At 36.8% G+C, this 57,671-nt stretch carries 58 protein-coding genes and 1 pseudogene (2 of these 59 running past the window's edge); 51 read left to right on the forward strand and 8 right to left on the reverse strand.

What is annotated here, in order from left to right:
* The 6 genes and pseudogenes from ACFOOI_RS12885 to guaB form a co-directional block, all read left to right on the forward strand.
* A protein-coding gene (locus tag ACFOOI_RS12885) for a S9 family peptidase (protein WP_379838387.1) crosses the window boundary here: on the forward strand, nucleotides 1–1,868 show its 3' portion. It extends 292 nt beyond the left edge of the window; 1,868 of the gene's 2,160 nt are visible here — the last part of the coding sequence; its start codon lies off the left edge, out of view; it ends in the stop codon at nucleotides 1,866–1,868.
* A 225-nt stretch (nucleotides 1,869–2,093) separates the two neighbouring features.
* Nucleotides 2,094–2,642: an SPOR domain-containing protein gene (locus ACFOOI_RS12890; protein ID WP_379838388.1), complete on the forward strand. Its 549-nt coding sequence runs from the start codon at nucleotides 2,094–2,096 to the stop codon at nucleotides 2,640–2,642.
* Nucleotides 2,639–3,736 carry a GDP-mannose 4,6-dehydratase gene (gene gmd / locus ACFOOI_RS12895; RefSeq protein WP_379838389.1) on the forward strand — a complete coding sequence of 366 codons (1,098 nt, stop codon included), beginning with the start codon at nucleotides 2,639–2,641 and terminating at the stop codon, nucleotides 3,734–3,736. The genes ACFOOI_RS12890 and gmd overlap by 4 nt, the downstream gene beginning before the upstream one ends.
* 99 nt (nucleotides 3,737–3,835) lie before the next feature.
* Entirely contained in the window at nucleotides 3,836–4,405 is a 570-nt protein-coding gene (gene def / locus ACFOOI_RS12900; protein WP_379838390.1) for a peptide deformylase, read from the forward strand.
* Entirely contained in the window at nucleotides 4,402–5,181 is a 780-nt protein-coding gene (locus ACFOOI_RS12905; RefSeq protein ID WP_379838391.1) for an amidohydrolase, read from the forward strand. The genes def and ACFOOI_RS12905 overlap by 4 nt, the downstream gene beginning before the upstream one ends.
* A 250-nt stretch (nucleotides 5,182–5,431) precedes the next feature.
* A pseudogene (gene guaB, locus ACFOOI_RS12910) lies at nucleotides 5,432–6,900 on the forward strand (IMP dehydrogenase).
* Between the two features lie 39 nt (nucleotides 6,901–6,939).
* Here guaB and ACFOOI_RS12915 read toward each other — a convergent pair.
* Nucleotides 6,940–8,709: an acyl-CoA dehydrogenase gene (locus tag ACFOOI_RS12915; protein WP_379838392.1), complete on the reverse strand. Its 1,770-nt coding sequence runs from the start codon at nucleotides 8,707–8,709 to the stop codon at nucleotides 6,940–6,942.
* A gap of 7 nt (nucleotides 8,710–8,716) precedes the next feature.
* Nucleotides 8,717–9,028: an SCP2 sterol-binding domain-containing protein gene (locus tag ACFOOI_RS12920; protein ID WP_379838393.1), complete on the reverse strand. Its 312-nt coding sequence runs from the start codon at nucleotides 9,026–9,028 to the stop codon at nucleotides 8,717–8,719.
* Nucleotides 9,029–9,320: 292 nt separating this feature from the next.
* Here ACFOOI_RS12920 and ACFOOI_RS12925 point away from each other — a divergent pair, with 292 nt between their 5' ends.
* The 11 genes from ACFOOI_RS12925 (at nucleotide 9,321) to ftsZ (ending at nucleotide 19,153) form a co-directional block, all read left to right on the forward strand.
* Nucleotides 9,321–9,923: an RNA polymerase sigma factor gene (locus tag ACFOOI_RS12925; protein WP_379838394.1), complete on the forward strand. Its 603-nt coding sequence runs from the start codon at nucleotides 9,321–9,323 to the stop codon at nucleotides 9,921–9,923.
* The gene (locus ACFOOI_RS12930; RefSeq protein WP_379838395.1) at nucleotides 9,920–10,099 is read left to right on the forward strand and encodes a hypothetical protein; all 180 of its coding nucleotides are present in this window, start codon (nucleotides 9,920–9,922) and stop codon (nucleotides 10,097–10,099) included. Before ACFOOI_RS12925 ends, ACFOOI_RS12930 begins: the two co-directional genes overlap by 4 nt.
* Nucleotides 10,100–10,110: 11 nt before the next feature.
* The gene (locus tag ACFOOI_RS12935) at nucleotides 10,111–10,938 is read left to right on the forward strand and encodes a mechanosensitive ion channel family protein (RefSeq protein WP_379838396.1); all 828 of its coding nucleotides are present in this window, start codon (nucleotides 10,111–10,113) and stop codon (nucleotides 10,936–10,938) included.
* A 35-nt stretch (nucleotides 10,939–10,973) separates the two neighbouring features.
* Entirely contained in the window at nucleotides 10,974–11,891 is a 918-nt protein-coding gene (locus ACFOOI_RS12940; protein WP_379838397.1) for a DUF3078 domain-containing protein, read from the forward strand.
* A 40-nt stretch (nucleotides 11,892–11,931) separates the two neighbouring features.
* Nucleotides 11,932–12,333: a large conductance mechanosensitive channel protein MscL gene (gene mscL, locus ACFOOI_RS12945; protein WP_379838398.1), complete on the forward strand. Its 402-nt coding sequence runs from the start codon at nucleotides 11,932–11,934 to the stop codon at nucleotides 12,331–12,333.
* Between the two features lie 169 nt (nucleotides 12,334–12,502).
* Entirely contained in the window at nucleotides 12,503–13,675 is a 1,173-nt protein-coding gene (locus tag ACFOOI_RS12950) for an FtsW/RodA/SpoVE family cell cycle protein (RefSeq protein WP_379838399.1), read from the forward strand.
* Nucleotides 13,668–14,774, forward strand: coding sequence for an undecaprenyldiphospho-muramoylpentapeptide beta-N-acetylglucosaminyltransferase (gene murG / locus ACFOOI_RS12955; RefSeq protein WP_379838400.1), 1,107 nt, complete (start codon nucleotides 13,668–13,670; stop codon nucleotides 14,772–14,774). Before ACFOOI_RS12950 ends, murG begins: the two co-directional genes overlap by 8 nt.
* Nucleotides 14,771–15,547: a GNAT family N-acetyltransferase gene (locus ACFOOI_RS12960; protein ID WP_379838401.1), complete on the forward strand. Its 777-nt coding sequence runs from the start codon at nucleotides 14,771–14,773 to the stop codon at nucleotides 15,545–15,547. Before murG ends, ACFOOI_RS12960 begins: the two co-directional genes overlap by 4 nt.
* Before the next feature lies 1 nt (nucleotide 15,548).
* Nucleotides 15,549–16,313 carry a cell division protein FtsQ/DivIB gene (locus ACFOOI_RS12965; protein ID WP_379838402.1) on the forward strand — a complete coding sequence of 255 codons (765 nt, stop codon included), beginning with the start codon at nucleotides 15,549–15,551 and terminating at the stop codon, nucleotides 16,311–16,313.
* An 80-nt stretch (nucleotides 16,314–16,393) separates the two neighbouring features.
* Entirely contained in the window at nucleotides 16,394–17,785 is a 1,392-nt protein-coding gene (gene ftsA / locus ACFOOI_RS12970; RefSeq protein WP_379838403.1) for a cell division protein FtsA, read from the forward strand.
* Nucleotides 17,786–17,815: 30 nt separating this feature from the next.
* A complete protein-coding gene (gene ftsZ / locus ACFOOI_RS12975) occupies nucleotides 17,816–19,153 on the forward strand; it encodes a cell division protein FtsZ (protein ID WP_379838404.1) in 1,338 nt (445 codons plus the stop codon).
* Between the two features lie 32 nt (nucleotides 19,154–19,185).
* Here the strand turns inward: ftsZ and idi are convergent, their stop codons facing one another.
* Nucleotides 19,186–19,707: an isopentenyl-diphosphate Delta-isomerase gene (gene idi, locus ACFOOI_RS12980; RefSeq protein WP_379838405.1), complete on the reverse strand. Its 522-nt coding sequence runs from the start codon at nucleotides 19,705–19,707 to the stop codon at nucleotides 19,186–19,188.
* A 90-nt stretch (nucleotides 19,708–19,797) separates the two neighbouring features.
* Between idi and ACFOOI_RS12985 the strand changes: the two genes are divergently transcribed.
* From ACFOOI_RS12985 to ACFOOI_RS12995, 3 genes are read left to right on the forward strand one after another with little or no spacing between them, the layout of a single operon-like run.
* Nucleotides 19,798–20,625 (forward strand): fumarylacetoacetate hydrolase family protein, encoded by an 828-nt coding sequence (locus tag ACFOOI_RS12985; RefSeq protein WP_379838406.1) that lies wholly within the window; start codon nucleotides 19,798–19,800, stop codon nucleotides 20,623–20,625.
* A 1-nt stretch (nucleotide 20,626) separates the two neighbouring features.
* The gene (locus tag ACFOOI_RS12990; protein ID WP_379838407.1) at nucleotides 20,627–22,192 is read left to right on the forward strand and encodes an aldehyde dehydrogenase (NADP(+)); all 1,566 of its coding nucleotides are present in this window, start codon (nucleotides 20,627–20,629) and stop codon (nucleotides 22,190–22,192) included.
* Between the two features lie 3 nt (nucleotides 22,193–22,195).
* On the forward strand, nucleotides 22,196–22,975 hold the full coding sequence (locus ACFOOI_RS12995; protein ID WP_379838408.1) for an SDR family oxidoreductase: 780 nt from the start codon (nucleotides 22,196–22,198) through the stop codon (nucleotides 22,973–22,975).
* Here ACFOOI_RS12995 and recF read toward each other — a convergent pair whose 3' ends face one another.
* Entirely contained in the window at nucleotides 22,976–24,049 is a 1,074-nt protein-coding gene (gene recF, locus ACFOOI_RS13000) for a DNA replication/repair protein RecF (RefSeq protein ID WP_379838409.1), read from the reverse strand.
* 132 nt (nucleotides 24,050–24,181) lie between these two features.
* On the opposite strand from recF, the gene ACFOOI_RS13005 reads away from it, so the two are divergent.
* The 20 genes from ACFOOI_RS13005 (at nucleotide 24,182) to ACFOOI_RS13100 (ending at nucleotide 41,253) form a co-directional block, all read left to right on the forward strand.
* Nucleotides 24,182–24,514, forward strand: coding sequence for a PadR family transcriptional regulator (locus ACFOOI_RS13005; RefSeq protein WP_379838410.1), 333 nt, complete (start codon nucleotides 24,182–24,184; stop codon nucleotides 24,512–24,514).
* A complete protein-coding gene (locus ACFOOI_RS13010; RefSeq protein WP_379838411.1) occupies nucleotides 24,511–25,278 on the forward strand; it encodes a hypothetical protein in 768 nt (255 codons plus the stop codon). Before ACFOOI_RS13005 ends, ACFOOI_RS13010 begins: the two co-directional genes overlap by 4 nt.
* A gap of 10 nt (nucleotides 25,279–25,288) precedes the next feature.
* The gene (locus ACFOOI_RS13015) at nucleotides 25,289–26,011 is read left to right on the forward strand and encodes a hypothetical protein (RefSeq protein WP_379838412.1); all 723 of its coding nucleotides are present in this window, start codon (nucleotides 25,289–25,291) and stop codon (nucleotides 26,009–26,011) included.
* Entirely contained in the window at nucleotides 26,008–26,682 is a 675-nt protein-coding gene (locus tag ACFOOI_RS13020; RefSeq protein WP_379838413.1) for a hypothetical protein, read from the forward strand. The genes ACFOOI_RS13015 and ACFOOI_RS13020 overlap by 4 nt, the downstream gene beginning before the upstream one ends.
* Nucleotides 26,679–26,954 carry a 4a-hydroxytetrahydrobiopterin dehydratase gene (locus ACFOOI_RS13025; protein ID WP_379838414.1) on the forward strand — a complete coding sequence of 92 codons (276 nt, stop codon included), beginning with the start codon at nucleotides 26,679–26,681 and terminating at the stop codon, nucleotides 26,952–26,954. Before ACFOOI_RS13020 ends, ACFOOI_RS13025 begins: the two co-directional genes overlap by 4 nt.
* A gap of 59 nt (nucleotides 26,955–27,013) precedes the next feature.
* A complete protein-coding gene (gene pdhA / locus ACFOOI_RS13030; protein WP_379838415.1) occupies nucleotides 27,014–28,033 on the forward strand; it encodes a pyruvate dehydrogenase (acetyl-transferring) E1 component subunit alpha in 1,020 nt (339 codons plus the stop codon).
* A 128-nt stretch (nucleotides 28,034–28,161) separates the two neighbouring features.
* Nucleotides 28,162–28,857 (forward strand): tetratricopeptide repeat protein, encoded by a 696-nt coding sequence (locus ACFOOI_RS13035; RefSeq protein WP_379838416.1) that lies wholly within the window; start codon nucleotides 28,162–28,164, stop codon nucleotides 28,855–28,857.
* Between the two features lie 82 nt (nucleotides 28,858–28,939).
* Nucleotides 28,940–29,419: a 6,7-dimethyl-8-ribityllumazine synthase gene (gene ribH, locus ACFOOI_RS13040; protein WP_379838417.1), complete on the forward strand. Its 480-nt coding sequence runs from the start codon at nucleotides 28,940–28,942 to the stop codon at nucleotides 29,417–29,419.
* A gap of 45 nt (nucleotides 29,420–29,464) precedes the next feature.
* A complete protein-coding gene (locus ACFOOI_RS13045; RefSeq protein WP_379838418.1) occupies nucleotides 29,465–30,793 on the forward strand; it encodes an aspartate kinase in 1,329 nt (442 codons plus the stop codon).
* Between the two features lies 1 nt (nucleotide 30,794).
* Nucleotides 30,795–31,241 (forward strand): DUF1572 family protein, encoded by a 447-nt coding sequence (locus ACFOOI_RS13050; protein ID WP_379838419.1) that lies wholly within the window; start codon nucleotides 30,795–30,797, stop codon nucleotides 31,239–31,241.
* A complete protein-coding gene (serS, locus tag ACFOOI_RS13055) occupies nucleotides 31,229–32,500 on the forward strand; it encodes a serine--tRNA ligase (RefSeq protein ID WP_379838420.1) in 1,272 nt (423 codons plus the stop codon). Before ACFOOI_RS13050 ends, serS begins: the two co-directional genes overlap by 13 nt.
* Nucleotides 32,501–32,733: 233 nt before the next feature.
* On the forward strand, nucleotides 32,734–33,513 hold the full coding sequence (locus tag ACFOOI_RS13060) for a succinate dehydrogenase cytochrome b subunit (RefSeq protein WP_379838421.1): 780 nt from the start codon (nucleotides 32,734–32,736) through the stop codon (nucleotides 33,511–33,513).
* A 26-nt stretch (nucleotides 33,514–33,539) separates the two neighbouring features.
* On the forward strand, nucleotides 33,540–35,534 hold the full coding sequence (locus ACFOOI_RS13065) for a fumarate reductase/succinate dehydrogenase flavoprotein subunit (RefSeq protein ID WP_379838422.1): 1,995 nt from the start codon (nucleotides 33,540–33,542) through the stop codon (nucleotides 35,532–35,534).
* Between the two features lie 7 nt (nucleotides 35,535–35,541).
* Nucleotides 35,542–36,636, forward strand: a complete 1,095-nt coding sequence (locus tag ACFOOI_RS13070; protein ID WP_379838423.1) for an acyltransferase family protein — start codon at nucleotides 35,542–35,544, stop codon at nucleotides 36,634–36,636.
* Complete coding sequence (locus ACFOOI_RS13075) at nucleotides 36,633–37,385, forward strand: succinate dehydrogenase/fumarate reductase iron-sulfur subunit (RefSeq protein ID WP_379838424.1); 753 nt, start codon at nucleotides 36,633–36,635, stop codon at nucleotides 37,383–37,385. Before ACFOOI_RS13070 ends, ACFOOI_RS13075 begins: the two co-directional genes overlap by 4 nt.
* 557 nt (nucleotides 37,386–37,942) lie before the next feature.
* The gene (gene rseP, locus ACFOOI_RS13080; protein ID WP_379838425.1) at nucleotides 37,943–39,274 is read left to right on the forward strand and encodes an RIP metalloprotease RseP; all 1,332 of its coding nucleotides are present in this window, start codon (nucleotides 37,943–37,945) and stop codon (nucleotides 39,272–39,274) included.
* Nucleotides 39,275–39,278: 4 nt separating this feature from the next.
* Nucleotides 39,279–39,770, forward strand: a complete 492-nt coding sequence (locus ACFOOI_RS13085; protein ID WP_379838426.1) for a DUF6702 family protein — start codon at nucleotides 39,279–39,281, stop codon at nucleotides 39,768–39,770.
* Between the two features lie 90 nt (nucleotides 39,771–39,860).
* Nucleotides 39,861–40,334, forward strand: coding sequence for a MarR family winged helix-turn-helix transcriptional regulator (locus ACFOOI_RS13090; RefSeq protein ID WP_379838427.1), 474 nt, complete (start codon nucleotides 39,861–39,863; stop codon nucleotides 40,332–40,334).
* Nucleotides 40,335–40,346: 12 nt separating this feature from the next.
* A complete protein-coding gene (locus ACFOOI_RS13095) occupies nucleotides 40,347–40,787 on the forward strand; it encodes a hypothetical protein (RefSeq protein ID WP_379838428.1) in 441 nt (146 codons plus the stop codon).
* 31 nt (nucleotides 40,788–40,818) lie between these two features.
* A complete protein-coding gene (locus ACFOOI_RS13100; protein WP_379838429.1) occupies nucleotides 40,819–41,253 on the forward strand; it encodes an NUDIX domain-containing protein in 435 nt (144 codons plus the stop codon).
* 57 nt (nucleotides 41,254–41,310) lie between these two features.
* Here the strand turns inward: ACFOOI_RS13100 and ACFOOI_RS13105 are convergent, their stop codons facing one another.
* Both ACFOOI_RS13105 and pyk read right to left on the reverse strand, forming a co-directional pair.
* Entirely contained in the window at nucleotides 41,311–42,309 is a 999-nt protein-coding gene (locus ACFOOI_RS13105) for a hypothetical protein (protein WP_379838430.1), read from the reverse strand.
* Between the two features lie 141 nt (nucleotides 42,310–42,450).
* Nucleotides 42,451–43,908, reverse strand: a complete 1,458-nt coding sequence (gene pyk / locus ACFOOI_RS13110) for a pyruvate kinase (RefSeq protein ID WP_379838431.1) — start codon at nucleotides 43,906–43,908, stop codon at nucleotides 42,451–42,453.
* 264 nt (nucleotides 43,909–44,172) lie between these two features.
* On the opposite strand from pyk, the gene ACFOOI_RS13115 reads away from it, so the two are divergent.
* The 6 genes from ACFOOI_RS13115 (at nucleotide 44,173) to tsf (ending at nucleotide 49,137) form a co-directional block, all read left to right on the forward strand.
* Nucleotides 44,173–45,333, forward strand: coding sequence for a 2-isopropylmalate synthase (locus tag ACFOOI_RS13115; RefSeq protein WP_379838432.1), 1,161 nt, complete (start codon nucleotides 44,173–44,175; stop codon nucleotides 45,331–45,333).
* A gap of 31 nt (nucleotides 45,334–45,364) precedes the next feature.
* Entirely contained in the window at nucleotides 45,365–45,943 is a 579-nt protein-coding gene (locus ACFOOI_RS13120) for an O-methyltransferase (protein ID WP_379838433.1), read from the forward strand.
* A gap of 308 nt (nucleotides 45,944–46,251) precedes the next feature.
* Complete coding sequence (gene rplM / locus ACFOOI_RS13125; RefSeq protein ID WP_379838434.1) at nucleotides 46,252–46,698, forward strand: 50S ribosomal protein L13; 447 nt, start codon at nucleotides 46,252–46,254, stop codon at nucleotides 46,696–46,698.
* A 26-nt stretch (nucleotides 46,699–46,724) separates the two neighbouring features.
* Nucleotides 46,725–47,111 (forward strand): 30S ribosomal protein S9, encoded by a 387-nt coding sequence (gene rpsI, locus ACFOOI_RS13130; RefSeq protein WP_379838435.1) that lies wholly within the window; start codon nucleotides 46,725–46,727, stop codon nucleotides 47,109–47,111.
* 175 nt (nucleotides 47,112–47,286) lie between these two features.
* Entirely contained in the window at nucleotides 47,287–48,198 is a 912-nt protein-coding gene (rpsB, locus tag ACFOOI_RS13135) for a 30S ribosomal protein S2 (protein ID WP_379838436.1), read from the forward strand.
* Nucleotides 48,199–48,303: 105 nt separating this feature from the next.
* On the forward strand, nucleotides 48,304–49,137 hold the full coding sequence (tsf, locus tag ACFOOI_RS13140) for a translation elongation factor Ts (protein ID WP_379838437.1): 834 nt from the start codon (nucleotides 48,304–48,306) through the stop codon (nucleotides 49,135–49,137).
* A 152-nt stretch (nucleotides 49,138–49,289) separates the two neighbouring features.
* Here the strand turns inward: tsf and ACFOOI_RS13145 are convergent, their stop codons facing one another.
* Nucleotides 49,290–50,195, reverse strand: coding sequence for a prohibitin family protein (locus ACFOOI_RS13145; RefSeq protein ID WP_379838438.1), 906 nt, complete (start codon nucleotides 50,193–50,195; stop codon nucleotides 49,290–49,292).
* Nucleotides 50,196–50,437: 242 nt separating this feature from the next.
* Between ACFOOI_RS13145 and ACFOOI_RS13150 the strand changes: the two genes are divergently transcribed.
* From ACFOOI_RS13150 to ACFOOI_RS13170, 5 genes are all read left to right on the forward strand, one after another.
* A complete protein-coding gene (locus ACFOOI_RS13150) occupies nucleotides 50,438–52,021 on the forward strand; it encodes an amidohydrolase family protein (RefSeq protein ID WP_379838439.1) in 1,584 nt (527 codons plus the stop codon).
* A gap of 3 nt (nucleotides 52,022–52,024) precedes the next feature.
* Entirely contained in the window at nucleotides 52,025–52,873 is an 849-nt protein-coding gene (locus ACFOOI_RS13155) for an AraC family transcriptional regulator (protein ID WP_379838440.1), read from the forward strand.
* Nucleotides 52,874–52,975: 102 nt separating this feature from the next.
* Nucleotides 52,976–54,442 carry a TolC family protein gene (locus ACFOOI_RS13160; protein ID WP_379838441.1) on the forward strand — a complete coding sequence of 489 codons (1,467 nt, stop codon included), beginning with the start codon at nucleotides 52,976–52,978 and terminating at the stop codon, nucleotides 54,440–54,442.
* A gap of 11 nt (nucleotides 54,443–54,453) precedes the next feature.
* Nucleotides 54,454–55,854, forward strand: coding sequence for an efflux RND transporter periplasmic adaptor subunit (locus tag ACFOOI_RS13165; protein ID WP_379838442.1), 1,401 nt, complete (start codon nucleotides 54,454–54,456; stop codon nucleotides 55,852–55,854).
* Between the two features lie 341 nt (nucleotides 55,855–56,195).
* Nucleotides 56,196–57,182: an NAD(P)H-dependent glycerol-3-phosphate dehydrogenase gene (locus ACFOOI_RS13170; protein ID WP_379838443.1), complete on the forward strand. Its 987-nt coding sequence runs from the start codon at nucleotides 56,196–56,198 to the stop codon at nucleotides 57,180–57,182.
* Between the two features lie 13 nt (nucleotides 57,183–57,195).
* Here ACFOOI_RS13170 and ACFOOI_RS13175 read toward each other — a convergent pair whose 3' ends face one another.
* Nucleotides 57,196–57,671 carry the 3' portion of a DUF2461 domain-containing protein gene (locus tag ACFOOI_RS13175; RefSeq protein ID WP_379838444.1) on the reverse strand. The gene runs 187 nt beyond the window's last position, so only the last 476 of its 663 coding nucleotides appear in the window; its start codon lies off the right edge, out of view; the stop codon is at nucleotides 57,196–57,198.

Below are 57,671 nucleotides of genomic sequence, written 5' to 3' on the forward strand. Positions count from 1 at the left end.
GCATGGTGGCCTTTGTCAGAAAAGCAGATGACAAATCACAAATATTCATTATGCCAGTTGCAGGAGGCGAAGCATGGCAACTTACCTCTCACAAATACGGAGCCTCGTCGCCCCAATTTAGCCCAGACGGCAAACGCATACTGTTTAGCTCAAGCATTGGTTTTTCAGAACTATTGACAGACAGTATCTTAAATCCAAGCCAAAGCACCCCCGCATGGTCATTCGAAAAGCCGGGTTTCAAGACAAATGATTTTCTAAAAGAAGATAAAAAAATAAAAGCCAATCCAGACGGTAGTATAGAAGAAATAAGAGCCTTTTTGGCTAAAGATGTAATTGACAAAAAAGCCAAAGTAATAAACCGCCTAAACTTTCAGGGCGAAGCAACCGTAGAGCCCGACATGAAGTTTAGCCATATCTTTGAAATCGAAATAAAAGAAAACGCCAAACCGAAAGCAATAACCACCGGATTTAAATCATTCAACGGAGCAGTTTATAACACCAACGGAACAGAGTTATACGCACTCACAGACAAAGACGCAGACCAACACCCCGACCGCGAACAAGAGACCGCGGTAGTAAACATCAACCTAAAAAGTGGAACACAAAAAGTAATACTTGCACAAGAAGGCAAAAGCTTTGGCAGGGTAAGACTGTCGCCAAATGGCACCCAAATAGCCATGGTAATGACCACGCCAAATCTGCTCTCATTTGGGCAACTTGTGTTAGTAAATGCCAATGGCTCCAACTTAAAAACCGTTAATTTCGACAGAGTACCCAATAATTTAGAATGGGCAAAAGACAGCAAAAGCATACTCTTAACCGCAAATTCTAACGGAGGAGTACCGCTCTTTAAATATGATTTGGTTAAAGACAAAGTTGAAAAACTAAGCGACTATGTATCTGGAATTTCAAATTTTGAGATTTTAGGATTGGATAAAATCATATACAGTAAAAATGATGTGTCAAACCCAAATGAAATTTACATTTCAGACTTAGCGATTAAAAATTCGCAGAAAATATCTGACCTAAACACAGGATGGCTAAAAGACAAATTACTGAGTTATCCAGAAAAAAGAACGTATAAAAACAAAATAGGGCAAGAGGTAGACCTGTGGATAATGAAACCTACCGTTTTAGAAAATGGCAAAAAATATCCCTTGTTACTACAAATGCACGGTGGCCCAACTGCCATGTGGGGACCAGGCGAGGCATCGATGTGGCACGAGTTACAATATTTTTGTGCACAAGGATTCGGCGTAGTTTATCCCAATCAGCGTGGCTCAGGTGGCTATGGTAAAGAATTTCAGTTTTCTAACTATCAAGACTGGGGCTATGGCCCACAAGAAGACGCACTGGGTGCTTGTGACATCGCAGCCAAAGAGGCATGGGCGGACACCTCAAAACTCGTAATAACAGGAGGCTCATATGCAGGTTACCTTACGGCTTGGATTGTGAGCCAAGACCACAGATTTAAGGCGGCTTTTGCCCAAAGAGGCGTATATGACCTAAGTACGTTTATGGGCGAAGGCAACGCCTGGAGACTCACGCCAAATTACTTTGGATTACCTTGGGAACCTGAAGCTTCAACCAAAATAAGAGAAAATTCGCCTTTCACTCATGTAGATAAAATAAAAACCCCTTTACTGATAAAACATGGCGAAAATGACCTCCGAACAGGGGTTATACAATCAGAAATGATGTTTAAAAGCTTAAAGTATCTAAACAAAGAAGTAGAGTATGTCAGAATGCCGGGTGCTACTCATGAATTATCAAGAGCGGGAAATGTAAGACAACGAATGGATAGAATTTTAAGAATTTATGAGTTTTTCGACCGTTTTGTAGGAAATAACAGCCAAATAACCAAGTAATTGACGTAAGCAATTTGTAATTTCGAAATATTTCATTAAACTTGCATTCAAATAAAGTGTATTAAAGCATCACCCTCGAAAGAGGTGATTTATCATAGGTTAAAGTATTTTCGTCTTAGAAAGGCATTTGGGTATCCCGAATGTCTTTTATTTTTTTCAATAGCTACTAATTTTTTATAATAGACATTATTGTTAATTTTGTCATTCTAAACAATCAATATTTTGATGATCAGGCCACTCACAGTACTATTTGTATGCTTAGCTTTAGTAGGATGCTCAAAGGGCATATCGCTATCGAAATCATCTAAAAACACAGAAAGAATAACCGAGTACTCTGAAGACCTTTCTATGTTTAGGCCTAAGTACCCCATAGAAGCAATCGAAAAAACAGCCCCTACAAAACCCACTGAGGCTGTTGAGCCAGTATCTAAAAAAGACGTAAAAGTTAAAAGCGACACCGAAGCAATCGACAAAATCCTTGCTAATGTTTCAATTGCCAATAAAGATAAAACAGAAGGCAGCGGCTACCGAATACAGCTTTTTAGCGGAAACAGCCGAGAAGAGTTTGAAAACGCCAAAGGGTATATCATGCGTTATTTTCCTGAATTAGAAATTTACGAGTCATATAGCCAACCCACCTATCGTGTCAAAATTGGAGATTTTTTGAGCAGACCCGATGCCGATAAATATTACAGTAGTTTAAAGCCAAAATTTGGAGCTTGTAGAATAGTAGCAGATAAAATTAACATCAAAAAAGCAATAGAGAATAAATGAAAAAAGCACTCATAACTGGAGTTACGGGACAAGACGGAGCCTATTTAGCAGAACTTTTACTTCAAAAAGGATATGAAGTTCACGGAATCAAAAGAAGAGCTTCGCTTTTCAACACAGACCGTATCGATCACCTTTACAAAGATCTCCACGAAAAAAATGTGAAATTTATACTTCACTATGGAGACTTGAGTGACTCTACCAATATTATCAGAATTATTCAGGAAGTTCAACCTGACGAAATATATAATTTAGGGGCCATGTCTCACGTAAAAGTGAGTTTTGACGAACCCGAATACACAGCAAACGTAGACGGAATAGGAACACTCAGAATTTTAGAAGCAGTTAGACTTTTAGGTTTAACCAAAAAAACTAGAATTTATCAAGCTTCTACATCTGAACTTTACGGCTTAGTTCAAGAAGTTCCTCAGTCAGAAACTACTCCATTTTATCCAAGATCACCATATGCAGTTGCCAAACTTTACGGATACTGGATCACGGTAAACTACAGAGAAGCATACGACATGTACGCATGTAATGGTATACTTTTCAACCACGAATCACCCCTTAGAGGAGAGACATTTGTTACTAGAAAAATCACTAGAGCGGTTTCACAAATAGCTCTTGGTCAAGAAGATTGCCTTTACTTGGGTAACCTAAGTGCCAAAAGAGACTGGGGACATGCCAAAGATTACGTAGAAGCCATGTGGCTAATACTTCAGCAAGATGTGGCCGAAGATTACGTAATCGCTACAGGAATCACCACTACAGTAAGAGATTTCGTGAAACTTGCATTTGCAGAAGTAGGCATAACGCTAGAGTTTAAAGGCGAAGAAGAAAACGAAGAGGCGTTTGTAGCTTCATGCTCAATTCCTGAATATCAACTTCCAATAGGCAAAAAAGTACTAATGGTAGACCCGCAATACTATAGACCAACCGAAGTTGAGCTTCTAATAGGTGACCCTACAAAGTCGAAAACTAAACTTGGCTGGGTTCCTAAATATGACCTTAAAGCGTTGGTTGAAGAAATGGTAGCTGCAGATTTGAACATTTTCAAAAATCAATCTGGAGTAAATAAAGCAGGCTTGCCTATTTAATTTTAACAGAGCAAAAACTTAGTTTACTTAAATTTTGTTGAGAAAACATAAAGGTTAGATGATGAAACATCTAACCTCTTTTTAATTAAAAAAATAACGATGATTTATCCGATTGTAGCATACGGAGCCCCTGTACTTAGAAAAGTATGTATCGATTTTCCTGAAGGTTTTGATGTAAAAAAACTTTCGGAAGACATGTTTGAAACCATGTATGCCGCTTCAGGTGTAGGTTTAGCCGGCCCTCAAATTGGCATTCAATATAGAATTTTTGTGGTGGATGGCCAGCCAATTAATAATGGAGCAGAATCAGATGATGAGATAGATCCAAGTTTAGTTGACTTCAAAAAAACGTTTATCAACGCTAAAATAATAGAAGAAACTGGCGAAAAGTGGCCTTACGAAGAAGGTTGCTTGAGTATCCCTGGTATCAGAGCGGATGTTTACAGAAAAGACACCGTTAAAATCAAATACTTTGATGTGGACATGGTGGAACATACAGAAACCTACACAGGTATGGCCGCTAGAATCATACAGCACGAATATGACCACATTGAGGGTGTTCTATTCACAGATTATTTGGCTCCGCTAAAAAAACAAATGTTAAAAAAGAGACTTACTAATATTCAAAAAGGAATAGTAGACGCAGACTATAGAATGAAATTTGCATGATAGAACCACTAAAAATTAGCTTTATACAAACGGACCTATATTGGGAAAGTGCAGAAGCTAATTTGGCAAATTTCGAAGAAAAAATATCGCAGATAGACAGCCAGCCCGACTTAATCATTTTACCCGAGATGTTTAATTCGGGCTTTTCTATGTCTTATTCGGAGCCATTAAACTTTACTACACACAAGTGGCTCAAACAAATAAGCAAAAGACACAATGCATCAGTTATGGGCAGTTTGGCAATTACAGAAGAAGGCAAGAAATATAACAGGGCTATTTGTGTAAACGCCGACTTGACCGAAAGTCAGTATGATAAAAAACACCTTTTTAGTTTAGGAGAAGAAACCAAATCTTTTACAGCTGGCAATACACCCACAATCTTAAACATAAAAAACTGGCGAATAAAACCATTAATCTGTTACGACCTTAGATTTCCAGTTTGGAGCAGAAACTCACGTCCTTATTATGATGTATTAATCTATATTGCCTCGTGGCCAGCTACAAGAGCAGATGCATGGAAAACCTTACTCAAAGCACGAGCCATAGAAAATCAATGTTATGTTGTTGGTGTAAATCGTATTGGATCAGATGGAAATAACCTAACCTATTTAGGCGACTCCATGGTCATCAGTTTTACAGGCGAAATTCTGACTGATGCTGCTTCACAAGATGACCAATTTTCTATTTCTTTAGAAAAAGAGCCATTAGATGCGTTCAGAAAAAGATATCCTTTTTTAGAAAATGACGATAATTTTCAAATTTCTGATTCTCAATAACTTCATTTCTGTTCTTTAAATAAAAAAGAAACTAGCTAAAACTACTCAATACTTTTTCCCTAAAAACACAAAAAGTAGTTTTAAAGCGTCCTCAATCTTCAATTATAACAAAACCATTTTACACTTGGATTCTTCCTGCCAATTTCTTTTTTTTTTATCAAAAAGAAAGAAATTTAAAATGAGTAAAATAAAAATTCAATTATTTGTTGTAGCTTTGCTTGGCAAATAATAAAACTGAATTATTTGCCATATGTTAGACTCATCTAAGCTTCTTTTCGAAGCACTTACCTACGACGACGTACTACTAGTACCTGCTTATTCTGAGGTTCTTCCAAAAAATACGAGCACAAAAACCAAACTTACAAAAAACTTAAGTCTCAACATTCCATTGGTGTCTGCAGCTATGGATACCGTGACAGAATTTGAAATGGCTATCGCCCTTGCTCAAGAAGGTGGAATAGGAATAATCCACAAAAACATGAGCATAGAAGAGCAAGCAGACCAAGTAAGAAGGGTAAAACGCTCTGAAAGCGGAATGATTATAGACCCAATTACACTAAATGAAAATGCAGTGGTGGGCGACGCACTCAGAATCATGCAGGAGTTTAAAGTGGGCGGAATTCCGGTTATCAATGAAGAAAACACATTGAAAGGGATTGTGACCAATAGAGACCTAAGGTTTCAAACAAACATGACCAAGCCTATCACCGAAATAATGACGATAGACAAACTCATAACTGCCAAAGTGGGCATTAGCCTAGAAGAAGCAGAAGAGATTCTGAAAGAATACAAAATAGAAAAACTTCCAATTATTAATGCCGACCACAAACTAGCTGGCTTAATAACATACAAAGACATTCTAAAGAAAAAAATAAACCATTTGCAGCCAAAGACAGCTTAGGTAGACTGATAGTAGGTGCAGCACTTGGCGTAACTGCCGATATAGAAAAACGCGTAGAAGCCCTTGTGAAAGCAGGAGTTGACGTAGTTAGCATTGACACAGCCCACGGACACTCAAAAGGCGTAATAGACGCACTTAGAAACATCAAATCAAAATTTCCTACGCTAGAAGTTATCTGTGGCAATATAGCTACTGGCGAAGCCGCTCTAGCACTAGCAGAAGCAGGAGCCGATGCTGTTAAAGTTGGTGTTGGCCCTGGAAGTATTTGCACAACCCGAATTATCGCGGGTATCGGAATGCCACAGTTATCAGCAGTCTATCTTTGTGCAAAAGCACTAGAAGGAACTGGCATACCGGTTATAGCAGATGGCGGAATTCGTTTCTCTGGAGATATAGTTAAAGCTATAGCTGGCGGAGCAAGCACCGTAATGATGGGCTCACTTTTAGCAGGAACCGAAGAGGCTCCAGGCGAAATCGTGATTTTCGAAGGAAGAAAGTTTAAGTCGTATAGAGGAATGGGATCTGTGGAAGCCATGGAAGACGGCTCTAAAGACAGATATTTCCAAGATGCCACTGACGATGTCAAAAAACTGGTACCAGAAGGCATAGTAGGTAGAGTACCTTATAAAGGCCAAGCCATAGAAATACTATACCAAATGACTGGGGGAATAAAAGCCGGAATGGGTTACTGTGGTGCTGCAAGCATAGAAGACCTACAGAAAGCAAAATTTGTAAAAATAACATCTTCGGGAATCAGAGAGTCACACCCACACGATGTGCAGATTACCAAAGAAGCACCGAATTATTCGACAAGATGATAAAACAAAAAAACCCACTTTCGGTGGGTTTTTTTATGCTTAAAATATCTCTTCTTCCGTAGCTAAAGTGATTACTTCTTCATCTAATAATCTTTTGTGAAGTACATCCGTTTTAATGAGTTCGTAATGATAAAAATATTTTAAGGTTTGAAGTTCTGAGTTTCCAAAGTTTGCATCGCTAGCAACGTGTGCTTCTGCTACTAAACCTATTTCTAACCACTGCCAAGCAATAATTACCAAGCCAAAAAGCTCCAAGTAAAGTGTAGCGTCAGACAAAAACTTTTCTACATCACCTGTTTCTGCTATTTCTAGTAGGTGATTTGTGGTTTTATTCATTTTTTTCAATTCTCCAGCCAATATCCCAGCGTACTTAGCTAATGCTGATGAACTTTGAGCTTTTGTAATGGTATCAATAATTTCACCTGAAAGCAAAGCCATGGCTTCGCCTTGGTTCATAATAATTTTTCTTCCTAAAAGATCCTGAGCCTGAATACCCGTAGTACCTTCATATATTGGCGTAATTCTAATATCTCTATAATACTGCTCTGCTCTAAAATCTTCGGTGAAACCATAGCCCCCAAAACATTGAAGTGCATCGCTTGTAACTCTCAGCCCAGACTCACACGGATAAGTTTTAGTAATGGGCGTTAAAAGTTCCAAAAGCAAATGATACTTCTTTTTGTCGACCTCATTTTCAGCATGATGAGCTAAATCATAATATTTTGAGGTCAATATCAATAATGACAAACCACCTTCTAAAGCTGCTTTTTGAGCAAACAACATACGCCTTACATCTGCGTGCTCTATGATGGGCACCTGTGGCGAATCCAACTCATTTTTCTTGTTAAGCCTTCTACTTTGTGGCCTTTCTTTGGCATATTGTAAAGCAGCATGATAAGCCGCTGAAGAAATAGCAGCACCCGTGGTTCCTACACCTATCCGAGCTTCATTCATCATTTGAAACATATAGCTAAGGCCCTTATTTGGAACACCAACCAAATAGCCCAAACAGTTATCGCCAAACTCCAAATGCATAGCAGGAACACCCCTTTGGCCTAGTTTATGATAAATACCTACATTGGTAATATCATTTTTTGTGCCGTCTTCTAAAAACTTCGGAACCACAAAAAGCGAAATACCCTTGGTACCAAGTGGGGCACCTTTTATACGAGCAATAACCAAATGAACCACATTCTCACATGCATCATGATCACCACACGAAATGAAAATTTTCTGCCCCTTAATTTTATAATTGCCCGCCTCGGTCAATTCGGCTGAACTCGTAATATCAGAAAGCGAAGAACCAGCCTGAGGCTCAGTTAAACACATAGTTCCTTGCCATTTTCCATTTAGCATCGGTGCTATATATTGCTTTTTTAATTCATCATTTCCAAAACTAGCGATAAGCCTAGCAGCACCACTCGTCAAGCCCGTATACATCATTCCATTGTTAGCAGCCATCAATATAAAGCCCGCCATGTTATTGATCGTAAACGGAAGTTGTGCACCGCCATCTTCATAAGAAAAGTCAGCTCCAATAATCCCAGCCTCGCCAACCTCCTTCAGGTACTTTTTCAAAATTGGATGTACTGTAACTACACCATCCACTAACTCCGGCTGGTTTTTATCAATTTCTTTTAAATACGGAAACATTAGCTTTTCTGCTATCTCATTAGCAGTATCTAAAACCATATCGAAAGTTTCTTTGCTATGGTCCGAAAAATATGGCAAGTCAGCTAGTTTTTCACTTTCATGTACATCGTAGAGCAGAAAATCGAGTGTTTTTTTATCAAAAAATTTCTCTTGCATAACCAATTTACATTAAGCCTAAAATCTTGGCATATTTCATCATAGCAGCGGGGTTTGAGATTTTCAATTTCCCCATCATCATGGCCATCATTGGGTTTGTATCTCCTTTTATTATCGCCAATAAATCCTCTGCTTTGGCTGTAATATTTACCTCTGCGTCTGGTGCTTCCTCGCCTTGATTTACTGTAATTTTATTGTCTTTAACTTGAAGCGAAACCTTTTCTCCTTTTAAGTCAAAGTTGATTTTAGTATCAATTCCTTCTAAATCTTCTGGTTTAACTTTTGATGATAAATTGTCAAAATAATCTTGTAATGTCATTATTCAGGTTGTTTTTTTGTAAATAAAAATATTATGCTTGCATACCAATATATGTTCAAATATAAGTAATCAAATAAAAGAAAACGAAACGAATTGTGATAAATTCTCAGATTTCGCTTGTGTTAAATTAACATTAATGGCTAGAATAGTACCAACAAATATTTAACCAAATGAAAACCTTTTAAAAAAAACACTTAATTTTGGAAAATTAGAGGGTTTTCAACCCCAATTAGCCATCAAATCAAAAAAACATCCTCCAAAAAGTTACTTATCACTATAATAATGGTCTAATTTGAAAAATTCTAAACTTAAAGACTTAAAAGACGAAGAAATAGTTTCACTATATGTAGAGACTCAGCAAAACGTATATTTTGAGGAAATCTATCGTAGATATGCCGACAAAGTATACAGAAAGTGCTATTCATTTGTTTACAGCCAACAAAAAGCAGAAGATTTCACACACGATATTTTCTTAAAGCTTATTGTTAAAATTGGTACTTTTAAAGAAAACTCGAAATTTTCCACCTGGCTTTATTCCATCACTTACAACTTTTGTATGGATCAAATCAGGGTGAACAAAAAAATGGCGGAGACTAGCTTTGACGATTCCTTTGATATGGTAGAAGAAGAGGAAGACCTTGAGTTTGCTTCTATGAAATCTAAAGGATTAAAAAGAAGTTTAGAACAAATACCAAGTGATGAAAAAGCTCTTTTGCTGATGAAGTATCAAGATGACTTTAGCATAAAAGAGATTTCTGAGACCCTAAAAATATCTGAAAGTGCAGTAAAAATGAGACTACTAAGAAGTAAAGACAAGCTCAAAAAACTATACTTAGAGAACTTTGCGATTTTTGGTCTAATAGTTTTAAAAATAATTTTATTCTGGAAAAAATGACAGGTTTTGATGAAATAGACGACAGCGACTTTAAAGCTCCCGAGGCACTTAAAGATATGTTAGTGTCTGAAATAGACGTAATAAGAGACACTATGACATTTGTAAATATGTTTTTAGGAGAACCATTTATGGTCTGTCTAAAATCCTTACAAGAACTTGAACAAAAAAACTCATAAAAAACACTATAATGCAAAAACTACCTAACTTAAAGGAAATCCTAGTCGACACCTTTGCTAAACTTATCGAGCAGTTTAGTACTTTTTTCTCAAACTTTATTAGTGCTATTGTAATACTCATCATTGGCTGGATAGTGGCCAAAGTGGCGTCGGTGGTGGTAAAGAATATTTTATCGAAAGTGGGAATTGACAAAATTGGCGATAAAATAAAAGAAATAGAGGCTATTAAAAAATTCAACTTAGACTTTAAGTTGAGCAACATAATCGGAACCATAATTTACATTTTCATCATGCTATTTTTGTCAGTTTCGGCGGCTGACAAACTAGGTGTTCCGGCTATTTCAAACATGTTTCTTTTGTTAGTTAATTTTATACCTAAAGTTATTGTGGCATCCATAATGACCTTGTTGGGACTATTTCTTTCTGACCTTGCAAGAAACTTTGTGGTAGGGCTTTGTAAGTCATTTAACATTGCCTCCGGCAAATTAATAGGCATGGGTGTTTTCTTTTTTCTACTATTTATTACCGTAATATTGGCACTAGGCCAAGCTGGCATAAACACAGCTTTATTGGAATCGAGCTTTAACATCATCATAGCAGGAATGGTTTTGGCTTTCTCAATAGGTTATGGTTTTGCTTCAAAAGAAATTCTTTTAAACATAATCAGCTCAATGTATTCAAAGAAAAAGTACGAAGAAGGCCAAGACATTGAGATAGCAGGAGTAAGAGGAAAAATCTTAAAAATGGACAATACGAGCATTATTTTAGAAACTGAAGACAGCCAAACTGTATTCCCTCTAAAAGTTCTTCAAAGCGAAAAAGTGACCATATTTAAATAACTAAGTCTCAAAAACATTAAATCAAACAATTCAAAATGAAAAAACAATTTTTACTTTTATCTATATTAATGATAATATCAGGTGTAGCTTTTAGTCAAAAACCTGAAATGTTAAACAAGGCAGACTCACTTAAGTATGGCTGGTGGGACAGAACTACTCAACTTGGCGTAAACCTTAGTGGTTCGGCATTCTCTCAAAACTGGCAAGGCGGTGGTGTAAATAACATGGTCTTAGGCGGTATATTTGCAAACAAAGCAGATTATACAAAAGGCAAAGGTGTTTGGTCAAATGACATTCAACTTCAATTAGGAACCATCACTAACTATTCTAAAGACAACCCGAAAGAAACAAGAAAAAACATTGACCGTTTGTTTTTAGAAACCAAATATTCAAGAAGTATAAATCCAAAACTAAACTGGTTTGCAAGTGCTAACTTCCTTTCTCAGTTCGTAAAAGGATATGACTACAGCGACACAAAGCGTCCTGTTATTTCAAACCTTTTTGCACCTGCATTTCTATCAGAGGGCATTGGTCTTGAGTGGAAACCGGTTAAGCACTTTTATCTTGGACTTGGTGGTGCTACTATCAGACAAACTATCGTTTCAAATAAAACAGTAGAAAACTCAACTTACTATGCAGGTCAAGAAAAAATATATGGTGTAGAAAGAGGCAAGTCAGTTAGATTAGAAGGCGGATTTCAACTTGTGGCGGCATATGACAAAAACATAACAGACCGTGTAAACTTAAAGTGGAGATGGCAAACATTCACTCCTTACACTTTAAAAACTTTTGACCACAACATAAATGCAATAATTACTTTAAAAGTAAATAAATATATAAACGTAAACGGATCACTAATCGGAATTTATGACTGGGATCAAACAGGGCCAAAAGGACTTAAACCTTGGCAGTTAAACGGAGGAGCAAATCTTGGATTTACCCTTCAACTATAATCGAACCATATTTTCTAAACTATAATAAACAATCAAAATCATGTTAAAAGAATTCAAAAATTTTATAATGACAGGCAATGTCATTGATCTTGCAGTTGCAGTAATTTTAGGTGCTGCTCTTAATGGCGTAATAGGTTCATTTGTAAATGACATCGCAATGCCGTTTGTAGGCCACTTTACTGGAGGTGCAGATTTCTCATCTTTAAAATTCGTACTAAGCGAAGCAGTAATAGCAGCTGATGGAACTATAACTACTCCAGAGAATGCTATCGCTTACGGTTCATGGATCAACGCTATCATTAACTTGGTGATGGTTGGCTTAGTATTGTTTATTATTGTAAAAGGATATAACAAAACTAAAAAGCCAGCAGAAGCTCCAGCACCAGCGGGACCATCAGAAATAGATTTACTTACTGAAATAAGAGACGCTCTTAAAAAGTAATCTAAAGCTCTAAAAAATTCAAAAAGGGGAAAACGCGACTGTTTTCCCCTTTTTCATTTCTGTGGATTTATAAATTAGAATGTTTGCTAATTTTTTTAGAATAAATAATATATTTTTGTTTACTCGAGCTGACGCTCTTTACGTGCTTATAAAAATATAATTAACTGTAATGATCCCTTTTAAACTCAGGTCTCACCTAAAAGGTGATAGACACATTTGGGCTATTTTGTTAGCTTTATCAATCATTAGTATCTTTGTTGTTTACAGCTCCATTAGTGCTTTGGCCTATAGAAAAACTGGTGGTAACACAGAGTTTTATCTACTAAAGCATGGCTTTTTTATTATTTTTGGCCTTTTTGTAACATTTGTGATTCACAAATTAGACTTCACCCAATACTCTGGCATTGCACACGTGTTCCTGTGGTTCACTCCTATATTGATACTTTACACCCTAATTTTTGGTATAAGTGTTGGGGGTGCCCGTAGGTGGGTTTCAGTTTTGGGTTTCTCTTTCCAAACCTCAGATTTTGTTCGACTAGTACTAATCACTAACCTTTCGGCAATGCTTGCCCGAAGGCAACATATAGAGTATAAAGTAAGCGACCTTTGGACCATGATAATCTGGTGTGGTGTAACCATAGGTTTGCTCTCTATCTCAAGTTTTTCAACTTCCGTAATCCTGGGCATAACATGCTTCCTCATTATGTGGATAGGTCGAGTTCCTAGCAAATACCTTTGGAAAATGGTATTGGTTTTATTTGGAGGCTTAACTCTCGTATTGGCATTGGGCTTAATTGTAAAAAGAGCTACTGGCACTGAGTTAGGGAGAGTACAGACCGTAATAGATAGAACCGAAGTATTCATTAACAGCGATATGGATGGCGATGGTTTAGTTGGTGGTGAAACAGGAAGCTCAAGTGACCAAAAAGATTTTGCACTAATAGCCATTGCTCACGGTGGTTTCTTGGGCGTTGGCCCAGGCAATAGTGCACAAAAAAACGTTTTGCCAGATGCGTTCTCTGATTTTATTTTTTCAATCATAATCGAAGAATACGGCATCTTGGGAGCTATGGTAGTAATGGGCCTTTATATCTGGTTATTATATAGAGGCGTTAAAAACGTTGACAATACCCATAGAGCATTTGGAGGTTTATTGACAATCGGACTTACACTTAGCATTGTGCTTCAAGCATTTGCACACATGTTTATTAACGTAGGATTGGGACCCGTTACAGGCCAAACCTTACCTATGATTAGTATGGGAGGAACCTCCGCATTATTTACATCGGTAGCCATTGGAATAGTTTTGAGCGTTTCTAAAAATACAAGTCCAAATGAATAAGAACTTAAAAGTAATAGTATCTGGTGGTGGCACTGGCGGGCATATATTTCCGGCAGTAGCAATAGCAAAAGAAATAAAAAGCCAATTTCCAAACGCCGAAATACTTTTTGTGGGTGCTTTAGGCAAAATGGAAATGGAAAAAGTACCGAAGGAAGGTTTCGAAATAGTAGGCTTACCAATAGCAGGTTTCAATAGATCAAACCTATTGGCCAACATTGGTTTTCCAGTAAAATTATTCAAAAGCCTAATAAAAGCATATAAAGTGGTTAAGGGCTTTAAGCCCGATATCGCCATCGGAGTAGGTGGTTTTGCGAGTGGCCCCACCTTATTTATGGCAAACTTAACAGGTGTAAAAACGCTGATTCAAGAGCAAAACTCATATGCTGGAGTTACCAACAAATGGCTTTCAAAAAAAGCTTCCAAAATATGTGTAGCCTACCCAGAAATGGAGCGTTTCTTTCCAAAAGACAAACTGATTTTTACAGGAAACCCAATCAGAAAGGATATTTTAAACGGAAACTTGTCGAAAGAAAAAAGTAGAACCTCATTTGGATTAGAAAAAGACCGCAAAACGCTTTTGATAATAGGTGGAAGTTTGGGAGCATTGAGTATAAACAAAGCAATAAGCAAAAACCTACAAAAACTATTAAATGAAGATATTCAAATAATATGGCAAACAGGCAAAACCTATATAGATACGGCTAAAGAAGCCGTAGGGGCAGTCCATACTACAAGAGTATATGTAAGTGATTTTATTTACGAAATGGACAAAGCATACGCAGCCTCAGATTTCGTAATTTCTAGAGCAGGGGCATTGTCAGTTTCAGAGCTATCAGTAGTAGCAAAACCCGCCATATTGGTACCTTTCCCTTTTGCAGCGGAAGATCACCAAACAAAAAACGCTGAAAGTTTATCAAAAAATAACGCTGCTATACTCATAAAAGACAGCGAGATATCTGATAAAGTAGAGGAAATAATCCATTCATTTTCAAATAATGAGGGCTTACTTCAAGAATTGTCGGAAAATATTAAGAAATTTGCAAAACCCAATGCAGCTCAGGAAATAGTAGCCGCAGTAAAAAACATCATCAAAAAATGAAGATTTTCTGCTCAGAAAATAACGTAGACTACGGCTCATACACGTTTAGCTACGCCTTATATGCACTCAAAGAATCTCAGGAAGATTTGACAGAACTTTATCAAAAAGGGTTCCTGCCATACACCGGAAATTTGAGCCTTGAGCAAGAGGTCTATTATTTTGCAAGAAGCCTTCGTGTAAATCTAGAGAATTTTGAAGACACCTCGGAAAACCGAAGAGTGAGCCGATTGGTTGAGCCTCTAAATATCAAATTGGAGGTTATTAAAAAGGAGGACTTCGACTTAGAAAACCCAAAATTCAAAGATTTTTGCTCCAACTATATCAATGAAAGAATTGGGGAAGATAACATGAGTATCGAACGCTGGGACTATATTTTAAAACAAGAAACAGGCACGCACATATTTAGGTTTTTTACCGAAGAAAAAGAGTTTGGTTATGTCTTGGCAGCCATGAATGACACCTTGGTGCATTATTGGTTTGCTTTTTTTGATACCGAATATATGCGATCACACTCATTGGGCAAGTGGATGATGTGGAGCGTGATACGATGGAGCAAAGAAAACAATAAAAAATATACGTATCTCGGTACTGCATATAAGCCTGCGGCTTTGTATAAAATCAGAGACCACAAAGCACTGGAGTTTTGGGACGGCAACGGCTGGAACTCAAACGCCAAAATATTGAAAGAATGGTGCCAAACAGATTTAGACCCAAAGTCTCAAGACCGATTTAAATCAGAAGAAAATCCGAATTTATTTTTAAAAAATCTCTAATATGAAATTTCCAAAAATAAAAAAATCGATTGGCTACGGGGTTTTAGGCCTCGTGGGTGTGCTTGGAGTAATTTTGATTATTTCGGCTACACAAAAAAACTCATCTAAAAGATGTAAAGGCTTGCAAATAAATATCGCAAATAACACTGAGCAATATTTAGTAACCAAAGACGATATTGAAAAAACAATAACGCGGTTTGGAAACGAGCCAGTTGAGGGCAAAATAATAGAAAACATTGATCTTTCTAAAATAGAAAAAAGAGTATTGGAAAGTGGCTATGCAAAAAAATGCGAAGCTTACACCAACCTCCAAGGACAACTGGTGGTAGACATAGAGCCATATAAGCCTATTGCCAGGGTTTTAGACGGATATAATCACGAAGATTATTACCTCGATGAAGACGGAGAGTTTTTCCCAACGTCCAAGCATTTTAGTCAAACAGTGATGATACTTAATGGTGATTTTTTTAGAAAAACTAAGAACCTAAAGTCAGAAAAAAACAAAGAGCTTTTGGAGTTCATAAAATATTTGACCGAAGACGAGTTTTGGGAAGCACAGATAACCCAAGTAAACATAAACGCAAACAGAGAGATAAATTTGATTCCGCTTTTAGGCCAACAAATCATAGAATTTGGAAAAGTAAATAAATATCAATCCAAGCTAAATAAACTTATGGTGTTCTATGAAAAAATTCTCCCAGAAAAAGAATGGAGTCAGTTTTCTAAAATAAGTTTAAAATATGACAGTCAAATTGTGTGTAATTGAGTGATTTTAAATAAGTTTGTATTTATTTTTCAAAAGTATAACAAGTAAAATTTAGACCTTTTTTTTATATTAAATCTAACATGGAAGAAGAAAATTTGGTAGTAGGTTTAGACATTGGCACATCTAAAATTTGTGCCGTTGCAGGTTTTATGCAGTCTGACGGAGCTATCAAGGTAAGCGGATTTGTGGAGAGACCGGTTTCGCCAAAAGACGAAGTATTGAACCGAGGTGAGATAGAAAATGCTCAAAGAACCATCGAAATTATTGATGAGGTCTTGGAAGAACTCGCCGAAAATCTAAAAATAAACCTTGAAACAGTTAACATAAATATCTCAAATCCAGATATTAAAGGAATTCAGCATAAAGGTAAAGTTACCAAGTCAGGAGAAAATAAACAGATACACCAAGTAGATGTAGATAAACTACTAGATGATGTAAAAGTTACTTACAAATCGAACCCAGGAAACCTCGTGCTTCACTGTATGCCGCAGGATTTTTATGTAAATGACGTAAAAGCCGGAGAGAAAGTAGTGGGTAAGTTTGGTGTTCAAATCGGTGGAGATTTTTATTTCCTTTCCACTAAAACCGAAAGTATAGAAAACCTGTACTATACCATCAAAAATGTAAAAGCCAAGACAGAGGACCCAAATGCAAACCCTATCCAGATTGAGCATGTATTGCTTAGTTCAGTAGCTGATGCCATGTCTTTGCTCGATAGCTCAATCGATGATAAACGAAACGGTGTGGCTCTTGTAAACATTGGTGCCGAAATGACCGAAATTAGCATTTATCAAAAAAGTGGCCTAAGGTATTACAAATCAATGCCTATTGGTGGCCATGCTATTACAAATGACCTTCGCGAAGCATTTAATATAAGTTTTGAAGACGCCGAAATATTGAAAAAAGTATGTGGCAATATTCCTTCAAAAAGCATTTCTGAAAACGAGATTGCGGTAATCGAAAGAAAAGAAGGCTTAGCCCCTATTGAGATTATCATGAAAAATGCCTCTTTAGTAGTAGAATGGCGTTTGAAAGAGATTGCGGCTATTATCAAAAGCGAAATAATACGATCAGGCTATGACAACACACTGACCAATGGCATAATATTAACTGGAGGCACGTCTTCTATGGCGATTATCAAAGATATATTCATTCATGTTTGTAAAACTAAAGGTATTCGTAAAGCCAAAATCAACTCTAAAATCAACTTCAATGGCTTTGAGTTTATCAATAAACCTAAGTATTCTACGGTTTTAGGGTTGCTGATGCCAAGTTATATCAATTTTGACTCAAGATTAGATAATAGAATATTGAAACATGCTCCTTTGGTAGAGTCAAAACAAGAGACTTCCACTCCTCAATCGGGCGGCAAACCAAAATCAGTAAAAACTGAAAAATCATCGAAAGGCTCATTATTTGACAGAATGAAGAAGTTTATTACCGATGACAATATGGATGACGATTATTCTTGATAGTGCTTAACCTTTTATAAAAATTTACCCATGATTTTAGAATCAAACTACGACCTTGATTTAAAAGCCAACTTACCCAAAATCATTAAAGTGATAGGTGTGGGTGGTGGTGGCGGAAACGCCATGCTTAACATGTATCACCAAGGGGTGCACGATGTAAACTTTGTAGCGTGTAATACAGATGCACAAGCAATAAAGCAATTTCCTGATGACGTAATTAAAATTCAGCTTGGAGCCGAACTTACCAAAGGGCTTGGAGCCGGAACAGACTGGAAAGTTGGAAAACAAGCTGCCATAGAAAGTGAAAAATCGATAAATGATATATTAGCCGACCCTACCGAAATGGTTTTTATCACGGCCGGAATGGGTGGTGGTACAGGAACAGGAGCGGCTCCCGAAATAGCACGATACGCCAAAGCAAAAGGCAGACTAACCATCGGAGTTGTTACGGATCCATTTAGACACGAAGGTTTAGACAAATTTGAACAAGCCTCAAACGGTATAGCCAAACTAAAAGAATACTGTGATACAGTTTTGGTTATTAAAAACGACCGTCTGGTAGAAATGTATGGCGACTTAGACATTGAGTCTGCTTACAAAAAGGCCGATGAGGTATTGGCCAATGCCGTAAAAAGTATAGCAGAACTAATCACAAGGCCGGGTATTGTAAACCTCGACTTTGCAGATGTGAAAACCGTATTAGGAGACGCAGGTCATGCAGTAATGGGATCTGCAGAAGCAAGTGGTCCAGACAGGGCTTCTATAGCTATCGAAGCGGCACTTAACTCGCCTTTGCTAGAAAACAATAACATTAAAGGAGCTAAACGTATCTTGGTTTCGATTGCTTATTCGGATGAATTACCCGAATATAAAATCAAGATGTCTGACCAGGCCAAGGTTACTGATTTTGTAGAAAGTCAAATAAAATCAAGAGCCAAAATATTCAAACATGGTTTTGCGATTGACAGAACTTTGAAAGACAAGGTAAGGGTAACTATAGTAGCTGCTAGGTTTGACGATGATTTTGAAAACGAAGTAGAAACTACCAGAGAAATAGAACCTGAGCCTCCAAAGATTATTCCAATGGGTAAAGGAATAGATGCTGTTATTCCTGAAAAAACGGCAAGGAGTATTCCGGCTGCTCCCGTAAATCAGATTGGTCTGTTTGAGCAAGAAGACAAATTTGCTATCGCCATGAAAGAGCTAACAAAAAATGGTTTTGAACATGAGAGATTTAGCAACGAACCATCCTATAAAAAATACGGCGTGAAACTCATAGATTTTGATTCACTTGAAGAAGACTCGATTGATAGAATTAGTTTAAAAGATCTTTTTAAAGAATTAAAAAATCAAGAATTAATAGATTAAAACAAAAAAAACCGAGCGACACTCGGTTTTTTTTATACTAAATTTTCAACTTCTTCTCGTTTCAGTATCTCTTTAAACCAAACCGTATATTTTTCAGGGCTGATAGTAACATCGTGTAAGACCGTCTCCATATCAACCCATTTGTAATCGGCTACCTCATCAGGGTTTACTTTAAAATCACCTTCGAACTCGCCTACATACACATGATCTATCTCGTTTTCGGTAAGGCCATTCTCAAAATCAGCTTTGTAATGAAATTTAAACGAATAATTTAATTCGCATCCAAAACCCATTTCTTCTATCAACCTTCTAATCACCGCAGCTTGCATCTCTTCACCCTCATTTGGATGACCACAACAAGTGTTTGTCCAAAGGCCACCCGAATGATATTTGTGTAAAGCCCGTTGATGGATTAGAAGCTCGCGTTTTTTGTTAAACACCAAAATAGAAAAAGCACGGTGGAGTTGCCCAAGTTTATGAACCTCGAGCTTTTCGCCGTGACCAATTATTTCGTCTTGACTGTTTACAATTGGAATATATATAGGATTTTGCATAATTTTCTCTAGAGTAATGGAATAACACAACAAAGCAGATAAGTGTTTCGAGGCTTATGTTTTTTTACTAAATTGCCAAAAATTCAACCAATGAAAATATACAATACAAGTAAGGGCATTTACATCGAAAATGACAATAAATTTTTCATTTTCAAAGACTTAGGTTTTGATGAGGTAATAAATCAACCAAATTTATTTACTTATCTCAAAAATGCAATAATTAGAAGTACCGAAAGTCAAGAATTTGACAAAAGTAGCATTAAAGCTCCTATAGTTTCCCAAGAGATATGGGCTTCAGGTGTAACTTATTTAAGAAGCAAAACCGCCAGAATGGAAGAATCAAAAGATTCAGGAGGTGGAGATTTTTATGATAGAGTGTATGATGCTCCAAGACCCGAGCTGTTTTTTAAAGCCACTGCAGCCAGAACCGTTGGCCCAAATGAGAACATAAAAATCAGAAAAGACTCCAAATGGAATGTACCTGAGCCAGAACTTACACTTTTCATTAACTCTTCAGGTCAAATAGCGGGTTATACAGTCGGAAATGACGTAAGCTCACGAGACATAGAGGGCGAAAACCCCCTTTATCTGCCACAAGCAAAATCTTACGATAAAAGTGCGGCTATTGGCCCTTGTATTTTGGTTTTAGAAGCACCTATTTCAAAAGAAACCAATATTAAATTAGAAATACTCAGAAACCACGAAGTTGTTTTTAGCCAAGAAATAAAGCTAAATCAAATGAAAAGAGAATTACCAGAACTAGTGGAATATCTGACAAGAGAATGCACTTTCCCTGCAGGTGTATTTTTGATGACAGGCACCGGCATTGTACCTCCTGATGATTTTACATTAAGCTCTGGCGACCAAGTAAACATAGACATAGAAAACATAGGAACTTTAACTAACATAGTAGAATAAAATGACACAGATATCAGGAAAAAACATAATAGGTTTTGGTACTTCTTCTGAAGGCACAGTAGGTATTCAAGCAATAAATCCCGCCTCAGGCGAACCTATCGGACCACTCTTTTTTAAAGCTACACTTTCAGAATTAGACTTAGCCGTTAGAAAAGCCACCGAAGCATTTAAAAGCTATAGACTAAAATCAGGAAAAGAAAAAGCTGCTTTTTTGGAAGCAATCGCCGAAGAAATAGAGGCACTTGGAGATACACTTACACAAAGATATATAGACGAAAGCGGTTTACCCAAAGGAAGAGCAGAAGGTGAGCGTGGCAGAACCGTAGGTCAACTTAGGCTTTTTGCAAGTATGCTTAAAGACGGCACTTGGGTAAATGCCACCATAGATACTGCTCAGCCCGAAAGGCAACCCGCACCTAAACCAGACCTTAGGTCTATGGAGCGTCCGATTGGCCCCGTTGGAGTTTTCGGAGCAAGTAATTTCCCTTTGGCGTTTTCAGTTGCTGGTGGAGACACCGCTTCTGCCCTTGCGGCTGGTTGTCCGGTGGTTTTTAAAGGTCACCCCTCGCACCTTGGCACCTCCGAACTAATTGGCCAAGCCATAATCAAAGCAGCCCAACGTACCGAAATGCCAGATGGCGTTTTCTCTTTGGTATTTGACGATACAGTTGAGATTGGCCAGGCTTTAGTAAAACATCCCATGATTAAAGCTATCGGCTTTACGGGTTCGTTTAAAGGAGGAAAGGCAATATTTGATACTGCTAATGCAAGACCGGAGCCCATTCCTGTTTATGCCGAAATGGGAAGTATAAATCCTGTATTTGTTTTACCAAAAACTTTAGCAGAAAAAGGACAAACCATAGCCCAAAATTATATCAATTCCGTAACCTTGGGAGTTGGACAGTTTTGCACCAATCCTGGTTTATTGATTTTCGAAAAAGATGCGGCTTTTGTAGACGAACTCACCGAAAAATCGAAAGAAGCAACGGGCGGCATAATGCTAAACAAAAGCATTCAAACGGTTTATCATAAAGGCATCGAAGATTTTCAAAAATACGCTAAAGTAATAGGTGTAGGCAAAAAACCAGAAGGTTTCACTGCCGCCGAACCAATCATTTTACATGCCGACTACCAGACATTTAAGTCAAACGATATACTAAAAGAAGAGGTATTCGGACCCTCAAGCTTATTGGTGGAAGGCCAGTCACGTGAAGAAATATTAGAGGCCGCGTATAATTTAGATGGGCATTTAACAGCATCTGTATTTGGTACAGAAGCCGAACTACATGAATATGCTGACCTTTTAGAAATATTAGAACAAAAAGTAGGTCGATTGATAATAAACGCTTTTCCAACTGGAGTAGAGGTTTCACACGCTATGATTCACGGTGGGCCGTTTCCGGCAACTACCGACAGCAGAAGCACCTCGGTAGGTACCCAAGCAATCACCCGATTTACCAGACCTGTTTGTTTCCAAGACATGCCAGACTCGCTATTGCCAGCTGAACTAAAAACCAGCAATCCGCTATCTATTTGGAGAAAAATTAACGGAGAACTCAGCAAATAAAACATGAATTTAAATCTAAACGAAAAAGTAATACTAGTAACTGGCGGAGCCAAAGGCATAGGCGAGGGCATCGTGAGTCAGTTGGCCCTTGAAGGAGCTTTTCCGGTAATTATCGGTAGAAACAAAGCAGACAATGAACTTGCATTCGAAAAACTGCAAGCAGCGGGAGGGTTTGGACTGACCGTAACGGCAGAACTTTCAGACCCAAAAGAATGCAAAAGAGCGGTTGACGAAGTCATGGCAAGGTTTGGCAGAATACACGGCTTAGTAAATAATGCCGGGGTAAATGATAGCGTAGGCCTAGAAAACGGCAACTACGAAGACTTCATGGCATCACTTCACAAAAACGTGGTTCACTATTATCTTTTAGCACAACATTGTTTGCCTGCACTTAAGGAGTCAAGAGGTTCTATTGTAAATATCACTTCAAAAACGGCAGAAACAGGTCAAGGCGGCACCTCAGGTTATGCCGCGGCAAATGGTGCAAGAAATGCTCTAACGAGAGAATGGGCGGTAGAACTAGCAAAATATAACATCCGTGTAAATGCTTTGGTGGTGGCTGAATGCTATACACCTCTGTATGACAAATGGATCAATACATTTCCAAACCCAGCAGAAAGACTTAAGGAGATTACGGATAAAATACCATTGGGAAACCGAATGACCACAGCCGAAGAAATCGCCAATATGGTGGTATTCTTGATTTCAAACCGGTCAAGCCATACCACTGGTCAGTTAATACATGTAGATGGTGGATACGTTCACCTCGACAGAGCCCTATAATTAAGCAATCACATGAAAGCGAACTTCTATCTCGGATAGAAGTTCCTTCGTGCGATTTTCTCTCGCATCAGTTAAAAAAACCTGTCCAAACGAATTATTATCAATCATTTCTACAAGTTTAGCGATTCGTTTCTCGTCTAACTTATCAAAAATATCATCTAACAAAAGTATCGGCTTAAAGCCTTTTTGGCTTTCTAAGATTTCAAACTGAGCCAAACGAATGGCCATAATAAAACTCTTCTTTTGACCCTGAGAGCCAAATTTCTTAACCGCCATTTGGTCCATAGTAAATTCATAGTCGTCTTTATGAATACCTTTAGTAGTTCTTTGAGCTGCCAAATCAGCCGCCAAACTAGCCTTAAATAAATTCTTAGTATTGGCAGAAGCCAAATCAGACTTATATCCAATATGCACCTCATCGTTTCCTTCTGACAGAAAAGCATAATATTTTTTAAAAATAAGCAGGAAATCTTCTACAAAAGTTTTTCGTTTTTGATAAATCTCCTCTCCTAAAATCAAAAGCTTCTCCGTATAAATATTCAGCAAATCCTCATCGAAATAATTATGCTCGCCAAATTGCCTTAAAAGGCTGTTTCGCTGATCTAAGGTCCGGTTATAAACCTGATACGTTTTCAAATAATCGCTATCAAGCTGAGCAATGATACCGTCAAAAAGCTTTCGCCTTGTATCGCTGCTGTCTCTTATGAGGTCGGTGTCATCAGGAGCAATTAACACCACCGGGTACTTTCCAATGTGATCCCCCATCCTTTCGTAAGGGCTTTTGTCTTGAAAAAACATCTTTTTACCGCCTCTCTGCATACTGCAGGTAATAAGTTCTGAATTTTCTTTACAAAAAACCCCCTCTATGTGCATGTAATCTTCTTCAAACTTAATGCTTAGCACGTCTTGGTTGTGAATGGAACTTTTGCTCAAAGACAAAAAATAAACGGCATCCATCAAATTGGTTTTACCGCTGCCATTCTTACCCACGATACAGTTCAATCCCTCTGAAAACTCAAAAAATGAATTCTCATAGTTTTTAAAATTAACCAGCTGAAGTTTTTGAAGAAACATATAACCACAAAGTTAAAACCCTATTCTAAAAAACCCCCTTGATTTCGGTTTATTATAATTTTAAAAAAACTATGCATAACATTTAGATGCATAAGAATCTTAAGTATATATTTGTGTAAAATAAAAACAAACATGAATCAGCATTTAAAAGGAAGTTTAAGTACCATAATTTTGAAACTCTTACATGACAACGGTCGCATGTACGGCTACGAAATTACTCAAAAAGTAAAAGAACTCACTCAAGACGATATTCAAATAACAGAAGGAGCACTATATCCGATTTTACATAAACTAGAAGCAGAAGAAGTATTAACTGCAGAGTCTGAAAAAGTAGATGGCCGTGTGAGGAAATACTATAAAATAACACCTAAAGGCAATGAAGTAGCTGTAAATAGAATAGCAGAACTAAAGGCTTTTGCAGAAAACCTAAACTTAATACTCAATCCAAAACTGAACTTATCATGAAACTCACAAACAAGCAAATTACCGAAATAGAAAACTACATATCAAGCTGGAACCTTGTATACAAAGAAGTCTACGACGAAATGTTAGACCATTACTGTTCGGAAATAGAAACACAAATGGAAAAGGGAATAGACTATTATTCCGCCTTTACTGATGCACATAGACAATTTGAAAATTTAGAGCAAAAGGTATCATATGGAGAGATAACTGAAGTATATGGACTGAAAGCTCTAGAAAGCTCGCAATATTCAGCCATTGATAAAAAAATTAAAAAAGAGTATTTTAAATTTAGTCTAAAACATCTACTCAGTTTCAGAATCGTATTTTGGATATTTTTTACAATATTTCAATACAAAGTTTTATATAGCCAATTTGAAGAATTATCGTTTAATGATTCTAAGATAAGTTTCTGGGGAGGTTTTTGTTTAGGTATTACTTATCCATTCCTTGCTGCTGTTTTAAGTAATTCCTCATTAGTTGACAACCTAAAAAACACAGGGATAAAACACATACTTAATCTGATTTACAAAAAAGACGCACGTTTCGAAATAAGAAAAATTGCAATTCTAAAGCTGTTAATATTCCCTTTAATAATCGTATTACTATTTTTCCAAAGCTATGCCTTATTCCAAATCCCTATCACAAAAACAAGTTTGACCCTATTCGGGACATTATTTACATATAGTTTATCTACTATTATTTCATATTTAATTCAAACCAAACTGTTCATAAAAGACATAAACATCTTAAAAGTTCAATTTTAAAGAATCCAAAATGAAGCTCAATACAGATCAAATAGAGGAAATAGAAAAATATATTCTTGATTGGGAAATTGAATACAAAGAGTTTTTTGATGAAATCCTAGATCATTTTATAACAAGTATCGAACAAAGGATGGATGATGGAGAAGAATTTTACAATGCTTTTCATTCGGTTGTTTATACATTTTCAGGAAAAGAATTCCAGAAAACAAAAATTGACACCTATTATGGACTAAAAGCTTTTGAAATGGAGCATTTAAATCTTTATGAGAAAGAATTAATGCGTGACTTAAAAAAAACAATACTAAAACAATTTACAACTTTCCGGATATTAATATGGGTACTTTTTTGTTTTAGCATTTTTACCTTTACCAAATATATAGAGCAATTTTGGTTGATGGTTTTAGCTATTTATTTTATTCAAACAATCGTTATCTTTTATCTTACAAAACCAAAATTTAGTTTAAAAAAACTTTTACCTTCTCAAAGCCAATCAATTGAATTTAAAAAGAAAAATTTGAAATCAACATTTAAAGTTGGAGCAATTAGTACTATTTTCATGGGAATAAGCCTTTTAACAATTAATATTTTTAATCTAACCAATGGCTATTCTGATAACTCAGAATCTAACTCAGTTTTTAAGAAAATAATGATCATATCATTTTTTATTTTTTCTATTAGCATTCTTGAGATTTTATTTAAAATTTTAAAAAAAGTAAAACTGTTTAAGCTGTGAAACTCAATACAGATCAAATAGAGGAAATAGAAGACTTTATAGATAGCAAAAATGTGGAATTTTACGATATTAAAGTAGAATTGGTAGATCACCTGGCATCTGCAATCGAAGAAGAACTAACGAAATATCCGAGCCTTACATTTAGTGATGTATTATTATCTAAATACAAAGAGTTCGGCCTTTTTGGCTTTTCTGATTTCGTAGAGCAGAGAACAAGTGCCGTATTTTCAGAAAGCAGAAAGAAATATTGGAAGCAATTTTTAAGATTTTTCAAGATTCCAAAACTTGTTTATACAGGTTTAATATACGTACTTTTTTATTTCATTTTTCAAACATTCTATATGATTCACCCTGTTGCAATTATAGGTTCCATCATTATACCGCTTGGATTATACTCATTTATCAAATACCTAAAAATGAAAAAAGAGTTAAAAGAAAAACTTCTACAAAAAAAATACTACCCCTTCTGGATTTCGATTTCAGGTTCATTTTTAAATCTTTTCAATTTTATAATGACCGAAGGAAACAAAAAAGCATTTTGGTATCAACCGTGGTTTCTTGCGGGTATTATTTCTATTTTCATCATTTGCATTTGGGCTGAATTAAACACTAACAAAACTATTCATCAAAAACTTCGTTTAGAATATCCAGAAGCATTTAAAACAATATGAAAATAACAGAAGAGCACTTAGCTGCACTAAATACCAACGATTGGCAAATTGAGGAAGGCTCACTGACTAAAACCTTCAAGTTCAAAAACTTCAAAGAAGTAGTAAAGTTTGCGAATGCGGTTTTTGAAATTGCCGAAAATCAGAATCATCATCCAGAAATGAAACTTAGCTATTCGCAGGTTATCCTACAGATAAGCAACCACGATGAGCAAAATATCAGCGAAAAATGTTATGATTTTTCCAAAGCTGTAGATTTTGTTGACATTTTATAATTGAAATAGTTTTTAATCCCTATTTTTGCAGACCAATAAAAATTCTAAGTTAAAACCTTATGGCAGCATCAAAAAAGAAAGAAGCAGCTAAGCTCACTTACACAAAAGACCAATACATCTATTGGTATGAGTCTATGCAGCTTCAACGTAAATTCGAAGAAAAGGCTGGACAATTATACGGACAGCAAAAAATACGTGGTTTCTGTCACTTGTACATTGGCCAAGAGGCGTGTTCATCTGGTGCAGTTTCTGCTTTAGAAAAAGGAGATAAATATATTACCGCGTATAGAGACCACGGTCATCCGTTGGCATTGGGTACTGACCCGAAGAAAATAATGGCGGAGCTTTATGGAAAAGCTACAGGTACCACAAAAGGAAAAGGTGGCTCTATGCACATCTTTGACAAAGAAGTTGGATTTATGGGCGGCCACGGTATAGTAGGTGCTCAAATACCAATGGGAGCGGGTATCGGTTTTGCTGAAAAGTATAACAACACCGGTAAACTTTGTATCTGTTATTTCGGTGATGGAGCTACTCGTCAAGGAGCATTACACGAGGCATTTAACATGGCCATGACCTGGAAAATACCTACCATATTCGTGGTGGAAAACAACGGTTATGCTATGGGTACATCAGTAGAAAGAACTTCAAACGTAAGAGAGCTTTACACATTAGCAGAAGCATATGATATGCCAGCTGAGCCAGTTGACGCCATGGACGTAGAGATAGTTCACGAAGCAGTAAGCAGAGCAGCAGACAGAGCTCGTAAAGGAGACGGCCCAACTTTCCTTGAGTTTAAAACTTATAGATTTAGAGGACACTCAATGTCTGATCCTCAGAAATACCGTACGAAAGAAGAAGTAGCGGAATGGAAAATGAGAGACCCAGTAGAGTTAATCAAAGACAGGATTCTATCAAACAAAATAGCTACTGAAGAGGAGCTAGCAGCAATTGACGCAAAAATTAAAATTCAAGTAGATGAATCTGTGAAATTTGCAGAAGAATCACCTTGGCCAGAACCAGAAGAAGCCTTCAAAGACATATATGTTCAAGAAGATTATCCTTTTGTAATGGAATAAAAAACTCAAAAAGACCTCAATCGAGGTCTTTTTTTTATTTATTATCGACTTTGGCACATTTTTTAATCAGTAAAGTGTAAATCATAAAAATCAATTTCATAAATTTGCACTCCAAAAATTTTGAATCAATGGCAAAAAAAGATAATTCAGGTATTGAAATCATAGAAAGTGCTGATGCTCTTAAAAAAGAATTTTTTAAAGCAGAAGGTTTTTTAGAAAAAAACAGTAAACTTCTTACTATAGTTGGCGGTGGTCTTTTGGCAATCGTAGCTTTATACTTTGGGTATAACTATTATACACAAACACAAGAAAAAGAAGCACAAACCGCACTATATGATGCAGTATTTTCTTTTGAAGCAGACTCATTAAATGCAGCTCTTAAAGGACAAGGTGGAAACGAAGGTTTACTTTCAGTAGCAGACAATTTCGGTTCTACAAAAGCAGGAAAACTTGCTAACTTATATGCAGGTATAGCATTAATGAACCAAAGCAAGTTTAAAGAGGCGATAGAAAGACTTGATAAATTTTCTTCATCTGACGAAGTGGTACAAGGTAAAGCATACGCATTAATTGGAGATTGCTACATGGAAACTAAAGCAACACAAGATGCCATCACGTATTACAAAAAAGCAGTAGACTTTAAACCTAATAAGTTTGCTACTCCTGGTTATATGATGAAATTAGCTACTGCTTACACAGAGGCTAAAGACAGCAAAGGTGCATTAGATGTTTATGCGTCTATCATTGAACAATATCCTGCTTCTCAAGAAGTAGTAATGGCTAAGAAATACAAATCCAGACTCGAAGCAGAAGCGGGCGAGTAACTGTGATTATTACTATAATCTAAGGGATAAGCCAATTCAGGTTTATCCCTTTTTTGTATCCAGATTTTAAATTATCAAGAATATGTCATCTGCTCATAAAAATTTAAGCATTTTTAAAACTGAAAACTTACCTGATATATCAGACAAAAAGTTTGTAATACTAGTAGCCGAATGGAATGAAGACATCACCGAGCCATTAGCTCAAGGAGCGATAGATACACTTTTGGCCTATGGGGCTAAAGAAGCTAATGTTTCGAAAATATATGTTCCGGGTAGCTATGAGTTGAGTTTTGGAGCACAAATTTATGCTCAAAAAGAAGAAGTTGCGGCTGTTATTGCCATAGGCTGTGTGATTCAGGGAGAAACTAAACACAATGATTACATAAATCATGCTGTAGCAGGTGGACTTACTGACGTATCGTTAAAATATAACAAGCCCGTTATTTTTGGGGTTTTGACACCCAACACGCACCAGCAGGCACTTGACAGAGCTGGCGGAATACACGGCAACAAAGGAGATGAGGCAGCCATTACGGCCATAAAAATGCTCGGATTAAAATAGAAAATATAACGTTTTTTCAATATAAATAAGGCAAAATAGTAAATTATGCAAGTTTGGAAGTTTGGGGGCACCTCAGTAGGAAAGCCCGAAAGGATGAAATCGATCAGAAACCTAGTAACCGAAAACCAAAATAAAAAAATAGTGGTTCTTTCGGCCCTATCGGGGACCACCAATGGTTTATTAGAAATAGGCGAAACCATTAAATCTAATAATGTTTTGCTTGCGGATGAAAAAATAGTTGCTTTAAAAAAACACTATCAAACCTTTATTGAAGAGCTTTTTGGTACGCCTGAAAGTTTAGCCAAAGGTCAAAAAATAATAGACAAAGAATTTAATTTCATTTCTTCTTTGGCGGGCATTAGCCCTTTTACCATAAAGCAAGACAAAGAATTGGTGGCACAAGGAGAAATCCTTTCTACGCAACTTTTTTCAGCTTATTTAGAAGAAGTAGGCGACTCAGTAGTGCTTATTCCTGCTTTGGCTTTTATGCGTATAGATGCAGACAATGAACCAGAGCTTAATGTAATAGAGGAAAAACTTACTGCATTATTAGATGCTCAAACTGACAAGCAGATTATAGTAACTCAAGGATTTATTTGTAGAAACCCAAGAGGCGAAGTAGATAACCTTAAAAGAGGAGGATCTGACTATACAGCTTCACTAATTGGAGGTGCTACTAGAGCCGAAGAAATTCAGATTTGGACAGATATAGACGGCATGCATAACAACGACCCTCGTATCGTAAAACGCACCTTTCCTGTCAGAGAGTTGAGTTTCGAAGAAGCGGCCGAACTTGCATATTTTGGAGCAAAAATACTCCACCCGAGCACTATTACCCCAGCTAAAATGAGAGGCGTGCCCGTACGTTTAAAAAACACCATGGAGCCAAAAGCACCGGGAACACTTATAACCGCAAACGTAACTCAAGTATCCGAATTTACTGCGATTGCTGCAAAGGACAATATAACGGCGATATATATTCATTCTACCAGAATGCTAAATGCTTACGGATTTTTACGTAAAGTGTTTGAGGTATTTGAAAAATATAAAACACCCGTAGACATGATTACCACTTCTGAAGTTTCGGTTGCAGTAACGATAGACAATCCTGAAAATTTAGACCAAATTACAGAAGAACTAAATCTGATTGCAGACTTAGAGCCTCATGATTACAACCAAAGTATCATTTGTGTGGTTGGAAATTTTTCAGCAGACAAATCTGGTATAGCAAAAACAGTGATTGATACTCTCTCTGACATACCCGTAAGAATGATTGCTTATGGTGCATCAGAGCACAATATGTCAATTTTGGTGGACACAAAATACAAAAACGCAGCCTTAGAGGCATTAAACGAAGGTTTATTCAAATTTTAATATGAAAAATTCCCTTTCAAAAGTTTTCGAAAAAGACCTGAACAGCCTTTACCAAGAAATAAACGCCTATCAAAATGAGGACGATTTATGGAAAATGGCAGAAGGAATAAGTAATTCGGCTGGAAACTTGTGTTTACATATACAGGGAAACCTATTAACCTACATTGGAGCCGAAATAGGACAATCGGGTTATGTAAGAAATAGGCCGCTTGAGTTTTCTGATAAGGTTTCGAAGGAAAATCTTTTGAAAGGCATTAAACATACAAAAGAAGTTGTGGTGAAAACCCTCCAAAACATGGACGAAGGCACGCTAAGTTCCATTTATCCAATTGCAGTTTTTGGAGATGAAAAAATGCAGACAAGTTACTTTTTAGTACACCTTGTAGGCCACCTCAACTATCATTTAGGACAAATTAACTACCATAGAAGGATATTATGTTACAGCTAAACTTCATAAAAGAAAATAAAGAGCTAACCGTAAAGGCATTACAAAAAAAGCACTTTAAAAATGCCGCGGAGGTGGTAGACCAAGTGCTGGAACTTGACCAAAACCGTAAAGACTGTCAGCAAAACCTAGACGATACCCTTGCCCAATCAAACCAACTAGCAAAACAAATTGGCGGTTTAATGAAAGAAGGCAAAAAAGAGGAAGCCGAAGCTTTAAAAGCTAAAACTGCATCTTTAAAGGTAGAGTCAAAAGAGTTGGAAGAAAACCTAAAAGAACTGGAAACAAAGCTTTTGGACCTTATGGTAACCATCCCTAACCTCCCGCATGAGTCAGTACCAGAAGGAAGAACACCCGAGGAAAACGTGACGATTTATAGCCAAGGAGAAATCCCGAAGCTATACGATAAGGCTCAACCACACTGGGAGCTAATCAAAAAGTATGACATCATAGATTTTGAGTTAGGAAACAAAGTAGCGGGTGCGGGTTTCCCTTTTTATAAGGGAAAAGGGGCTAAAATTCAAAGAGCTTTAATTAACTTTTTCTTGAATGAAGCTGAGGCCGCAGGTTATCAGGAAGTACAACCGCCAATCGTAATTAATGCAGCATCGGGTTTCGGAACAGGCCAATTACCTGACAAAGAAGGCCAAATGTATCACGCTACAGCTGATGATCTTTATTTGATTCCTACCGCAGAAGTACCTATCACTAACATGTACCGTGACGTGATTCTTTCAGAATCAGAATTGCCGGTAAAAAATGCAGCATACACACCTTGTTTCAGAAGAGAAGCAGGTAGCTGGGGTGCTCATGTAAGAGGACTTAATAGACTTCATCAGTTTGACAAAGTAGAGATTGTACAGGTTAGAAAACCCGAAGAGTCTTACCAAGCTTTAGACGAAATGGTGGAGCATGTAAAATCACTTTTGACCAAGCTAAACTTGCCTTTCAGAATTCTCAGACTTTGTGGCGGAGATATGGGTTTCACTTCAGCACTTACGTTTGATTTCGAGGTGTATTCGGCAGCACAAGAACGCTGGCTAGAAGTTAGCTCTGTTTCTAATTTTGAAACCTACCAAGCAAATAGGCTAAAACTAAGAACCAAAGTTGACGGGAAAACACAATTATTACATACTTTAAATGGCTCGGCATTGGCATTGCCAAGAATCCTAGCAGCCATTTTAGAAAATAATCAAACTGAAGAAGGAATTAATATTCCAGAGGTTTTACAAGGTTTTTGTGGCTTTAAGAGCATTTCTTAAGTAATAAATTTATATAAACCGGAAGTGAATACGCGATATTTTGGAAAATTAAAAAAATTAAACATTTTTATTAATCACTGAGTTGAAACTCCGAGATTAAAAATTTACCAAATTATTGTTTTTTATATTGATTCTAAAAAGATTGTAGAGTACTTTTGGAAGATAAATAGAAATTGGATTTTTCTAAGTATTCATTACCAATCAATTTTTAAAAATAATAATACCATTTTATTATGTCTTGGATAACCAAATCTTTATCAAGCTCAATCGGCAAAAAGCTTTTGATGGCTCTTACGGGCTTGTTTTTATGTACCTTTTTAGTGGTTCACCTAATTGGTAATTTACAGTTGTTTAAAAATGACGGAGGCTATGCATTTAATAATTATGCAGTCTTTATGACCACATTTCCATTAATTAAGATAGTTTCTTATGTAAACTATGGATTAATTCTGTTTCATGCGTTTTGGGGACTTTATTTAACTTTTCAAAACAAGAAAGCTAGACCAGTTGGCTACGCAGTTTCAAACAACAACTCAAGTGTTTTCAGTAGAAACATGGCTGTTTTAGGGACTATTCTATTGGTATATATCGTGGTTCACATGAGTGATTTTTGGTACAAATACCACAATGAAAACCTACCGTTTGTACAATACACCGAAAACCTAGCTACAGGCGAAGTACAAACCACGATGATGGAAGATGGATACACGCAATTGACAAAAAAAGTTGAAACATACAATGAAGCTGCAGGCACAAAAACAGTAATTGTAAAAGATCTATATACAGTTGTGGGTTACAGCTTCCAAAGTATACTATTGGTACTATTTTATGTTTTAGCTATGTTCTCAGTTTCATTCCACCTGTATCATGGCTTTCAAAGTGCATTCCAAACATTGGGAATTAACCACCCTAAATACACACCACTTATAAAAAATATCGGCATATGGATTTTTGCAATTCTAATACCTATTGGATACGCAGCTATGCCTATTTATTTCTATATTTTCAAATAATAAAACCTAGGTAAAATTATATCAAAATGGCAGAAGTAACATTTAAATTAGACGCTAAAGTACCTGAAGGGTCAATAGCTGAAAAATGGACAAAATATAAATCAAGCGTGCCTTTGGTAAACCCTGCCAATAAAAGGAGCTTAGAGATTATCGTAGTAGGTACTGGTCTTGCTGGTGCTTCAGCTGCGGCTACATTGGCAGAAATGGGATATAAAGTAAAAGCTTTTTGTTTCCAAGACTCGCCACGTAGAGCACACTCAATAGCTGCTCAAGGTGGTATCAATGCTGCAAAAAACTATCAAAATGATGGTGATTCAGTGTATAGATTATTTTATGATACTATTAAAGGTGGCGACTACAGATCTCGTGAAGGAAACGTACATAGGCTAGCCGAGGTATCGGTTAATATTATAGATCAATGTGTGGCTCAAGGTGTACCATTTGCACGTGACTACGGTGGCATGCTTAGAAACAGATCATTTGGTGGTACCCAAGTGCAAAGGACATTTTATGCCGCTGGTCAAACAGGTCAGCAGCTTTTATTGGGAGCTTATTCGGCTCTTGAACGTCAAGTAGGTAAAGGTGCAGTTCAGATGTACTCACGCCATGAAATGCTTGATGTAGTAAAAATAGATGGAAAAGCGAGAGGAATTATAGCAAGAAACTTGGTGACAGGTGAGCTAGAAAGACATTTCGGACACGCAGTATTGCTATGTACGGGTGGATACGGAAACGTATTTTATCTTTCTACTAATGCAATGGGATCAAACGTAACTGCTGCATGGAAAGCACACAAAAATGGAGCCTTCTTTGCAAACCCTTGTTTTACACAAATTCACCCTACATGTATTCCGGTTTCGGGAGACCACCAATCTAAACTGACACTTATGTCAGAGTCATTGAGAAATGACGGTAGAATATGGGTACCAAAACAAAAAGACGATAAAAGAGCAGCCAACGATATCCCTGAAGAGGATAGAGATTATTACTTAGAAAGAAGATATCCTGCCTTTGGAAACTTAGTACCTAGAGATATTGCATCAAGAGCTGCTAAAGAAAGGTGTGACGCAGGCTATGGTGTAGGAGCCACCAAAATGGCAGTTTACTTAGACTTCAAGTATAACCTTGTTAACAAATACGGTAAATCAGAAGCTGCAAAACTAGGTATAGAAAACCCTGACTACGATACCCTGGTAAGACTCGGAAAAGAAGTAGTTAAGGAAGAGTACGGTAACTTGTTTGACATGTACAAACAAATCACTGGAGAAGACCCATACGAAGTGCCAATGAAAATTTACCCTGCAGTGCACTACACAATGGGTGGCCTTTGGGTTGATTACAACCTAATGACCACAGTTCCTGGCCTCTATTCATTAGGAGAAGCAAACTTCTCTGACCACGGAGCAAACAGACTAGGAGCATCTGCTTTAATGCAAGGTCTTTCAGATGGATATTTTGTAATTCCTTACACTATTGGTGCATACCTTTCAGGCGAAATAAAAACAAAAGCAATGCCAACGGATCACCCTGCATTTGAAGAAGCAGAGAAAAACGTGAAGGCAAGGTTATCCCATTTATTAAACATAAAAGGTAAGCAATCGCCTGAGTCGTTTCACAAGAGATTAGGGAAAATCATGTGGGAAAAATGCGGAATGGCTAGAAATGAAAAAGGTTTAACCGAAGCAATATCAGAAATCCAAGCCTTGAAAAAAGAATTCTGGAGCGATGTTAGAGTTTTGGGAGATATGGATGGCTTTAACCCAGAATTAGACAAGGCAGGAAGAGTAGCCGACTTCATCGAGTTAGGAGAACTGATGTGTATCGATGCACTTAACAGAAATGAATCTTGTGGTGGTCACTTTAGAGAAGAATACCAAGAAAACGGTGGAGAAGCTCAACGCGACGACGAAAACTACATGTATGTAGCTGCTTGGGCTCACGAAGGTGATAGCAAGTGGGAGTTACACAAAGAAGAATTGCAATACGAGAATATTAAAATTGCACAGAGGAATTACAAATAACAAAAACATGTCCGCTCAGTCTCGGATTTTTGGTTTAGACCTTTTGCGTACGGTAGCGATCTTGCTAGTTTGTCTATTGCACGGAAGAGAGTTTCTAACACCATATTTCCCAAGTTTTCCAGACTTATGGTTTGTTGACGGAGTGGATTTGTTTTTTTGTCTAAGTGGATTTTTAATTGGAAGAATATTTATTAAAGAGTTTAGTAAAACTGGGAGTTTTGAAATAAACCAAATAGTAGCATTTTGGAAAAGGAGATGGTTTAGAACTTTACCTAATTTCTATTTAATTTTAGCTCTTAATTTAGTTTTTTATTTTGTTAGAAATAGGAATTTTAACATCGAAGGTTTGTGGAGATATCCGCTTTTTTTACAAAACTTTAATGTGGTTAGATGTTTTCATTTCTTTACTGAATCATGGAGTCTAGCAGTTGAAGAGTGGTTCTATTTAGGGTTTCCTATTTTTTGTGTATTGTTATCTTTTTTCATTAAAAGAAGTATTCAGAAAATAGTCTTAACAGGAACAGTTTTAATAATCTTTGGATCAATCATAGCGAGAAATCTAATCGGAAATCAATTTCCTAACTTAGATACCTTTACATGGATAAAAGAGTTTAGAGATGTAGTCATATTTAGAGTAGACTCTATAGTTTATGGTGTTTTGGGTGCTTATTTGTCTATTTATTATTCAAATATTTGGCTCAAATACAAAAACGGTCTAATTGTATTTGGAGTGATTGGGCTTGGATATCTATTTAAATTTTATCCAGTAGCTGAGTCCAATTTTTATAAAATGAATTATGATGTTTTGTGCAGTATATTTATTTTATCAACGCTACCATTTTTGTCGACTTGGAATATAGATGCAGAAAACATGGTTAATAAGATTGTTACATTTATAAGCAAAATTTCATATTCGATGTACTTAATAAATGCATCATTGGTTTTTAATTTTATTAATATTTACAATAGAGCAGAAAGCGGAAGGCAGGCAATTATAAATTATTTTATTTTTTGGATAGTTACAATATCCTTTTCTTTTTTAATTTACCAGTATTTTGAAAGACCTACTACGGCCTTGAGAGACAAAAAAGTAATACTATGAATATATCGTTAAAAGTATGGCGTCAAAAAAACAATAACGCCAAAGGGACTTTGGAAAATTATCAAGTTAAAGATGTGTCACCAGATATGTCTTTCCTAGAGATGTTTGACGTATTAAATGAAGAACTTATTACAGAAGGTCAAGAACCTATCGCTTTTGACCATGACTGTAGAGAAGGTATTTGTGGCATGTGCTCAATGCACATAAACGGTAAACCTCATGGACCTCTTGAAGGTGTAACAACGTGTCAACTTCACATGAGATCGTTTAAAGATGGAGACACTATCGTAGTAGAACCTTGGAGAGCTACCGCTTTTCCTGTTATAAAAGATTTAGTAGTAGACAGATCAGCTTTTGATAGAGTAATTGCATCAGGAGGGTTTGTTTCTGTCAACACAGGAAATGCCCAAGATGCAAACAATTTACCAATAGGAAAAGAAACTTCTGACCAAGCCTTTGCGGCAGCAGCTTGCATCGGTTGTGGTGCTTGTGTGGCTGCATGTAAAAATGCATCAGCAATGCTTTTTGTTTCAGCTAAAGTTTCACAATTATCATTACTTCCACAAGGCCAACCTGAACGTGAAAGTAGAGCCCTAAAAATGGTAGCCCAGATGGACGCGGAAGGTTTTGGTTCTTGTACCAACACGGGTGCTTGTGCAGCAGAATGCCCTAAAGGAATATCATTAGAAAACATTGCAAAACTTAACAGAGAGTTTTTATCAGCAAGTGCATCTAGTTCTGATTTTTAATAAAGACAAATACGTATTATAATTAAAAAGGCCGGAAAGTAATTTCTGGCCTTTTTTTGTTAAACTTTTTCAACAAATACGATTTTTTTATCCTATTCTCTTGGAAAATTAAAAATTGATTTAAATCAATTGATAAATCATTCAAAAAATTTGCAAATACAATTTAAAAAGCATTACATTTGTATAAAGTTGTGTGGATTTAGTAGCAAAACACCCGTATTGGTTTCCGAAACGGGTGTTTTTTTTTAATAGATTATCCAAAACATCCTTTTTTTATTTGCTTAGAATTCAAAAGTCTACTCTTTCCATTCTTAACTAAAATCTAAGTTTTTTCTCAATTCATTGTAATTAGGCATAGGCAGATTCTAAATCATTTGTGTAACTAAGAAAAACAAAATCAACTTTGAACCGCTTTTATTAATCTTTACCTCAAAAAATGATGGCTTTTGAAAAATTAATGTCGATTTTTGTGAAAATAGAAATTATTAAAATAAGAATATCGTTTGAGATATAAAGCGTAACAACGCACACAAATTAAGCGTAAGTAATTTAAGTATATGGAAGGATTAATTATGGCAGCCCAACTTTTGTTGGCTCTAACAATTTTAGTAGGTCTACACGAATTTGGACATTTTATCTTCGCTCGTATTTTCGGAATCAGAGTTAATAAATTTTATATTTTTTTTGATTTCCTTTTTCCCTTACCTAATGTATTAAACTTTGCTCTCTGGAAGAAGAAAAAAGGAGACACTGAATACGGCCTTGGCTGGTTTCCTTTAGGCGGCTATGTAGACATAGCTGGAATGATAGACGAAACAAAAGACGCATCTCAACTAGCTACCGAGCCCGAGCCTTGGGAATTTAGATCAAAGCCAGCATGGCAGCGACTAATGGTGATGTTAGGCGGAATTATCGTGAATATCATTTTAGGTGTTTTGATATATTCAGGTGTAAAATACTATTGGGGCGACGAGGACTTTACGAAACAAGAAGTTAACAAGAAAGGTATTTTCGCATATCCACTTGCCGAAAGTATCGGTTTAAAAACAGGCGATAAGGTTATCTCGATAAACGGCAAAGACTATAAAACCTTTAGCGACCTTAGGGCTTCAATCACTGGTGAAAACGTAACCTTTGAAATAAAAAGAGATAGTCAAAACTTAGAGATTGCAGTTCCGAACGAACTGATAAATAAAATTGCACAAAAAGCACCTTTCATAGAACCTATACTTCCGTTTTCTATACTGAAAGTAGCTAAAGGCATGCCAGCTGAAGAGGCAGGCCTTAGAGAAGGAGATAAAATCGTGAGTATTAACGGAAAACCTATCACTTTTTATCAAGAGATTCAGCCACTTATTAGAAAAGAAGCTAACAAGAAAATAGAACTTGGAATAGAAAGAAATGGCACAACCATGAAGATATTCCCTAAAGTTACTTCTGACTCTACTATTGGTTTTAACCCTAAAATTCTTTTGAATTCTACGAAAATGGAATATAGCCTTCCTGAAGCAATAAAAGTTGGCTCATCTGAGGCTTTGGCGGTAATACCACAGCAAATAAATGGTTTTTCTAGAATATTCAAAGGACACATATCAGCATCAAATGCCCTAAGTGGACCCGTAGGTTTATCGCAGATGTTTGGCGGATATTGGGACTGGGAAAGGTTTTGGAGACTTACAGGACTATTATCAATGGCACTGGCATTTATGAATGCCTTACCTATTCCCGCACTTGATGGTGGGCACGTATTGGTACTACTTTACGAAATGATCAGTGGACGCAAACCATCTGAAAAATTTATGGAGCGGACACAGCAAATAGGCACCTTTATCCTCCTTGGTCTAATGGCATATGTATTATTTAATGATACCATAAAACTACTTTTCTAAAAACATGTTAAAGGTTTGGGTTTTAAGTGCTATTCTTTTATTTGGAACCACCACCAAACACGATTATCATACCTCAATAACTGAAATACACTTTAATAAAGATACTAAGTCGTTGGAGTTATCGATCCGCTTATTTACAGACGATTTAGAGCAAGTTTTAACTGCACAAAACAAAGGCATAAAAGTAAAAATTGAAGACAACTCTAAAGCGGTTGACGCCTTATTAGAAAAATATATCATGAAAAATCTGGCTATAGTTTCACCTCAAAAGGAGGTGAAACTGGCCCGTTTTTATGGTAAAGAACAAGAATCTGATGGTACTTGGGTCTATTTTGAAATAGAAAACTGCGGCAGCATAAAAAACTACACCTTCTATAATGCCATCATGCAGGAAACTTTTGAAGACCAAACCAACATCGTAAATATCTTCTACCCTTCTCAGAAAAAAACAATGGTTTTTAATAATAAAACCTTGATTCAGAATTGGCCTTTTTAAATTGATTTTTAAGATAAAATAAATAGTATGCTTGCATACTATCTAAAAACTCTTAGTTTTGTAAAAGTGTTACTGACGTGAATCAAGAATATGAAGAAAGAAAAAACGATAGACTTCCATATAAAGTGGACTTGGCATGCCATCTCAAGAATGTATAATTTATACGCAGCCTCTGAGGAGATGACAATGTCTATAGGATATGTATTATTAAATATCGACACCGAAAACGGAACCCCAGCTACCAAAATTGGACCTTCTATAGGCATGGAGCCAAGAAGCTTAACTCGAATGCTAAAGTCTCTTGAGGAAAAAGGTTGGATCTATAGAGAAATAGATAGTAAAGACAAGCGATTCGTAAAGGTTTTCCTAACCGAATTAGGCAAAAAAAAGAGAAACTATGCGAGAGATGGTGTGATAAAATTTAACAACGGCATCCAAGAAAACATATCGAAAGAAAACCTAAAAGTTTTTTTTGAGGTAATCAGCCAAATAAACGAATTAGTGGAAAGTACTACAGCTACATCTAAAATAAATGCAGCGGAATTCTTAAATTTGGCAGAATAAATCAAAATAGCATTGACAAAAAATATACTTGTTTTAAGCCTAATCTTATTTAGCACATTAGTAACGACTGCACAAAGTGTAGTATACTACCCGTTCAATTCGGTTTTAGGCGTGAGTTCCAACCCAAATAAAAGACTTTGGTTAGACTTAAAATTCCAAACCAATTCATATTTTTCATCATTAAGCTCTGATATTTCTCCCGAAATAAACCTCAACAATAACCCAAAAGCTAAATTTTACACGGGTGGCGGAGTAAAACTAAATTACTTAAACCTTGCCCAACAAAACTCAGCTTTTGAAGGATACTTTTTAAACTTTGGCTTTAGATCAGCCCCTTTTGAAAAGTACAAAAAAATTCAGTTAGCTTTTGAAGTTTCGCCGTATGCAAGCAAAAAATTTGATATTGGAATCTTCAGAACCAACTTTGGAATAGGATACAATTTTTCGAAATAGTACAAACTATCACAACTAAACTAGTAACAAAATGAATATTAGACCGGCCATAATTATCATTGAAAACCAAAAGTTACTAACACTCAAATACTGTTACAGTAACCAAGATGTATTCTGTCTGCCAGGTGGCAATCTAGAATTTGGCGAAAACATGGCAGAGGCTCTCAAAAGAGAGCTAAAAGAAGAGCTAAATCTTGAGGTTTATACAAATGAACTACTACTTGTTGGTGAAATACACACCGAAGAAAAAACTACGCTTCATTGCGTTTTTAAAGGAGAAATAAAAGATGGAAAGCCAACTATAAACCCTAAGGAAACCACAGCAATAGCCGCGGAATGGATACCTTTAGCAGACTTAAAAAATATTAATCTCTATCCGAATATTTCAGAAGAAATATACAATATGTATATCAACGGTCAAAGACCAGAGCTATACAAAGGCCAAATCACCCAGGTATGGCACTAAAAAAAAGTGGCCTGAAACAAGCCACTTTTTCTGATTTTCAAAACTCTCATATAATCTTTAATTTCCTCTGGTTCTACTACTTCTATCCGAAGAAGAACTTCTATCGCTACGAGCTCCACTCTCTGATCTTGACGATGACCTTTCTGAAGTATTGGCCGAGCTCCTGCTATTTCGTGAATCGCCTCTTGCCTCTGTAGAAGGTCTAGAAGTTGCAGATCCCCTTTGCTCACTTCTTGAAGAACTTGAATTTCCGTATTCCGAACTTCTTTGATCACCTCTTGATGAGCTCGAAGGATTTGAATTTCCGTAAGTTCTTCCATTTGAACTTTCAGAACGACTATTTCCATACGATCTATTATTGCTATTAGCATCTCCCCTACCTGCACTTTGACCTCTAGACGGCTCTACACCTCTTGGAGTACCCGTGTTTCTACTTCTTTCATAGTTATTTCTATTGTCCAAACGGTTATTGTTATAACTTGGACGAGAAGAATACGTTCTGTTGTAAGCGTTGTTTGAGCGGTTGTTATTCCATACTCTGGCATAATAATGGTTGGTTGAGTAGTAATTTCTATGCCCATATCCTAACCTTATGCTTCCATACCCTCTTCTATCAAACCTGTAAAAATCATATCTATTTCCAAAATACCAAGGCAAGTAGCCATTAAAAGCCAAACCTCTTACACTGAAACCATAGTAGGTTCTGTCGCGGTCATAAAGCTCCAAACCTAACTTACGATTTAACCAAGTTACCTCATTCCAGATTTCATCTTGCTCATAAGCACTGTAATATCCATCTGCTTGGTATGCATATTCTTTACGCTCTATTCGCTCCAATTGGTCATACAATCTATTGGCTTCTCTTCTAGTAAGTAAACCTGAATTTATGCCATCAGAAATACGCACACGCACATCCCAACGCCAGTCAAAATCGTCTTGGTAATAATACCTTTCTTGAGGCGAGTCATCATATCCGTAAGTATCATACCTGTCATATTGGGCGTTAGCAATCGTGCCCAAGAAAACGAATCCGAATATTAACCATAGAGCTTTCATAATATTAATTGTTTTTTTGTTTTATACCTCTTAGATGCAAAAAGTAGCACAAAAGGTTGCTAACGAAATGTTAAGAAAAAAAAATCCCCAGAAATAGCTATTAAACTACCCTGGGGATTGCAATTACTTTAGAAAGGTCTATTATTTAACTACACTCAATCTAACGGTATTGGTTCTGTTATCTTTCATAATAGGCACACTTAAGGTATTTATAAACTTATCACCTTGATGCAGTTTACCATGCTCTACCAAATAGTTTTTCACAGATTCAACCACATCGCTTTCGTTAGAGATGGCCATACCTTCTAATGAAAATGCCTCTACACCCCAATATAGGCTAAGCTGAGACATTAGTTTTTCATTTGAGGTAAATACATAAATATTGGCTTTGGGTCTGTGGTGAGACAGACGAACAGCCGTGTAACCCGAAGAAGTAATACCGATTAAGGCACTAACATCAAGGTCACGAGCAAGTCTACAACCTACCATTATCACGTTATCGTTGTCTTTATCTTTAGAAACATACTCAGGCGTACTTACACGTGTATGATGACGGTAATATAAACGAGTAGGATCTCCGTATTTCTCTACATGAAGAATAGTCTTAGACATTGTTTCTACAGAAAGAATCGGATATTTACCTGAAGCACTTTCAGCTGAAAGCATAACGGCATCTGCACCGTCTAATACCGCATTGGCAACATCACCTACTTCTGCTCTTGTAGGAGTAGGGCTTTCTATCATACTTTCAAGCATTTGCGTAGCCACTATCACAGGTTTAGCCGCCAGATGACACTTATGGATTAACACTTTTTGAATAATAGGAACTTCTTCAGCTGGCATTTCAACACCAAGGTCTCCCCTAGCAACCATAACCGCATCAGTTGCTTCTATTATTTCGTCCATATTAGTAATAGCCTCAGGCTTTTCTAATTTTGCTATAACTTTCGCCATAGAACCCTTAGACTGAATATATTCCTTAATATCGATAATTTCTTTGGCAGTTCTTACGAAAGAAAGTGCAATCCAATCTACGTCATTGGCAAGACCAAAGTCTAAATCAGCCCAATCCTTATCGGTTACAGAAGGCTGAGAAATGTTTGTATTGGGAAGGTTAACACCTTTTTTCTGCTTCAATAAACCACCATAGACAACCTCAGTAATAACTTCTTGCTTTTCTTTATCTACAGCTACTACTTTTACTTCTAATTTACCATCATCCATCAAAATCCTGTCTCCTAACACTACATCTTGAAACATTCCTTTGTATGGCGTACTAGCTCTTTGAGCATTTCCAACTACGGTTTCATTAGTAAAAATAAAAGAGTTTCCTGCTACAAGCTCTACGCCTGCATTTCCACCTTCCATTTCTCCAACTCTGATTTTGGGGCCCTGAAGGTCTTGCAGAATAGCACATGTAAAACCATGCTCTTTATTTATCTTTCTAATTTTTTTGATTCTTTCTAGGTGGTCTTCATGTGTACCGTGTGAAAAATTCAATCTAAATACATTCACGCCTGCGTTTGCTAATGCAATCAAAGTCTCTTCACTTTCAGACGCAGGGCCAACAGTAGCTACAATTTTGGTTCTTTTGCTCATATAATAGGTATTTTCGTGAGGATGTCTATAAAAAGACAAGCCCTTTTATCAAATGTTTAAAATTCGATCAACAATGCCGCAAAATTAAAAATATAAGTTCAGACTAACAGAATAAAATTTCAGTTTGTTTCAATATACTTAGCATATTATTCCTTATTTGCCTTTTGAGGCACATCACAATTTTACTTGATATGAGTTTTACGTACTTTTGTAATCCAAAAAAAGCAAAACCGAGATATTTCTTATTAATTAAATACCTTACAGATGAGCGATAAAATCTATATTTTCGACACTACGCTAAGAGATGGCGAACAAGTACCTGGTTGTCAATTGAATTTAGAAGAAAAACTAATGATTGCAAGGCAACTGGACCTACTCGGTGTTGACATTATAGAAGCAGGTTTTCCGGTTTCAAGCCCCGGAGATTTCAAATCTGTAGAAGGAATATCTAAAGTTGTGGAAAACGCAACTGTATGTGGACTTACGAGAGCCGTAAAAAACGATATAGAAGTAGCTGCACAAGCACTTAAATTTGCAAGAAAACCAAGGATACATACAGGAATTGGCTCTTCAGACATACATATTCAGTATAAATTTAATAGTAACAGAGACGAAATTCTACAAAGAGGCGTAGAAGCAGTAAAATATGCTAAAACGTTTGTAGAAGATGTGGAGTTTTACGCAGAAGATGCTGGTAGAGCTGACTTGGAGTTTTTAGCGAGACTTACCGAAGCTGTCATTAAAGCAGGGGCTACGGTGGTGAACCTTCCTGATACGACGGGATATTTGATGCCTCACCAAATGTACGACAGAGTTCATTACTTAATGAACAATGTACCAAACGTAGATAAGGCTATTTTATCTATGCACAACCATAACGACCTTGGCATGGCTACGGCAAATACAATAGCTGGCATAAGAGCAGGTGCTAGACAAGTAGAAGTAACCATAAACGGCATAGGAGAGCGAGCAGGAAATACTTCATTAGAAGAAGTAGCCATGATTTTGAAAGTACACAAAGACTTAGGCTTATATTCAGATATAAAAACCGAAATGCTTAATCCATTGAGCAAGTTGGTTTCACAAACGATGCGTATGCCGGTACAGGCAAACAAAGCAGTGGTAGGCAGAAACGCATTTGCACACTCATCAGGTATACACCAAGACGGTTTCTTGAAACACCAAGAAAACTATGAGATCATGACCCCTCAAGAAGTAGGCATTGACAAATCTGACATTGTACTTACAGCTAGAAGTGGCAGACACGCACTCAAGCACAGACTAGAAATTTTAGGCTTCAAACTTGATAAAGCAAAACTAGACGAAGCGTATCACCAATTTTTAGAATTAGCGGATAGTATCAAAGAGGTAAATGACAAAGATTTAGTGCCTTTAATGAAGCAATTAGCCGAGGTAGAAGCTTAATATATTACCCCTCTTTATTAAAAACAAAAAAATGCACTTAATTCAGGAGCACGGAATTCCTACGTCTTATTTAGAGATAAAAAATGAAACAGAGAAATTAGGATTCAATATGCCTTCTGAAATATTAGTCTGTGCACTACTAAAAACCCTGGCTGCCACAAAACCAAACTGTAAGTTTTTAGAATTGGGTACTGGAACGGGATTATCTACCGCTTGGATACTAGAAGGTCTACAAGGAAATTCTAAGTTAACCTCTATTGACAATGACCCAGAATTACTTGAAATTGCAAAAAAACACTTGACTTCAAACCCACGGCTAAGATTAATATGTGCAGATGCGGAAGAATGGATAGATGAAAACAAGGAACAGAAGTATGATTTCATATTTGCGGACACCTGGCATGGCAAGTATTTTTCGCTAGAAGAAACGCTACAAATGTTAAAACCAGGAGCCATATATTTTATAGATGATATGCTTCCACAAGAAAATTGGCCAGAAGGACATGAAACAAAGGCAAATGAATTAATAAAAAACCTAAATGACCGTCAAGATTTAGTAATATCTAACCTTGGGTGGGCAAGCGGCGTGCTAATCGCAACCAAAATTTAAGAAGGCACTAATTTTTAGCCATTAAACATTAACTATCAGTTAAATAAAAATTCATTTCGGATTAATTATTTGTTTGATAAAATTATATTCCTATCTTTGCAGCCCCAAATACCGCATGGCATGTGCTGCCCGCACACTGCTTGCAATGCAAATTATAAGTAAAATAGAGTTTCCGGTCTGTTTTATTGAGCTTAAAATTAGCTTCTTATAATTAAAAACCGATTTTAAAATGAGACATTGTCTAGTGGGAAAGGCCCTTATTTTAAATTCTAAAATTGATTTTTAAACGTAATAAAAAATTTGTACTCGTGGATCAATTAAGTTACAGAACAATTTCGGCTAATCGCCAAACTGTAGAAAAACAATGGGTTGTGATAGACGCCGCAGACCAAATATTAGGTCGTCTTTCAAGTCAAATAGTTAATATTTTGAGAGGTAAAAATAAAACAAACTTTACTCCAAATGTTGATTGTGGTGACAATGTAATTGTTATCAATGCTGAGAAAGTAAAATTGACTGGCAAGAAAATGACTGAGAAAGTCTATACGCGTCATACAGGACACCCTGGTGGTCAGCGTTTCGCTACGCCAAGAGAGCTTATGGCAAAAGATGGCAGGAAAGTTGTTGAAATGGCGATAAAAGGTATGTTACCTAAGAATCGTTTAGGAAGTAAGTTATATACTAACCTATTCGTATACGAAGGACCAGAGCATCCTCACCAGGCCCAACAGCCAACTACAATCGAATTTAATTAATTTGAACGCAAAAATTTAAAGATAACATGCAGGTAATCAACACCGTAGGTAGAAGAAAAACAGCTGTTGCCCGTATATATATGCAGTCAGGCCAAGGCCAAGTGACTGTTAACGGACGTGACATTAAAGTCTACTTTCCAACTGATGTTTTACAAATTATATTAAACCAACCATTTGGCGTTGTAGATGCTAATGGAAAATTTGACGTAAAAGTAAACGTTAGAGGTGGAGGAATTGCAGGTCAAGCAGAAGCAGTGAGAATGGCAATCGCTAGAGCTCTTTGTGAAGTTGATACTGAAAACAGACCTCCTCTTAAGAAAGAAGGATTCCTTACTCGTGACTCTCGTATGGTTGAGCGTAAAAAATACGGTCGTCGTAAAGCACGTAAGAAATTCCAGTTCTCTAAACGTTAATAGTTATAGTTTGTTAATTTGGTTCTTTGCCGAAAGTTCTGATTCATTTAGATACTCAAAAACAAAATCCCAAATTAACAAATTTACATATTATTCTCGTCCAGGCAGTACTTATCGTGCCCGATGTGCTGTGCTGCAAACTCAATTATTTTTTTAAAACATTAAAACAAAAAAAATGGCACAAATTCAGTACAAAGACCTATTAGATGCAGGTGTGCATTTTGGTCACCTTACACGTAAGTGGGATCCAAGAATGGCCCCTTACATCTTCATGGAGAAAAACGGAATCCACATTATTGACCTTAACCAGTCATTAAATGCCGTTGCTCAAGCTCAAGCATTTGTAAAATCTATCGCCCGTTCTGGCCGTAAGATAATGTTTGTTGCTACAAAAAAACAAGCTCAAGAAATCGTATCAGAAGAAGCAACACGTCTTAAAATGCCTTTCGTAACTGAAAGATGGTTAGGCGGTATGCTTACTAACTTCTCTACGATCAAGAAGTCGTTGAAGAAAATGAATAGCATTGATAAAATGTTAGGTGATGAAGCTACTGCAGCCAATATCGCAAAACGTGAGAAGTTAATGTTAGGTCGTGAGAAAGAGAAATTGGAGCGTTTGTTAGGCGGTGTAGCTGACCTTTCGAGACTACCTGCAGCTTTGTTTGTGGTAGATATCAAAAGAGAGCACCTTGCTATATCTGAAGCAAAGCGTTTGGGTATTCCGGTTATCGCAATGTGTGATACTAACTCAAATCCAGAAATCGTTGATTTCCCGATCCCTTCAAATGACGATGCATATAAATCTATTTCATTGATCACTCTTGCTATTGGTAAAGCGATAGAAGACGGAATTATGGATAGAAAAAATGATAAAGAAACTGCTGCTCTTCAAGAAGAAGAAGATGCTAAGAAAGCTGTTGATTCTGCTAGAGAAGTAGTAAACAGAGCTGACGAAGGTACTTCTGAAGACGGTGGAAAAAGAAAGCGTGTTAAATTAGCTGAGGCTCCTGCAACTGAAGAAGTTGCTCCAGTAGCTGAAGTTGCTGCTCCTGCAGCTGATGCTTCTACTGAAGAAAAAGAGGCTTAATACTTACCGCTTCGATAAGAATTTTTAGAATAGCCCGAAGCATCGCTTTGGGCTGTTCGATTTTATAGAATTGAATACATTAGTTTAACAATAAAATAATAGAAAATGAATATTACAGCTGCTGACGTAAACAAGTTGCGTCAATTAACAGGTGCCGGTATGATGGATTGTAAAAAAGCCCTTACTGAAGCCGAAGGTGATTTCGATAAAGCGGTAGAAGTATTACGTAAAGCTGGACAAAAAGTAGCAGCTAAGCGTGCAGACAACGAAACTTCAGAAGGAGTAATTTTAGTAGATGTAAGCGAAGGCGGTAAAAGTGCAATTGTATTAGCTTTAGCATGTGAAACTGAGCCAGTTTCTAATGTTGAAAACTTCAAAACTCTTGCTGATCAAATTTTACAAGCAGCTGTTAAGAATCAAGCAAAAGACAAAGAAGCACTTTTGGCTTTGGCTCTTGAAAACGGTCAATCTGTACAAGAAAACATCACAGAACTTATCGGAAAGATAGGTGAGAAAATAGTAGTTAGCTCATACGAATTTATAGAAGGAGAGCAAGTAGTAGCTTATATCCACAGCAACAAAAAAGCTGCTGGTATAATATCTTTTGCTAACACAGGTGGAGCAGACGTAAACGAACTAGGAAGAGACGTAGCGATGCAAGTTGTAGCGATGAAGCCAGTTGGTTTAGACAAAGAAGACGTAGATCCTACTATCGTAGAGAAAGAAATTGAGATTGGTAAAGACCAAGCTCGTCAAGAAGGAAAGCCAGAAGCTATGTTAGAGAAAATAGCTATGGGTAAACTTAACAAGTTTTACAAAGAGAATACTTTGTTAAACCAAGAGTTTGTAAAAGACGGATCAATGACAATCGCTCAGTTAATCGAAAAAACTGTAAAAGGATTGAAGATCACTTCTTTCAAAAGAATCGTTATCGGATAATTTTCCAGATAAAAACTATACTAAAAACGCTCTTGGTTTTCCAATGAGCGTTTTTTTATGCATATTCATTTTTAAAAACCTGATTTGAAAACAAAAAAATCGCCCAGAAAAGAGACTCCTGAGCGATTCAATTATAAACTTAAAAAAGAATTTTAGTTAGCATTTAACAATACCGAACTTCCTTTTCCTCCACCCATTATCACAATTTTAGCATTTTGAGATGTTGCTAATTCTTTTTGAGCTTGAATGTTTTCATACTGCAGAAGCTTATCCGTCAGAGTCGAAGTCAGAATACGTTGATAATCTGATATACCTTGGGCTTCTACACGCTTACGCTCTGCTTCTTGTTTTTCTTTTTGGAGCACAAACTGCATTTTCTGAGCATCTTGTTCTGCATTTATTTTAGACTCTATCGACTTCTTTACAGACTCAGGCAAACTGATGTTACGAATTAATAACTGCTCTAAAATCAAGCCTCTTTCTTTGAAATCTTTATCGATAAAAGTGCTGATTTTTTGTTGATACTCTTCTCTTTTAGATGAATACAAAGCCACGGCCTCATAGTTAGCTGAAATATCACGAATGCGAGTTCTTGAGATAGGCCTAACCACCACATCTACATAATTCATGCCTATTTCTTTATAAATAAATGGAGCTTGTTTTGGTAAAATTTTAAAAAGTACCGTTAGGTCTATTGTCACCTCCAAACCATCTGAAGATAGCACCTTAATGGCGTCATCACCGTATTTTTGACCTTCACCTTGAATGGCCGACATAGTATAGTTTTGGGTTTTAATGTCCATTTCGTTAACGTTAACGAGCGGATTCACAAAATTTAAACCACTTTGTAAAGTCTTGTCATTTACATTTCCAAAAAGAGACTGAACGCCAACTCTACCTGCATCAATCTGAACCACACACTTACTTAAAAGCCCAACCACTACCAAAACAATACCACCTATGCGGAAAGATTTTGAATTTGCAGCTAGCGGAGAATCTGACTTGGAGACTACAAATCCTGCCACCAATAAAAATACACCTACTATTACTATTATCATCGTTTTATAATTTAGTTATAATATAAAAATACGGCTTTTTTGCTCTAAAAAGTACCTTTTTAGGATAATAGGTAGCCTGAATATCAGAAAGGTAAAAAGCCTATCTATTTGGATAATTACAGAAAAAGCATTTCTTCTCAATAATAAAAAATGTTATTTCTTAAATATTTCTGCAATGTTAAAATCAAAATTCATATTTTAGACTTATGTAATTAGCCCAAATTCATTTTAAGCCATTTATTATGAAAAACTTCGTCAATATATTAACACTAATCATTTTTTCATTCTCTGTTTTTGCCCAAATACCGGATGCTCCAAAAAGAACAGAAGGGTACGGCCCTTACAATAAATTAATAATCAGAGGTGTGACATTGGTTAACAGCACAGGAGCACCACCAATAGGGCCGATAGATATAGTAGTAGAGCAAAATATTATTAAAGAAATAAAACAAGTGGGCTACCCAGGCGTGCCTATTGACCCAAAAAGGAGACCAAAAGCCGAAAAAGGAGATAAGGAATTGGACTGCTCCGGTATGTATTTGATGCCGGGTTTTATTGATATGCACGGCCACATTGGCGGCAAATCGCAAGGAACGCCCTCAGAATATGTATTTAAACTTTGGATGGCACATGGTATTACTACCATACGCGAACCTTCAGCTGGAAATGGCCTGGAATGGACACTCAAGCACAAAGAAAAGAGCCTTAAAAATGAAATAGTTGCACCAAGAATATTGGCATATACTGCATTTGGCATGGCTTCAGATGAACCTATCCATACGCCAGAACAAGCAGTGACTTGGGTTAGAGAAAACGCAAAAAAAGGAGCTGACGGAATTAAATTTTTCGGTGCAGAGCCCGATGTTTTTAGAGCAGCATTGGCCGAAAACAAAGCATTGGGCCTTAGGTCTGCTTGTCATCATGCACAACTGGAGGTAGCACGAATGAATGTGTTGGCAACTGCAAAGGCAGGTCTTACAAGTATGGAACATTGGTATGGCTTGCCAGAAGCTCTGTTTGACGACCGTACCTTACAAAACTATCCAGCTGACTATAATTACAACAACGAGCAAAATCGATTTGAAGAAGCTGGAAAACTTTGGAAACAAGCTGCTGAGCCCGGCTCAGAAAAGTGGTATAAGGTAATGGATGAGTTACTGAAACTTGACTTCACGCTAGACCCTACCTTTAATATTTATGAAGCAAACCGAGAGTTTATGCTAGCAAGAAGGGCAGAATGGCACGATGACTATACACTGCCCTCGCTCTGGCGTTTTTATGGCCCTAGCCGAATCTCTCATGGCTCATATTGGCTAAACTGGGGTACTGAACAAGAAGTACAATGGAAAGAAAACTACCGAATTTGGATGCGGTTTGTGAACGAATACAAAAACCGTGGTGGCCGAGTAACTACTGGTTCTGACTCAGGTTTTATATATCAACTTTATGGATTTGCCTATATTCGTGAACTTGAGTTATTGAGAGAAGCCGGTTTTCACCCATTAGAGGTTATTCAATCTGCCACCATTAAAGGTGCAGAGGCCTTGGGTATGCAGGACCAAATTGGTTCAGTAGAGATTGGCAAACTAGCTGATTTTGTTATTACTGAAGAAAATCCTTTGGCAAATTTTAAAACACTTTATGGCACCGGAGCTATAAAAGTTACGGATAAAAATGAAGTAGTTAGAGTAGGCGGTGTAAAATATACTGTAAAAGACGGTATTGTCTATGACGCAAAAAAATTACTAAGCGATGTAAAAAATTTAGTAGACAAAGCCAAAACAGAAGAAAAATTTCAGATTTCGCAACCCGGTATAAAGAAATAAAGATTGCTAAGAGTTCCGTCAGAAATACCCGCCCACCAGTTTGAGTCCCTAAAGATTCAAGAAACTACATTTGTGGCATACAGGAGTGACATTTACCCTTCTAAAAATGACGTGTTTTTTGAAGAAAATGCGGTTATTTATGTCTTAGAAGGTGATAAAATATTTAGTAGTTCACAGTCAGAAGTCAAGGTCCAAAAGGGCGATGTATTATTTATAAAAAGAGGGTATTACCTCATGTCAGAGTCTACCAACGCTGCATACAGAAGTCTGGTGTTTTTTTTCGATGATAAAATATTAAAGGAATTTGTAGGTCAAAATTTGGAACTATTTGAAAGTCATGGCACAGAAACCATAAATAGCACCTTGCTTTTAACCTTAAAATCTAACGAAACATTTGGTAAATATGTGGAGTCACTACTCCCCTATTTTAAAACTAAAACCAAATATCTAAATCAATTTTTAAAACTAAAAGTGCAGGAGCTTTTGCTTCACCTATTGGAATTTGACAAACAAAACCAACTCAAGGACTTGCTTTTTTCTATTTATGCAGGCCAAAAAGCAGACTTAGAGTATATCGTAAACACTTTTTATCAAAAACCACTTAGCCTAAACGAACTAGCCCGAATTTCAGGCAGAAGTTTGTCTTCATTTAAAAGAGAATTCATAGAAAAATACGGTGCATCGCCCGGACAATGGATCAAAGATAAAAAACTAGAACAAGCGGCTTTCCTTCTAAAAAACAACCTAGGAAATGTAGAACAAGTAGCGGATATGGTAGGCTACGAAAGTGTTTCGCATTTTATAAAAACCTATAAAGCCAAGTTTGGAACCACCCCACACAAAACCAAATAGCTCATAAAGCCCTACCTACATTAAAATACGCCGTTTAAATAATTTATATGGCAACGATACCCCATACTGCCTTAAACTTGTATTAAAATTAATTTGTGGCTTATGCAGAATTCCATATACATCAAAATTTCAACTTTACTAATTTGTCTCTATGGCTCCGCGGCTTTTGGGCAAACCAAAGTTACAGGATCAGAAAACCCGAACTCGCTGTCACTTACAGCGTGTATAGACTATGCTTTAAAAAATAACGTAACAATAAAGCAACGTCAGCTCACAGTAGAAACCAGTGCAGTTCAGTTAGAACAGTCGAGATACTCGCAATACCCAACCGTAAATGGGCAGTTTAACTTAAACGGAAACGCAGGTAGAAACGTGGATCCATTTACAAACAGCATAGTAACCCAAGCCATTGGTACAAACAATATGGGAGTGGCAGTGAGTGTACCTATTTATAATGGTTTTCAAATAAAAAATACCATCGCTAGAAACGAGCTTTCGCTAGAAGCCGCTCAGACGGATGTATTGGCTCAAAAAAACAATATCGCTTTACAAATAGCGACATCTTACCTCAATGTATTGTCAACTGAAGACTTAATAGAAGTATCTCAAAAGCAACTAGAGGTTACCAAGTTACAGTTAGATCGTACTCAAAAATTAGTACGAGCGGGTACCTTAGCTGAAACAAACCTATTTGACCTTGAAGCTCAACTAGCCAACGATGAGCTTAATTTAATAAACGCTCAAAACAACTATGAGTCGGCAATTTTGACTTTAAAACAAGCGATGAATGCACCCATAGAAATGGATGTGAAAGTGAAGCGAATAGAAATACCTAGTCCTGAAATTACCCAATACGCCAGCAATGCTAACAATATCTACGAAACTGCCGTTGGTTTTTTGCCTGAAATAAAAGCAGGTCAAATAAGACTAAAAGTAGCAGACAGAAATATTGCGATTGCTCAAGCATTAGGTAAACCAACGGTTTCTTTTAATACATCATGGGGAACGGCATATAGTAGTGTGGCCAAAAAACTTATTCCGAACGGAACCACCTCTACACCCACTACCGTTTCTGCGGAGTTTGAAGGGCAAACTATCCCATTTGTAATCAACTTCCCTCAACAAAATTTTTTGAGAGAAGGCATACCTTACTTCAATCAATTGGGCAATAACCAAAACATAAATGCTGGTCTTTCAGTACGTATTCCGATATTTAATGGTTTTAATACCCGATACCAAACACAGTCTGCAAAGATTCAGAAAATGCAGACTGAATACCAAAACACAAGCACAGAACTGCAGATAAGACAAAGCATAGACCAAGCCTATATTACGATGCTAAATGCACAAAAAAGATATTCAGCAACACAAGTTCAAACAGACGCACTTGAGCGATCATTTAGAGCAGCCGAAATGAGATACAGTGCTGGATCAGGAAATTTTGTTGATTATAACTTAGCAAAAACTAACCTTGACCGTGCGAAATTTAATCTTATTGCTGCGAAATATGATTACATATTTAGAATAAAAATATTAGACTTTTACCAAAATAAGCCCTTAGAATTTTAATAAATCATAAAATGAAAAATAAATCGAATAGAATCTGGTGGATACTCTTGGCCATAGTGGCAGTATTACTAATTGGTCTTTTTGTAGCCAAAAAAGCAGGCTGGATAAACAGCGAAAAACCTACTGAGGTAGAGCTTGCTAAAGTAACTAAAAGCAACTTGGTAGAAACTGTTTCTGCCTCAGGAAAAATTCAACCTGAAATAGAAGTTAAAATAACCCCCGATGTACCAGGAGAAATAATAGCACTTTATGTAAAAGAAGGCGACTCTGTAAAAATGGGACAGCTGTTACTGAAGATTCAACCTGAAAACTACGTTTCAGTAGTAGATAGATTTAGGGCGGGTGTAAATCAATCAAAAGCAACAGCGGAACAATCAAAGGCAGCGATTTCTAGAGCGGAGTCGCAAGTGTTGAGAGCACAAATGGAGTATAATCGTCAGAAAAAACTACTAGATGAAAAAGTAATATCTCAAGCCGAGTTTGAAACGAGTGAAGCAAATATGAAAATTGCTCGCCAAGACCTACAAGCTGCCAAAGCCAGTTATGAAGCGGCAAACTTTGGAATAAGAAGTGCAGAAGCCGCTCTAAAAGACGCAGCCGAAAACTTAAGAAAAACCAACATATATGCCCCAATGAACGGCATTGTCTCTAAACTTGCGGTTGAACTGGGTGAGCGTGTAGTTGGAACATCACAAATGGCAGGTACAGAAATGTTGCGTATTGCAAACCTAAACAATATGGAAGTTAGGGTAAATGTAAACGAAAACGATATCATTAGAGTGGCCCTGAAAGATACAGTAATAGTGGATGTGGATGCGTATTCGTCTGCTGGAAAGAAATTTAAGGGAATCGTAACCCAAATTGCCAACACTGCAAATGGTACAGGGAGTTCGCTTACTGGATCGAGTAACTCCACAGAATCTGTAACAGAATTTGAGGTAAGAATTAAGATTTTACCAAGCTCATACCGTGAACTGGTAACATCAGCACCAGGAGGAAGATATCCATTTAAACCAGGTATGACTGCTACTGTTGATATTATTTCTGACACCAAAAATCAAGTGCTTGCTGTTCCAATTTCGGCAGTGACAACAAGAACTACCAAAAACGAAAGCGAAACAGAAGGAGAAGACAAAAAAGAGGATGGAGACGAAAACCAAATAGGATTTTCGAAAAAGGATGGTATAGAGAAAAAAGAAAAACCGAAAGAGATTGTCTTTATAAACGATAAAGGAGTTGCCAAAAAACGTGAAGTAACAACCGGAATTACAGATACCCAAGCAGGAACCATCGAAATAATATCGGGATTAAAAGCAGGAGAGGAAATAATCACCGGGCCATTTTTAGAAGTTTCGAAAAAACTAAAAGATGGTGATAAGGTGATATTAAGAAAAGAAGAAGTTAAAAAGTAATTTATAGTTTAGGGTAAGATAGCATAAAAGAGTGGAGACTTTCTTCACTCTTTTTTTGCATTTTTATAGTCTTGAAACTTGTTCTTGCTTTCCAAACAAACTAGCCGAATTACTAGGGAATTGGCTTAAACCCGATTTATCATTGGAAAATCTATTACGAGCTTAAATTTAATCACCATAGCCCTTCGGCTATTCTCTGGGTAAACTGCTATGCTAGTTAAATTTATGTATCTGATTATTGCAATTTAAACCCTCATAACGAAGTCCTAAGGCATAAACCGGGTTAAACTTTTATAACAGCATAAAAATCCATAATTTTGTCTTAAACGGAAATCAACAAAATGAATATCACAGTAATAGGCGGAGGCAGTTGGGCTACAGCATTAATAAAGATTCTGTCAGAAAAAAACGTAAAAATAAAATGGTGGCTAAGAGACGAAGTAGCCATTAATCATATAAAAAAACATCATCATAACCCGAGTTATTTGAGCGGAGTGGAGCTTCATCCGTCAAAAATAAAGCCTTACAAAAGTCTGAAGGAGTCCTTAAAAAACTCAGAGTGGGTGCTGCTAGCTATTCCTGCCGCTTTTATAGAAGAGGCGTTGGCTCCTGCTGACCCAGCTTGGTTTGTAGACAAAAAATTTATTTCTGGGGTAAAGGGTATGATTCCTTCCACCAACCTATTGGTAACAGACTGGTTTTCTGAAAAATACAATATCCCACGTGAAAACATGGGAGCAATAGCAGGCCCCTGTCATGCAGAAGAAGTTGCTTTAGAAAAGCAATCATATCTAACAATAGCCTCTGAAGGCGAAAAAACTGCTAAAGACTTCGCAGAATTGATGGCCTGTCGGTTTGTAAAAACATCCTACATTACGGATCTCAATGGTGTGGAATACTCTGCTGTAATGAAAAACATAGTGGCCTTGGCCTGCGGTATAACCCACGGAATGGGTGCAGGAGACAATTTTCAAGCCGTAATGGTTTCAAATGCAATGTTAGAAATCGAACGATTGGTTAACAAAATTGCTCCAAGTGAAAGAACCATAAACTCATCGGCCTATTTAGGCGATTTGCTTGTTACAGCCTACTCGCAGTTTAGTAGAAACCGAACATTCGGAAATATGCTTGGCAGAGGGTACTCCGTAAAAACGGCTCAAATGGAAATGAAAATGATTGCAGAGGGCTATTATGCCACAAAATGCATTCATGAGCTAAACAAAACCCTTAAAGTAGAGATGCCTATTTTGAACTTCACTTATGGTATTTTGTACAAAAACGCACCTTTAAAAAAGAGCTTCGAAACCTTGAAAGGCAAATTGATTTAAGGGTATTTTTAAATCAGTTTCTATTCAAAAAATCACTTAAGGGTTTAAGCTCCTTAAAAACAATAGCGGCTTGACTAGAGAAGTCAGGTTTGACTAAATCAGTATCTTTAACAAGATTTCTGGCCAAAAAACCTTTCATTTTCAGAAGTTCTATATTGGGATTATCTTCTGAATAGCCCTTTGGCACTCTAACGAGTTTGTCACCTTCTAGCTGACCAAAAGTATCTTTAAAGCCTTTGGAGTTAATAATATTGAGCAGGTCTTGTCCATTATAATCAATCTCTTGTCTGATGTTCTTGAGCCAGTCACCCTGCGGCATATACGCTCCACCCGCCAACATACTTGCACCTAGCTCTATGTGGATATAATACCCAGAACGTGTGTGGATATCAGATTTCTTTGCCGCTGAGGTAATATGGGCACCAAAATGAGCCTTATATGGCGATTTATCCTTTGAAAAACGAACATCTCTATAGATCCTAAAAATAC

The sequence above is a fragment of the Lacihabitans lacunae genome (genome assembly GCF_042649125.1).
Taxonomy (GTDB): domain Bacteria; phylum Bacteroidota; class Bacteroidia; order Cytophagales; family Spirosomataceae; genus Leadbetterella; species Leadbetterella lacunae.

Excerpts from the sequence above, each read along its gene's own strand:
- ACFOOI_RS12890 (WP_379838388.1), top strand. The coding sequence starts at position 2,094 with ATGATCAGGCCACTCACAGTACTATTTGTATGCTTAGCTTTAGTAGGA.
- gmd (WP_379838389.1), top strand. The coding sequence starts at position 2,639 with ATGAAAAAAGCACTCATAACTGGAGTTACGGGACAAGACGGAGCCTAT.
- def (WP_379838390.1), top strand. The coding sequence starts at position 3,836 with ATGATTTATCCGATTGTAGCATACGGAGCCCCTGTACTTAGAAAAGTA.
- ACFOOI_RS12905 (WP_379838391.1), top strand. The coding sequence starts at position 4,402 with ATGATAGAACCACTAAAAATTAGCTTTATACAAACGGACCTATATTGG.
- ACFOOI_RS12915 (WP_379838392.1), bottom strand. The coding sequence starts at position 8,709 with ATGCAAGAGAAATTTTTTGATAAAAAAACACTCGATTTTCTGCTCTAC.
- ACFOOI_RS12920 (WP_379838393.1), bottom strand. The coding sequence starts at position 9,028 with ATGACATTACAAGATTATTTTGACAATTTATCATCAAAAGTTAAACCA.
- ACFOOI_RS12930 (WP_379838395.1), top strand. The coding sequence starts at position 9,920 with ATGACAGGTTTTGATGAAATAGACGACAGCGACTTTAAAGCTCCCGAG.
- ACFOOI_RS12935 (WP_379838396.1), top strand. The coding sequence starts at position 10,111 with ATGCAAAAACTACCTAACTTAAAGGAAATCCTAGTCGACACCTTTGCT.
- ACFOOI_RS12940 (WP_379838397.1), top strand. The coding sequence starts at position 10,974 with ATGAAAAAACAATTTTTACTTTTATCTATATTAATGATAATATCAGGT.
- mscL (WP_379838398.1), top strand. The coding sequence starts at position 11,932 with ATGTTAAAAGAATTCAAAAATTTTATAATGACAGGCAATGTCATTGAT.
- ACFOOI_RS12950 (WP_379838399.1), top strand. The coding sequence starts at position 12,503 with ATGATCCCTTTTAAACTCAGGTCTCACCTAAAAGGTGATAGACACATT.
- murG (WP_379838400.1), top strand. The coding sequence starts at position 13,668 with ATGAATAAGAACTTAAAAGTAATAGTATCTGGTGGTGGCACTGGCGGG.
- ACFOOI_RS12960 (WP_379838401.1), top strand. The coding sequence starts at position 14,771 with ATGAAGATTTTCTGCTCAGAAAATAACGTAGACTACGGCTCATACACG.
- ACFOOI_RS12965 (WP_379838402.1), top strand. The coding sequence starts at position 15,549 with ATGAAATTTCCAAAAATAAAAAAATCGATTGGCTACGGGGTTTTAGGC.
- ftsA (WP_379838403.1), top strand. The coding sequence starts at position 16,394 with ATGGAAGAAGAAAATTTGGTAGTAGGTTTAGACATTGGCACATCTAAA.
- ftsZ (WP_379838404.1), top strand. The coding sequence starts at position 17,816 with ATGATTTTAGAATCAAACTACGACCTTGATTTAAAAGCCAACTTACCC.
- idi (WP_379838405.1), bottom strand. The coding sequence starts at position 19,707 with ATGCAAAATCCTATATATATTCCAATTGTAAACAGTCAAGACGAAATA.
- ACFOOI_RS12985 (WP_379838406.1), top strand. The coding sequence starts at position 19,798 with ATGAAAATATACAATACAAGTAAGGGCATTTACATCGAAAATGACAAT.
- ACFOOI_RS12990 (WP_379838407.1), top strand. The coding sequence starts at position 20,627 with ATGACACAGATATCAGGAAAAAACATAATAGGTTTTGGTACTTCTTCT.
- ACFOOI_RS12995 (WP_379838408.1), top strand. The coding sequence starts at position 22,196 with ATGAATTTAAATCTAAACGAAAAAGTAATACTAGTAACTGGCGGAGCC.
- recF (WP_379838409.1), bottom strand. The coding sequence starts at position 24,049 with ATGTTTCTTCAAAAACTTCAGCTGGTTAATTTTAAAAACTATGAGAAT.
- ACFOOI_RS13005 (WP_379838410.1), top strand. The coding sequence starts at position 24,182 with ATGAATCAGCATTTAAAAGGAAGTTTAAGTACCATAATTTTGAAACTC.
- ACFOOI_RS13010 (WP_379838411.1), top strand. The coding sequence starts at position 24,511 with ATGAAACTCACAAACAAGCAAATTACCGAAATAGAAAACTACATATCA.
- ACFOOI_RS13015 (WP_379838412.1), top strand. The coding sequence starts at position 25,289 with ATGAAGCTCAATACAGATCAAATAGAGGAAATAGAAAAATATATTCTT.
- ACFOOI_RS13025 (WP_379838414.1), top strand. The coding sequence starts at position 26,679 with ATGAAAATAACAGAAGAGCACTTAGCTGCACTAAATACCAACGATTGG.
- pdhA (WP_379838415.1), top strand. The coding sequence starts at position 27,014 with ATGGCAGCATCAAAAAAGAAAGAAGCAGCTAAGCTCACTTACACAAAA.
- ACFOOI_RS13035 (WP_379838416.1), top strand. The coding sequence starts at position 28,162 with ATGGCAAAAAAAGATAATTCAGGTATTGAAATCATAGAAAGTGCTGAT.
- ribH (WP_379838417.1), top strand. The coding sequence starts at position 28,940 with ATGTCATCTGCTCATAAAAATTTAAGCATTTTTAAAACTGAAAACTTA.
- ACFOOI_RS13045 (WP_379838418.1), top strand. The coding sequence starts at position 29,465 with ATGCAAGTTTGGAAGTTTGGGGGCACCTCAGTAGGAAAGCCCGAAAGG.
- ACFOOI_RS13050 (WP_379838419.1), top strand. The coding sequence starts at position 30,795 with ATGAAAAATTCCCTTTCAAAAGTTTTCGAAAAAGACCTGAACAGCCTT.
- serS (WP_379838420.1), top strand. The coding sequence starts at position 31,229 with ATGTTACAGCTAAACTTCATAAAAGAAAATAAAGAGCTAACCGTAAAG.
- ACFOOI_RS13060 (WP_379838421.1), top strand. The coding sequence starts at position 32,734 with ATGTCTTGGATAACCAAATCTTTATCAAGCTCAATCGGCAAAAAGCTT.
- ACFOOI_RS13065 (WP_379838422.1), top strand. The coding sequence starts at position 33,540 with ATGGCAGAAGTAACATTTAAATTAGACGCTAAAGTACCTGAAGGGTCA.
- ACFOOI_RS13070 (WP_379838423.1), top strand. The coding sequence starts at position 35,542 with ATGTCCGCTCAGTCTCGGATTTTTGGTTTAGACCTTTTGCGTACGGTA.
- ACFOOI_RS13075 (WP_379838424.1), top strand. The coding sequence starts at position 36,633 with ATGAATATATCGTTAAAAGTATGGCGTCAAAAAAACAATAACGCCAAA.
- rseP (WP_379838425.1), top strand. The coding sequence starts at position 37,943 with ATGGAAGGATTAATTATGGCAGCCCAACTTTTGTTGGCTCTAACAATT.
- ACFOOI_RS13085 (WP_379838426.1), top strand. The coding sequence starts at position 39,279 with ATGTTAAAGGTTTGGGTTTTAAGTGCTATTCTTTTATTTGGAACCACC.
- ACFOOI_RS13090 (WP_379838427.1), top strand. The coding sequence starts at position 39,861 with ATGAAGAAAGAAAAAACGATAGACTTCCATATAAAGTGGACTTGGCAT.
- ACFOOI_RS13100 (WP_379838429.1), top strand. The coding sequence starts at position 40,819 with ATGAATATTAGACCGGCCATAATTATCATTGAAAACCAAAAGTTACTA.
- ACFOOI_RS13105 (WP_379838430.1), bottom strand. The coding sequence starts at position 42,309 with ATGAAAGCTCTATGGTTAATATTCGGATTCGTTTTCTTGGGCACGATT.
- pyk (WP_379838431.1), bottom strand. The coding sequence starts at position 43,908 with ATGAGCAAAAGAACCAAAATTGTAGCTACTGTTGGCCCTGCGTCTGAA.
- ACFOOI_RS13115 (WP_379838432.1), top strand. The coding sequence starts at position 44,173 with ATGAGCGATAAAATCTATATTTTCGACACTACGCTAAGAGATGGCGAA.
- ACFOOI_RS13120 (WP_379838433.1), top strand. The coding sequence starts at position 45,365 with ATGCACTTAATTCAGGAGCACGGAATTCCTACGTCTTATTTAGAGATA.
- rpsI (WP_379838435.1), top strand. The coding sequence starts at position 46,725 with ATGCAGGTAATCAACACCGTAGGTAGAAGAAAAACAGCTGTTGCCCGT.
- rpsB (WP_379838436.1), top strand. The coding sequence starts at position 47,287 with ATGGCACAAATTCAGTACAAAGACCTATTAGATGCAGGTGTGCATTTT.
- tsf (WP_379838437.1), top strand. The coding sequence starts at position 48,304 with ATGAATATTACAGCTGCTGACGTAAACAAGTTGCGTCAATTAACAGGT.
- ACFOOI_RS13145 (WP_379838438.1), bottom strand. The coding sequence starts at position 50,195 with ATGATAATAGTAATAGTAGGTGTATTTTTATTGGTGGCAGGATTTGTA.
- ACFOOI_RS13150 (WP_379838439.1), top strand. The coding sequence starts at position 50,438 with ATGAAAAACTTCGTCAATATATTAACACTAATCATTTTTTCATTCTCT.
- ACFOOI_RS13160 (WP_379838441.1), top strand. The coding sequence starts at position 52,976 with ATGCAGAATTCCATATACATCAAAATTTCAACTTTACTAATTTGTCTC.
- ACFOOI_RS13165 (WP_379838442.1), top strand. The coding sequence starts at position 54,454 with ATGAAAAATAAATCGAATAGAATCTGGTGGATACTCTTGGCCATAGTG.
- ACFOOI_RS13170 (WP_379838443.1), top strand. The coding sequence starts at position 56,196 with ATGAATATCACAGTAATAGGCGGAGGCAGTTGGGCTACAGCATTAATA.